Here is a 41,977-nt window from a genome sequence, read left to right on the forward strand (position 1 = left end):
ACTGCGTTGACGCCGCCTTCGAACTCTGGACTCTCTGCCTTAGCTCCTTCCTCACTATTGACACCGCCTTTAAAGTCTGATGTGTCTGACTTAGAGGCTTCTACTGCGTTGACGCCGCCTTCGAACTCTGGACTCTCTGCCTTAGCTCCTTCCTCACCATTGACACCGCCTTCGAACTCTGATGCGTCTGACTTAGAGGCTTCTACTGCGTTGACGCCACCATCAAAGGCTGGATTCTCATGAACTGTACCTTCGCCATTGACACCGCCTTCAAAGTCTGAAATTTCATGAACAGCTGCTTCTCCTTTTGAAGTTTCCACTGGAATATATTCTGGAACTTCATGGACTGCTGCTTCTTCACCATTCACGCCACCCTCGAAGTCTGAGACTTCATGAACTGCTGCTTCGGCACCATTCACGCCACCTTCGAATTCTGGGACTTCATTAATAGTGCCCGGTGGATTTTCTTCAACTTCTATTTCTGGAATTTCATGAACTGCAGCTTCCTCACCATTGACACCGCCTTCGAATTCTGGAAATTCATGGATTTCTGCCTTTGCAGCATTTTTCCCACCAGGGACTCCTGCACCTTCGAGACTTACAGGCAAATTATGCATGCTCTCAATTGCACCATCAATGATTTCTGTAATTTCTTGACCAATATCTTCCTTGCTAGCTGCAAATAACAAGGTTTTTGAATCATACTGCGTCAAGAAGGTAGCAAAATTCCCATTTGCCAGTTTAAGAACTGGTGGTTGATTCACCAATACTTCTGAATCAAATTCTAAAGCGATGACATTTTTGCTCATCTCCACAGCATTTTTCACAGTTGCTTTTGTTGGAGAAATTCTATCCTTACTTAAGAAATCCCAGTTGAATTTTTTATAAGACAAGGTGTATTCATTTTGAGTGGCAGTTGCATGCTCATAAAGCAAACCAAATTCACCATTTCCAAGATCTTGCAAGGAGTTATAAGCAAATTTACCGCTTTGAATTGGATTGTGCTTGAGCCAAGTCAAATCTCCGTTAGCTTCCACTTGTGCCAAGTGTACCAAACCATTGTAACGTCCTGGACCACCTGCATTACTGAGGATGATATATTCCTTACCATCGTGCACCGTATGAATGGCAGACATTTGAACATAGACATCTTTGACATCTGAATAGCGTTTTACATCTTTTTCCCAAGTTGCTCCACCGTCTTTACTCGTTGCAACTTGCAAATCCCCTGTCAATCCACGCATGAAGAGTTTGAGATCCCCATTATTCAACTGAACAACAGTTGACTCAGTATTTTGAGCACCTGGATTATTCATAGTTGAAGAATGAATTGTTTGGTTACCTACTGGACGGTTATCATTGACCGCTTCACCAGCGTGCCAAGTTTCACCATGATCATCTGAATAAATAACGCGTGAAGACTGGGATCCACTGAGGTAGGATACGTTATTTGTAGTGTAGGCAGGGATAACCAGACGCCCTTTATGAGGTCCTGAATGTAAGGCAATACCTGTACCAGGTCCAGTACCTAAGAAGTGCATCCAGTCCTTACGAATGCCGTATGTAATATCTTTAGGTGCAGACCAAGTTTTTCCATCGTCATCGCTATAAGACATCCAGAGATAGTTAGTGTTTGAAACTCTAAAGATATTCTTGTCGCTATAATCGAAGTAGACATTACCAATCAGTTCTTCACCCTTGTATAGATCACCCTTATCACTATAGGCTGGTTTCTTAGGATCAACTACAACACGGTATTCTGTCTTTCTATTTTCAGGGTCAAAAACTTCGCCATTTTCACGAATGGTATAACGTCCTGCATCACCTTGTTTGTACAAGACTTGGTATACCTTGTCACCAATTTTCTCATAGGCTTGTGGCGCTTTTCCTGGCAAATCTCTAACAGCTTCGCCTTCTACGAACATATCATAAATGGCAAAGATTCTCTTAGTTTTCGGATCTTGAACTAGAGCCATGTCAATGTTGACTGGTGATCCTGCATGAGCTCTCTTAGCCTTCTCATTGTCACGAGGATTTGAGATGACGATTCTATCTCCCCAAGTTTTACCCTTATCATCACTACGACGAATGACCATACCGATATCACCCCAGTCAGAGTGATGCAAACGTCTCTCGTCTGCTCCAGCAATCAAGGTTCCCTTATCAGTTTTCAGCAGAGCTGGAATGCGGTAGCTTGCGATACCATCTTTATTTGGTTTGCGGTTCTCACCACCTTCAAAAACATCCAGTTTATCAGTAACTTTTGCTCCTTCAGGAAGTTTCTTCTCCAACTCTCCTCTTTCAAAAAGTTGGCTACGTTTTTTAACTTCTTCTTGAGAAAGAGCACGGTCATAAACAGTCAGATTACGGACTTTAAGATTAGCGCCCCAGAAGTTTTTGCCTGTGCGTTTTGTTGTACCGATTTGTACATGGTTGACATCTGGCATATCTTGAATGAAGCGACCAGACTGAGGACTTGTACGCGACAAGACACCATTCACATAGACACGAACTTGACCTTTTGGTTGGTCAGCATTTGGTCTTTCAACTGTAAAGGTTACAGAGTTCCACTCACCTGGCTTAATCTTCAAAGGAGCAGTTTTATAATCACCATAGAATTGATTTCCATTTGCATCACGACCTTCAACGATAGCTGTGTTATCAAGGATGGCCATGGTGAAATACTCATTTACTTTGGTATCACTAGAGACTGAGAAAAGGTTGTAAAAACGTGGAGCAGATGCATCTGGCTTAAACTCCATATGAATGGTCGCATTTTGAAGTTTTTTAAGCTTGTCAAGTTCCTCTTTCATGTCAATTCTTTGACCATTTGAAGGATTGGTTTCCACATCCTCTTTTTCAATAACAGTATTGGCATTTTCCAACTCTCTGGCATAAAAGTCACGGGGAATATTTCCAACTTCCTCGTCTTCACTCTCTGTAGCTGGAGTTTCGTTTGATGCTTCTGTTTCTGTTGGTTTTTCAGACCCTGGGTTTGCTTGCAACTCTTCACGGCTCACTTCTGTTCCACTATTATTTACTGTGGTTACTTGGCCTGCAAGCTCCTTATCGAGATTCGTCAGACTTCCTGTCTCTACTTCCTTAGGCAATTCTGGCAAAGATTGCCCCGCTGTTTCACCATTCGCTGATGGTAGCTCTTGAGCCAAAGCAGGGGCAGCACCAAAAACAATGGCTCCAATCACTACTGAAGCTGCTCCAACTGCAAATTTCCGAATTCCATATCTCTGTTTTCTATCAAAATCTCTCTGATTCATGTTTTCCCTTCCGTTATTTTAAAAAATAAAGCGCTTTCTTTTTTGCTTAAAATTTTTAGCCTTTCAGACTAGCTGCAAATAAGAAACTGTATTATTGAATGGAATTGCCATTCTTTGTAAATGAAATGCTGTTGCTCTTTTATAAATTCCAAGTTAAAAGATTCGCAACTAGCTATACTCCTTTCACTTTTTATCTTAACCATATTATATAATAAATATTCTAAATTTTAGACTTTATAATCCATAATAGATTCTACTTTCAAAGATATTTAGAAGTTTCAAACTACCTGAAACTACTTTCTCATTATCTGAGTCACATAAAGAAAAGACTGTAGTTCATTCGAAACTACAGAGCTTTTTTTCAATTTTTAGTGACCAAGATAGGTAAAGGGGATCTCACTACCACACAACCAGTTGTAAACTTGATCATTGACATGAACATTCATGGCTTCGTGAGCATATTCAGGCATGATACGATAACTCTTTTCACAAGTCAAACGGTTGTAAATAGCAAACTGAGTGATTGGATAGCAGACATCGTCATCAAGTCCAGTAATCATCCGAACTTCCCCCTTAATACGATGGGCAAGATTTTTTACATCGATATAGCTAAGTGTTTCCATAATCTGCTCTTCTGTCTCATGGAATGGATCATGGAACTTAAAGTAACGAAAAAGCTCATCATAGGCTTCGCTGGTATTTCCAATCTCTAGCACTCGTCTAAAGTCTGATAAGAATGGATAAATAGCTACGGTTCGCTTAATCCGTGGATTTAACCCCGCAGCCACTAGAGCCAGCGCTCCTCCTTGAGAAGCTCCATAGCTTGCTAATTGGCCTTCATCCACTTGTGGGAAGCTAGCTACAATCTCAACTAATTGATAAATATCAAGATAAACATCCTTATAGAAGAGTTGCTCTTTTCCTTCTACTGCACCACGAATGATTTGGCCCTTAACAGTATTTCCGAGTGGCGAGCGCAAGCCATCTTGTGAGTAACCAGACTGACCACGGACATCCATAGATACAACGCCATAACCAGCGACTGTAAAGGCCAACATATCTGCCCAATCCCAGCAACGTCCCATATAGCCATGGAAGTGAAAAATAACTGGTACTTTATGTTCAGATTTTGGTAAGACCACACGCGCATAAACAAGACCTTCCCGAGTGCCCTTAAAAGTTAGCTCATAACACTTCACATTTGGAATATGAAAATCACGTTCTTCTAGTTGGTAATCTGGCAAGACCGAAACCTTCTCTATTTCCCCATCCCAAAAATCGTCAAAGTCTTGCGGAACTTCATCTCGACCTCTGTAAGTTTTCATTTCTTCTATTAGTGCTGAATTTCTCATAAAACCCTCCTTAATTTTGTAAACGTTACCATAACTCTAGCACATAAAGGAAGGCAATGCAAGACTGATATTTTAAATAGAAAGTGATTTTAATTTTGAAGATTCATAAAAGCTTATCTGAAAGTAGTTTTATCCATTCCATTCTGTATAAATTCAATACACTTTCAAAGAATAACAGCTTCTTTTCTCTCTCCTCCAAGAGTCATTGAAGACTAGGCTTATACTCAAATCCAAACTAGGTCAGCTTTATCTGCAACCTCAAAGCCGTGCTTTGAGCAACCTACGGCTAGCTTCCTAGTTTGCTCTTTGATTTTCATTGAGTATTAGCATGTTTTCGGGTATATAGTTGTCTATCTTTAAACTAATGTTCTTTTACAAAAATAAAAAAGTTTCATAACCTTAATAGAATTATTCTACCAAGATTACAAAACTCTTTCTTATTTCAAATCTTTTTTATAGCGTTCCAACTCAGCTTGGTTTGCCCAAACATAGTGACCTGGACGAATTTCTACCATAGAAGGTTTATCAGTTTCATAGTCATGTTGATCTGGATCATAGACTTTCAAAACTTTTTTACGTTCCAAGATTGGGTCTGGAATAGGAACAGCTGATAGAAGTGCTTGCGTGTATGGATGAACTGGATTGTTAAACAATTCTTCAGTCTCAGCCACTTCAACAATGACACCCTTATAAATTACCGCGATACGATCAGAGATGAAACGAACTACTGACAAATCGTGGGCGATAAAGAGATAAGTCAAGCCTAATTCCTTTTGGAATTTCTTGAGCAAGTTCAAAACTTGGGCACGTACTGAAACGTCCAAGGCTGAAATCGGCTCATCCGCAATAACGAAGTCAGGTTGCATAACCAAGGCACGGGCAATCCCGATACGTTGACGTTGTCCACCTGAAAACTCATGTGGGTAACGTGTCAAATGTTCAGCCAAAAGTCCCACTTCACGAATAATATTTTGAACTTTTTCTTTTCTTTCTTCTTCATCTTTAAATAAATGGTGGTTATAAAGACCTTCAGAAATGATATAGTCAACCGTTGCACGTTCATTCAAACTTGCAGCAGGGTCCTGGAAAATCATTTGGATACGACGGATTAATTCCGAAGCTTGTTCACGTGATTTTTTACCATTAATTTTTTGACCTTCAAAGATGATATCACCTTTGCTGGTATCATTAAGACCGATAATAGCACGACCAATTGTTGTCTTACCACTACCAGACTCTCCAACAAGTGAGAAAGTTTCTCCTTTGTTGATAAAGAAGTTCGCATTTTTAACAGCGACAAACTTTTTGCTTCCTTCACCGAAGGAAATTTCTAAGTCTTTAATTTCTACTAATTTTTCAGACATTTCCTTCCTCCTAGTCCACAAGATGTGTAAAGCCCATCTTTTCACGAATCTTGTCGTGTAAATCTGCAATCACCGATGGTTTTTCAACTTTTGGAGCTTGTTCATGAAGCAACCATGTCTTAGCCCAATGAGTATCAGATACTGCAAACTGAGGTGCTTTTTCCTCGAAGTCAATCTTCATAGCATAATCTGAACGAAGAGCAAAAGCATCTCCCTTCAATTCAGTATAAAGCGATGGAGGTGTTCCAGGGATTGAGTACAATTCACCTTTGTCATCCGCAAGTTGAGGCAAGCTTGACAAGAGGCTCCATGTATATGGATGACGTGGGTCGTAGAAGATTTCTTCAACAGTACCATACTCGACGATTTCACCAGCATACATAACTGCAACTTTATCAGCGATACTTGCTACGACACCTAGGTCATGGGTGATAAAGATTGTTGTAAAGTGGTATTCGTGTTGAAGTGACTTCAACAAATCAATAATCTGTGCTTGGATGGTCACGTCAAGAGCTGTTGTCGGCTCATCACAGATAAGAATGTCTGGACGACAAGCAAGAGCAATCGCGATAACGATACGTTGACGCATTCCCCCAGAATATTGGAAAGGATACTCGTCAAAACGTTTCTCAGAATCTGGAATACCAACTTTATTCATATAGTCGATAGCCAATTCTTTAGCTTCTTGCGCAGTCTTGCCTTGGTGTTTAACAATAACTTCTGTGATTTGACTTCCGATTGTCTTGATTGGGTCTAGACTGGTCATTGGATCTTGGAAGATAGTTGCAATCTTCGCACCACGAATACTTTCCCAATCTTTATGAGAAGATAAAGCTGTCAAATCTTGCCCACGGTAATTAATACTACCTTGTGCAATACGACCATTTTCTTCCAACATTCCTGTGAATGTTTTTGTCAAAACTGATTTACCTGAACCTGACTCTCCAACTAAAGCGAGAACCTCTCCCTCGATCAGATCAATGGAGACACCTCGAATAGCTGTCAAAATCTTGTCACGAACATCAAATTCCACGACAATATCTTGAGCAGTCAAAATTACATTTTTTTCTTTTGTCATTTCTACTCCTATCTATGTGTACGTGGATCACTAGCATCCGCTAGGTTTTGACCTACTACGAAAAGGGACAAGGATACCAAGACCAAAGTTGTCAATGGAATCCAGAAGAGGTATGCATTGGTTGTTACGTTCTGAGAATAATCTGAAATCAAACGTCCCAAACTTGGTACTGTGATTGGCAAGCCAAGTCCAAAGAATGATAGGAAAGCTTCATATGAGATAAAAGATGGAAGCATTTGCGACGTACTCGTAACAATAACAGATACCAATTGGGGCATAATGTTTTTCATAATAATTTTGTAACTTGGTGTTCCCAAGGTACGTGAAGCAAGGTTGTACTCTAAATCACGGTAACGTAACATTTGGATACGAATTGAATGGGCAACACTAATCCAAGTGGTTACACTCATGGCAAAGATCAAATTCCAGAAACCTGCACCGATAGAGTAAGTCAAAACAATAACGATCAAAAGTGATGGAATATTGTTGATAACGTTGTAGACTTCCATCATGATACGGTCAACTGATTTTGAGATCCCCCAAATTCCACCAATAACAACACCGATAAAAAGGTTGACAAAGGTCGCAATGACAGAAATCAAGATAGAGTTACGAGCTCCAAACCAGACACCGTCAAAGAGAGATTTACCATTACTATCTGTACCAAACCAATGCTCAGCATTTGGCTTAATGTAACGAGCGCTAAAATCATTTACCTTACTTACATCATTGAAGTCAAAATCAGAGAACATTGGGTAAATGAAACTCATCAAAACAATTGCAATCAAGATACCTAGCATGATTACTGTTGATTTCTTCTTCAAAAACTGTCTAAAGACAGAACCCCAGTATGAGTAGGCAGGAGCATCAATTGCTTCAGAGGCATAATCATCACGTTTTACAAACTGAAATTTTTCATTACTAATTGTAGACATTATTTGCCTCCTTTCTCTGTCAATTTAATACGTGGGTCAATAATGGTCATCCAAATATCTCCAATAAGGTTTGAGAAGATTGAAACACAAGTGAAGATAAAGACGAGACCAACTACCATATTATTGTTTGAAGCCTTTACAGAGTCGATCAACATTTTACCCATACCTGGGAAGGCGAAGACTGTTTCAGTAAGAGTTGCTCCACCAATAACACCAATGATAGAACCTGGGATACCAGAAACGAGTGGTACCATAGCATTTTTAAAGATGTGCTTATCAGAAATCTCTTTCTCAGACAAACCTTTAGCACGAGCAAAACGAACGAAATCTTGTGATTGCAAGTCAATCATATAACGGCGAATCCAAATTGCCATAGTAGGTGCTCCTAGCAAGCCTAGAATCACTGCTGGAAGGACATAAGAACGCCAATCACCAGCACCCAAGATTGGGAATGAGTCTGGGAAGCCGATTGAAGAACCAATCAAACGAATAATATAGACTAGGGCAATCGTTGGAAGAGCCAACAAGAACGTTAGAGTCCCTGTAGCGAAACTATCGATCCAAGTGTTTTTGAAACGAGCCATTGCTGAACCAAGAGGAATCGCAATCGCATATGAAATCGCAAGACCAATCAAACCAGTGATAGCAGAACTTGCAATCATAGATGGGTACTGATAGTTGCTTTCAGTAGCTGTATATGGATCATCTTTACCGTAGTTCGCTACTTCACGAGCATCAGCTTGACTCGGAGATTTATAAGTTCTTGAGTAAATGTTAACTGATGATGTTTTCTTACCAGTTGGGAATTGAACTTCAGAAGTCTTCGTTTGTCCTTGTCCTTGTGTAATAACTTGAAGAACAGGAGTATTGGCATAAGTTGGATAAGAATCTCCTAGATTCAAGTTGACAAAGTTTTGGTGAACAAATGGGAACTGACTATTGAAGTATAAGAGGTATTTGTGTTTAGTACCTGAACCCACAAGAGACCAACCGATAGCAGGGTCATTCTCAAAGCGCAAATAACGCTCTAAGTTAGGATTCTCAGGGTCTTGGATCTTGTTTGTATGGTCAATATCAAGCAAGTTTGCATAGAATTTGAACACACGCTCAAAAATAGGAATTTCACGTGTAGCGTAGAATTGTCCACTCTCTGTAAACTCACCTAGAGTCCAACCATTCCCAAGTTGTTGGATATATTTTTCATAGATTGCTTTATTTGTATCATTTGCATCTACTGTAACAGAAGAGTCAATGCTACTAGCTTTTTCCTGCAACTCTTTCGTATCGTAATATTCGATATAACCCATACGCTCAAAGACAGTATTTTCATAGTTATCTCGTTTATCAGCCGTTGTCGCAATTTTATTGTAGTTAGTATCTTGTTTGAAGATCAACTTCCGTGGAACCATCGTATAGATGATTGTGTAAATCAAGGTCGTTACTAAGAAAATAGAAACCAACGACCGCAAGATACGCATAAAAACATATTTTTTCATATTATTTCCTTTAAAATCCCAAAAGAACCTTCTCCTTTAGGAGAGAAAGTTCTGATGAGCATTATTTATTTCACATGACTCGCTAACTCTTTTTGAGCTTTTTTGTTTGATTCAGCTTTTTCTTTGAGCCATTTTTCACGAGCTTCTTTGTACTCTTTGGTTGTTACAGTGTTAGCTTGCAATTGAAGATATTTGAAGTAAATATCTGAGCCTTTATCACCTGATTGAGTATAAGATTCTGAGAATGGTACTACGCGTGAAATAACTGGAGCAGCACCAGTAGACGACATAGCTGGAAGGAAGAGTGAGCTATCTGTCAACCAAGCTTGAGCTGCTGCATATTTCTCATAACGTTTGTTAAGATCACTTGTTTCACTAGCTGCATCATCAACTAATTTGTCGTAATCTTTCAAACCAACTTGAGCAACCGCTGGATTTGATGGATTATCATAGCCCATGTAGGTCTTAGTTGTTTCACTATTAGTTGATTTCAAGATATCAAGGTAAGTTGATGGATCATCATAGTCTGGATTCCATCCAACAGCACCTGAAAGGTCCCAATCTTCTGCTGCCGCACTAGCAGCGTAGTATGTGATATTGTGTAATTCATCCGTAGTGATTTGTTGGATATCGATAACTACATTATCTGTACCCAAAGCGGTCTCAACAGATTGTTTGAAGGACTGAATACGCGCAATGTAGTTCTTAGCAGTTTGGTCAACTGGAATATCCAAGTGGATTGGGAATTTTACGCCATCTGCTTCAAGGTCTTTTTTAGCTTTAGCTAATTCTGCTTTCGCTTTGTCTGCATTGTAAAGTCCATCTTGAGCATCTGCAAAGTTTACATCTTTCCACTCATCACCATAAGAAACAACTTTCTCAGTGACCAAGTCACCAAATGTTTTTTCACCTGCTGAAACAAATTCTGGTTTTACGAAGAGGTTACGAACAGCAAGTGCTGCTCCATCTTTACCATTAATCTGAGCCGAATATGCAGTGCGATCAAATGCAAAGTTCAAAGCTTGACGGAAATCTTTATTAAGAAGGGCTTTCTTAGTAGAAGTTTTTTCTTCGTCAGTTGTTTTTGAAGTATACTTATAGCTTTGGCGATCAATATTGACACCCAAACCAGCAACACCAGAACCTTGTGGGTTATAGTAGATATTATCTTTATATGTTTCTGCTACCTTAGAATAGTTCGAGCTAGTAGGGAAGAGACGGGCATAGCTGTATGCACCACTTGTAAAGTTACGCTCGATTGATTCTTGGTCCGAACCATCATAATAAGCAAGCGTTACAGTATCAATATGAACATTGTCTTTATCCCAATACTGTTCATTCTTCGCAAACTCGATAGAAGACTTAGCTGTCAATCCTTTAAGCAAGAACGGACCATTGTAAAGCAATGATGTTGGATCTGTCGCCTTACCAAAGTCTTTTCCTTTTGATTTTTCAAACTCTGCGTTCAAAGGCCAAAAAATTCCGTAAGACAGTTTAGAGTTCCAGTATGGTTCTGGTTGGTTCAATGTATATTGAAGAGTGTAATCATCGACTGCTTTAACACCTACTGCAGAGAAGTCTGTGTTGTTTCCTGACAAGTAGTCAGCCAATCCTTTAACAGAATTTTGTGCTAGGTAAAGGGCGGCTGATTTATTGTCGGCTGCGTGTTTCAAACCTGTAACAAAGTCATTTGCAGTTACTTCTGCATATTCTTCACCATCAGATGTGAACCATTTTACACCTTTACGAATTTTATACGTGTATGTTAAACCATCTTGAGATACTGACCAATCTTCAGCGACTGCAGGAGTAAGGTTACCATACTTATCATTCGTAAAGAGTCCATCGATACCGTTTGAAGTGGCAACTTTTGTACTTTGTTTACCAGAGATAAGGTAGTCCAATGTTTCTGGATCAGCAGTGTATACATAACCATATGCTTTTGGTGCTTCAGCATTTGATGATTTTGAAGAACCACAAGCTGCGAGAACGCCTGTTGCAAGTAGGGCAACCCCTGCTACCGCAAAAATCCGACCTTTTTTCATGTTTAGTTAACTCCTCTATTAAAATTAATGAGATACTGTTAATTATACCATAATCCCTTTCAAAAGTAAACGAATTTTCAGAATATTTTGTCGCATGCCTTTTTAAATCAGGAAAGCAGGATAACTTACATTTTCAGAAAAGAAACTATTGACGAGATTTAATTTAAAAGGTATAATAATAAAAGTTAAGGCGGTATAGCCAAGTGGTAAGGCACGGCTCTGCAAAAGCTTGATCGTCGGTTCAAATCCGTCTACCGCCTCTATATTATCAAAGGCTCCTACAGGGGTCTTTTCTTTTTTACTACTAGAAAAGCTTTATCAGTTCTACTCTGATAAAGCTTTTGTTTTATTCTGTTTCTTCTTCTGATTCGAGTGCTTGGATTTGAACCTTAAGCTTGGTTACACGTCCATTTTTGACTTTATCATTGGTTAGAGTGATATGCTTATTGCTACTTTCTAACTCATAGCTAAGTTTTTCTGATGTTGGAATAGTTCCCACGCCAGTCAAATAGTAACCAGCAATCGTATCTACATCGTCACTTTCAAGTTCAACATCGAAATAACTATTGAAGTCGTTCAAGTTCATCGTACCTTGAACAATATAGGTATTCTCACCAATAGTGTGAACATAGACTTCAGCTCGGTCAGTTTCATCATCAATCTCACCAACAATCTCCTCAAGGAGATCCTCCAACGTAACTAGACCAGCCATACCTCCATACTCATCCAGTAGGATAGCCATCTGTCTTTGGGTATTTCTAAACTCTTTTAATAAATCATCAACAAAAATGGTTTCAGGTACAAAGAGTGGATCTTGTAAGATTCGCTTCCAGACAATATTGTCAAAACCGCTGGCAAAGGCTTCTTTAAGAAGACTCTTAGTATGAATCAATCCAATAACATTATCCTTATCTCCATCATAAACAGGAATACGAGAAAAGTTCTGTTTTAAGATACTTTGGATAATGGTTTGAGTGTCATCTTGAATATCTACCATGAAAGCATCGGTTCGAGGAACCATGACTTCACGTGCCATGAGCTCGTCTAGCGAGAAAATCCCTTGTAACATTTCAATTTCATCAGCATCCAAGGTTTCTTCACTCTTAGACAACATGTACTCAATCTCATCACGAGTCATTTTTTCATCTGCATCGTCAAATGTCATCGGTGTCAATTGACTCAAGAGATTAGTTGATGCTGAGAGCATCCAAACGAAGGGACTCACAATCTTACCAAGAGCAATAATAAACGGTACTGTTCTGATAGCCAAGGCATCCTTAAGATTTAGAGCAATTCGCTTAGGATAAAGCTCACCAAAAACAATAGAAATATAGGTCAAGAAAGCTAATGATAAGAAGCTAGCTACCGCATAGGCAGTTTCGCTATTTCCCATCCAAGAGGCAATCAACTCTCCAAGTGAATCTGCTAGTTTAGCCCCTGACAAGATCGTAATTAAGGTGATACCAACTTGAATGGTTGATAAAAAGTGATTCGGGTTTTCAAGTACCTTTAGTAAACGGATATAGCGTTTATCTCCCTCTTCGGCTTTTTGCTCAACACGTGAACGACTAAGTGAAACCATGGCCATTTCTGTTGCAGAGAAAAAGGCATTTAAAAAGGTCAAAACAACTAATAAAACAAATTGCAGTAACAAATCCTGACTGCTCGGGTCTTCCATTTTCCTTCTCCTAAAAAGTATAATTGAAACTATTATACCATATTTTCCAATTTCTACACATTAATTTTCAATTTCTATGATAAAGGGGCGTGGAACAAAGAGCTGAACCCCTAGTCTTGATGCTTTAGTTCCAGCCTTGTGAATTTTCAAAAAAGCTCTTTAAAAATCTGAAAAGAGGAAAATACAACCAATCGTGTCAACAGTTCATGACTAATAAAAAACGAGGTTGGGATTTTCCCTCAACCTCTTGATCAATTAGTTATTTTTTGTGACTGTGACCTCACCTGTTCGGTAATCTAACTGAATTCCCTTTTGGACATTTGGAATAACGACATTAAACTCCAATTCTCCATCAGAGGACTTAGCTTCAATCTGCGATGCGGACGGCACCAAGTCTTCCTCAGACGCATAGAGCAACGTCACACGGTAACGCACTCGTTTATTCTGATCTAGGGCTTTTCGAACCAGACTTTCATAGTAGTTTTGGCCTGTGGAATCTTCTGCACGCGCTTGGTTGGCCCAAGCTGTCTGTACGGCAATATTTTTAGGATTGCTGGTAGAAGCATCGAAGCCATCTAAGCCACCTATCAAGGCATAGCCTAACAAGTGTCCTCTATCAACTGCGTGATTATAACTTCCTTTTAGGTTCTTAACCTGATGCCAACCCGCAGGCGTCCAAGATGTTGAACCATTGCCAGTTTCTTCACGGTCCTTGTACTGTCTTGTTGCCTTTGACATGATTGCATTCGCTACTGTGGGAACTGTCTCTCCTCCTACAGTTTTTGTCTTGTTATCCGCATAGGGTTTACTTGAAACCTTAGCGTCTAGATTGGTTTTATTGTTATTGACGATAAAGGCTCCTGCGCCATTCCACTCTAGCGTGCCCTTGATTTGTTTTTTAACTGAATCTGTTAGGACACTTTCTGCCAGTTCTTGACTTGGAGTATCAGACGACTGTGATTTTTGTTTTACTTGTGTTTGTGGTGCAGTGTTGGAAGACTGCATTTGTTTAATATAGTAGCTTCCTGCTGACAAGAGCAAAAAGAGCAAGAGGCCAATTAGGGCCTGCCTTGTTTTTTTATTCATATTTTCTCCTTGTACTCTTCGAAAATCTCTTCAAACCACGTCAGCTTCATCTTGCCGTATATGTGTTACTGACTTCGTCAGTTCTATCCACAACCTCAAAACGGTGTTTTGAGCAACCTGCGGTTCTCTTCCTAGTTTGCTCTTTGATTTTCATTGAGTATTACATTCACTTCCTAGAAAAAGACTGGTCTCCCAGCCTATTTTCCTGTAAATTTTGCAATGAGTTCTTGCCATTTTGCTGGTGCTAAAATAGCCCAAGGATCTTGACCTTTTCCTAGAATACCATAGCCAATCATCAAACCAATAGCAAGAGCTAAGACTCCTAGTAGTAATACTACAATTACTAGAATAAAGCGACGTAAGACATATTTGGATTGTTTATTCATCTTCATCAGCTTCCACACTTACCCGTTCAATCTTAGCTCCTAACTGGGCTAATTTTTCATGAAAACGGTAGTAACCTCTATCTAAATGGACAAGCTTTCCTACAACTGTTTCGCCTTCAGCTACCAAGCCAGTCAAAATCAAGGCTGCACTGGCACGTAAGTCTGTCGATAGAACTTCTGCACCTTGGAGTCGTTGTCCGCCGATAATACGGGCTGTATCACGGATGATTTCAGAGTGCAAACCCATACGACGCATTTCCTCTAAATGTTGAAAACGATTCTCAAATACAGTTTCTACCATAGTTGACTCACCTTGCGCAACGGTCATTAGAGCAGTGAACTGCGCTTGCATATCTGTCGGAAATCCTGGATGTGGAAGTGTCTTAACATGAACAGCCTTTAATTTTTCACGTTGAGAACGAATACGAATTCCTTCGTCCTCATCGATGACTTCAACACCCATTTCCTGTAATTTAGCAATCAAGGGACGATTATGTTCCCAGATAGCATCCAGAATCAAGACATCTCCACCTGTAATGGCAGCTGCTACCATGAAGGTCCCTGCTTCAATACGGTCTTGCACAACATTGTGGGTTGCACCGTGTAGTTGCTCAACACCAGTAATGGTAATAGTTTCTGTTCCTGCCCCCTTAACTTTGGCACCCATTTTATTTAGGAGAACAGCCAAGTCGACAATCTCAGGTTCACGCGCAGCATTTTCAATGACTGTAACGCCGTTAGCAAGAGTTGCTGCCATCATCAAGTTTTGAGTAGCACCTACACTTGGAAAGTCCATGTAGATATGTGCACCGTGCAAGCGTTCCGCCTTAGCTTCAATATAACCTGCCGTCTGAGTAATCTCAGCCCCCATTGCTTCGAGTCCTTTAAGGTGGAGGTCTATCGGACGACTACCGATCGTACAGCCACCTGGCATAGAAACTTTAGCATGTCCCACACGAGCCAAGATTGGCCCCAATACTACAATAGAAGCACGCATCTTGCTGACGTACTTATAAGGTGCTTCTTCGGTGATGTCTCCAGTAGCATCAACTTCAACAACATGTGCTTCTTGATCAAAGTCTACTTTCGCATTTAATCCACGAACCACCTGATTCATGGTAAAAACATCCGATAAAATAGGAACATTTTTTAAGACCGTTTTTCCTTCACTTGCTAAAATAGTTGCTGCAAGCAGTGGCAAAACTGCATTTTTTGCGCCCTCGATGGTAACACTTCCAACCAAACGATTATCGCCACCTTGAACTACAATTTTTTCCATAGAGTATTTTCCTTCACTTACAATTTTAAAATAGCGTCCTAACTGCTTCTTGCCAAAGTTGGTAAAGGTTCAGAAAAAAGGAACTAACCAGATATCCTAAACCGATACTACACAATACTACCAAGAGTCGAACCTTCTTCGCATTATCCTTTGTCACCTTCAAAATTTGATCCCATCTGACCAAATCTTTCAAGAGCTGAAAGACTAGGTAGACAAAAAACATATGACTACTAAGGGTAAAAAACAATTGAATCATTTGCCTATTATACCATCTTCTTTTTTTCTACGCTAGTTTAGGGATTCGCCTACTGTTTAGGGATTGTTTTTTAAATAGTCAATCGCATCTTGAAGCGTTTTGACTGGAACGATTTTCATGTCTGTTTTAATCATTTGAGCTGCTTCTAGAGCTGTGTCATAGTTACTCTTGGCATTTGGATTTGCCTTTTTAGCTTCCTCAGTTACTGGATTGTTAGGAGCAAAGAATACAGTAGCTCCCTTTTTAGCTGCGGCAACCACTTTTTTATCAATTCCGCCAATGTCACCTACGTTACCATCTCTATCGATGCTTCCGGTACCCGCAATGATACGTCCATTTCGAAGAGTAGGATCTGCAATTTGCGTATAGATGGATAAACTGAACATCATTCCGGCACTAGGACCTCCAATGCCAGCAGTTGAAAATTTGATTGGTACATCACTAGATACTTCTGTGCGGTCAATCAAACCTATTCCGATACCATTCTTCCCATTTTCTAGAGTAATGATCTTTCCTTCGGCAGTCTTAACTTTTCCATCCTCCTCATAAGTAACCTTCACCTGATCGCCTAGAGTTTGAGAATTAACGTAATCCACCATCTCTTTTGAACTCTCAAAAGTTTTATCATTCACAGCTGTTACGGTGTCAGCAATATTAAGAACTCCCTTGAAAGTCGAGTTATCTGTTACAGTCAAAACGTAGACACCCAAATATTTGAGCTCTATTTCCTTACCCGCCGTCTTTAGACCTTGATATTTGGCCATGTTTTGCGAAGTTTCCATGTAAAACTGGTTGATTCTCATAAATTCTGCATCTGATGAACCACCAGTCATCTCTTTGGCGCTATGTATGTCCGTGAAAGGAGTTAGCCAGGCATAAAACAAGTCAACCATTCTAGCGTGCTTAACTCCAACCGTCACAAATTGGTAGGAACCTTCCTCTTGGTCAGGTTGGTTATTAACTTGTAAAACCTTTCGAATATCTTCAGAAGTTCCTGGCACCTCGATATAATAAGGCAGGGGCACCGTAAAAGCGATAAAAGTGATAATGAGCCCAATAATGAGATATAAGGGCCATCTAGTTTTTTTCTTCATTGTTTAACTCCTCTAGGACAGCATTTGGTACATAATCACTGATATCTTGACCAAATTTCAATAGTTCTCTCACAGCTGAAGAGCTGATGTAAACATGCTCCGGCCGACTGTGAAGGTAGATTGTCTCCATTTCTCCTGCTAGCTGATGGTTGTAAAAATCAAAACTGGCTTCATACTGAAGATCTGTTGCATTACGCAAGCCACGCACCAAGACCTCTGCACCTAATTTTCTAGCAACATCAACGACTAATTCATCGTGAGAAGCTATGACTTGGACATTTTTGAGATGTGCTAGTGCTTTTTCAACAGTTTTCTTTCGGCTCTCAATCGTCAAAAATCCTGTTTTATGAGGATTATAAAAAATTCCTACATACAATTGATCAAAGAGCTTACTTGCACGCTCAATGAGATCCAAATGTCCATTGGTCATCGGATCAAAGGAACCTGTAAATAGCCCAATCTTATCTGACATAAACCGTCACCTTACTAATCCCATATATTTTTTCCTTCCAGATACCCAAACAGGCGATTTCTTCTGGAAGTTCTACTGATTTATCGGTTTCGCAAACCACCATGACATCTTCTGAAAAAAGATCTCTCTCTGCCATTTTTTCAATATCTGACACGATTTGTTCTTTTGCATAGGGAGGGTCCAAAAAAATTAGATCAAAGGCACCATCCACCTGTTCTAATGCACGACTGGATTCCATTTTCAATAATTGAAACTTGGAAGTTTCCTTAGTCATTCGGATATTTTCTGCGACTATATTCTGGGCTCGGCGATCCTTCTCGACCAGAACGGCACTGGACATCCCTCTTGAGACTGCTTCGATGGATAGACCACCACTGCCAGCATAAAGATCTAGCACTCGCCCACCTTCAAAGTAGGGACCAATCATATTAAAAATAGCGCCCCTTACCTTATCTGAAGTAGGTCGAGTTGTTTTACCGTCCAGCGTCTTTAAAGGACGCCCTCCGTAGATACCTGATACGATTTTCATACCGTATATTATACCAAATTCTTATCAAAAAAAGAAAATCGAACCTTACGGCTCGATTGATTAAAGAATATTTTCGTAGGTGTCTCTCACTTCTTGTGGCCAAACACTGGTTTGGACTTCACCGATGTGCTTCTTACGAAGCAGGAACATAGCCATACGAGATTGGCCAATTCCTCCACCAATTGTCAATGGGAAGAGGCCGTTTAAGAGAGCTTTGTGCCACTCCAAAGAAAGGCGGTCTTCGTCTCCTGTGATAGCTACTTGGCGACGGAGGGTGTCTTCATCGACACGAATGCCCATTGAAGACAATTCAAAGGCTGCACCCAAATTATCATTCCAAACAAGGATGTCCCCATTCAAGCCATGATAGCCATTTTCAGATTCAGTTGTCCAGTCATCATAGTCTGGTGCACGTCCATCATGAGGTTTTCCATCTGACAATTCTCCACCGATACCAATTAGGAAGACCGCACCGAACTCCTTACAGATAGCATTTTCACGTTCTTTTGGTGTCAAGTCTGGGTAGCGTTCTACCAACTCTTCTGTATGGATAAAGGTAATTTGCTTAGGCAAAATTGACTCAATATCATAGCGTGCTTCTACTGCTAACTCTGTCAAACGAATCGCCTTATAAATCTTTTCTACCGTTTCTTTAAGATAGGCAAGATTGCGCTGTCCGTTTGGAATAACTTTTTCCCAGTCCCACTGGTCTACATAGACTGAGTGAGTCGCATCTAGTGAATCTTCGTCTGGACGAAGGGCCTTCATGTGAACAAAGAGGCCTTCACCCTCGCCAAAACCAAAACGGGCCAAGGTATGGCGCTTCCACTTAGCAAGCGAATGTACCACCTCATAAGATTCATCTGGAATTTGCAAAACCTTAACAGAAACTGGATGTTCAATCCCTGAAAGGTTATCCTGCATCCCGTCCCCAACTTTACTCAAGATTGGACCCTGCACTTCTACAACTTCTAACTTATCTTTCAAATACTGGGTAAAGGTATTTTTTACAAAGGAAATTTCTTCCTGTTGATGGATAAAACTTTTCTTCATACATCTCTCCTTTTGAATAATAAGATGATTATACCCTTTTGCTAGTAAAAATAAAAGTAAAAATTTAAAAAAGAGCTCATTTGAGCTCTAAAAGTATTAATCGTCACTTCCAAAGATACGCAAGAAGCTAAGAAAAAGGTTGATAAAGTCAAGGTAGAGGCTAAGCGCCAAAGAAATTGCCCAACCTGTAGCGACTTGACCATTTGATTCTTCATAAACATAGCGAATCTTTTGGTTATCCCAAGCAATCAAACCTGCAAAAACAAGAACCATGACTATACTGATAATGTAGTCAAAGAGACCACTGTTTAAAAATACATTGACAATCATAGCTAAAATGAAACCTACCAAGGCTGCAATCAAAGCACGCCCGATACCACTCAAGTCCTTTTTAATCACAACTCCGACAATTGCCATGACAAAGAAAAGGGCAGCGCTGGAAATGAAAGCCGTTAGAACCGTTCCTGGTAGATAGAGCGACACGATGAAACTCAGTGAAAAACCGTTCACTACTGAATAGATGAGAAACATCGGAAGAGCTGCTGGGCTATTTTTATAAGCCATATTACTGGCTGCAATTACAAGAGCAACTTCAACTACTCCTGTCACGATTAGCCATATGCGGGCATTAAGCATCAACTGAACAAGAAGGTCTTGGAAGGTTGTTAACATCAAGGCTGAAACAAGTGCAGATAAGGCGATCCCAATTCCTACAAAAGCATAAACTTTTGCATAAAATTGATTCAAACCTGAACGTTCTTGAATAATTGTTTGATTCATATCTTTTTCTCCTTATGAAATCTTTTTACTGATTATAACAAAAATCAAATCATTTAACTCAAATAAAACATGAGTATACCTGCAGCAATGGCGACATTGAGGCTTTCTGCCTGCCCTTTCATGCTGATGTGGACCAATTGGTCTGCCTGGTCTGTCATGAAAGGACTAATGCCTTGACCCTCATTTCCCATGACTAAGGCAAAATCTTCTAACCGAGCCAATTCACGATAATCTTTAGAGTTTTGTGATAAGGTGGTTGCCAGAATTGGTAAACCGCTCTTTTTAGCTTGTTCCACAAACCCTTCGACAGACATACGATAAATCGGCAAATGGAAATGACTGCCTTGCATGGAGCGAAGCGTTTTTAGACTATAGATATCTGCTGACTTGCTGGAAACGATGACTCCAGAAAAACCTGCTGCATCTGCCGTCCGAATCATGGTCCCCACATTTCCAGGATCCTGCACATCTTCTAAAAAGAGATACTTTCCTTGGCTCAAATCTGGTAACTGCTCCTCTTCCTTTTGAACAATGGCAACAATGCCTTGAGGCGTTTGAGAATCTGCTAAATCAAGCAAGATTTCTTCTGTCACAAGGACAGCCTGAGGATAGTCTACTAATTTTTCACCATACTCTGCGAGAGCAAAAATTTTCTCAATCTTTGCACCTGCCTGAATAGCTTCTTCAAACAGATGCCATCCCTCAATTAAATAAGAAGATTTGCGATATTTTTTTTGATGTAATTTCTTGGCATTTTTTACCACAGAATTGGCTTTAGAGGTTATAATAGTCATAGAAATATTATAACACAATCAAGGAGGTTTGGTATGCAAAAGGTTAAAATGATCGCCCAAGGTCGCGTCCAAGGAGTGGGCTTCCGCTGGGGAGTCTATAGTCTCGCTCTAGAACTAGGTGGCATTACGGGTCGTGTCTGGAATAACGATGACGGAACCGTTGAAATCCTTGCCCAAGCAGAATCTTCAGCCATTATGGCCAAGTTTATCCAAGAGATCCGAAAAGGCCCTACCCCATTCTCTAAAGTAACCTATCTTGATGTTCAATTGAGTAACTTTCCATCTTATTCAGACTTCAAAGTCGCAAATTAGGTCTCTAGAACTATTGTATATTTTCCAAAAAAACAGTAGAATAGAAAGGTATAATTTTTAAAGAAGGAATAAAAACAGTGAAATCAATTAAACGAATCGCTCTCTCAGTCATGGGAGTGGCTATGCTATTAGTCTTAACGGGTTGTGTCCAGGTTGATAAATCAACAGGACTCCCAACTGGTCCCGTTTGGGATTTCTTGGGTGCTCCAATGGGAGAAGCTATCAAATACTTCGCTAATGATCAAGGTCTCGGTTTCGGTGTTGGGATCATCATCGTAACCATTATCGTTCGCTTGATTATCCTCCCACTTGGTATCTACCAATCATGGAAGGCAACGCTTCACTCTGAGAAGATGAATGCTCTCAAGCACGTCCTTGAACCACATCAGACTCGCCTGAAAGAAGCAACAACTCAAGAAGAAAAACTAGAAGCTCAACAAGCTCTCTTTGCTGCTCAAAAAGAGCACGGCATCAGCATGTTTGGCGGCGTAGGATGTTTCCCTATCCTCATTCAAATGCCTTTCTTCTCTGCTATCTACTTTGCTGCCCAACATACTGAAGGAGTTGCCCAAGCAAGCTACCTAGGAATTCCTCTAGGCTCACCTAGTATGATTTTGGTTGCCTTTGCTGGTATCCTTTACTATCTTCAAGCACTCCTTTCTTTACATGGAGTTGAGGATGAAACTCAAAGAGAACAAATCAAGAAGATGCTCTATATGAGCCCTCTCATGATTGTCGTGTTCTCTGTCTTCTCACCAGCCAGCGTTACACTTTACTGGGTTGTCGGTGGTTTCATGATGATTCTTCAACAATTTATCATCAACTACATCGTTCGTCCAAAACTTCGTAAAAAAGTACGCGAAGAATTTGCTAAGAACCCACCAAAAGCAAGCAAAACTTCAAGCACTCGTAAAGATGTAACCCCTGAACCAGCAACAGCTATCACAACTTCTAACAAGAAGAAAAACAAAAAACGCAATGCTGGAAAACAACATTCTAGATAAAAAATAAAAGGCTTAGCTTAAATGCTGAGCCTTTTCTATAGTCAAAAAGAGGCCGAGAAAAAATCCCGACCTCTTCTTTCATTTTATCCATGTACACGTTTCATATAGTCTTGATAGCTTTCTGTGTCCATTAATTCCTTAGCATTCTTGACGCGATCTGCTGTTGGAGGTTTAACTCCTTCAAGTGAATACGGAATCCCAAGCTCACGCCACTTGAACTCACCCATGGTGTGGTAAGGCAAGATTTCAAACTTATCAACATTTTTGAGAGTTTTTACAAACTTACCAAGTTCAATCAAATCTTCATCGCGGTCTGTCAATCCAGGTACAAGAACGTGACGAATCCAAACAGGTTTACCGATTTCTGACAAGTACTGAGCACAAGCCAAGATGTTTTTATTAGTTTGACTGGTTACAATCTTGTGTTGTGCTTCGTTGATTTCCTTGATATCAAGGAGAACCAAGTCTGTCACGGCCATTAACTTGTTGAACTTTTCTAGATAGCGTGGTTTGTTACGGAATGGAAGGGCACAAGTATCCAAGGTACAGTGGATACCTTTTTCTTTTGCCTTGGTAAAGAGAGCAATCAAGAAATCAATCTGCAAGAGGGCTTCTCCTCCGCTGACTGTGATACCTCCCTTGTCTCCCCAGAAACCACGATAACGAAGCGCTTCTTCTAGAACATCATCTACTGTTCGTACACGAGATTTATTGGTTTCCATAGCCCAAGTATCAGGGTTATGGCAGTATTGGCAACGCATCTGACAGCCTTGCAAAAAGACAATAAAACGAATTCCAGGGCCATCTACCGCCCCAAAACTCTCTGTCGAATGCACCATTCCTGTCACTTGTCCATAGTCAATTATTTCCTCAGACATATCGTTACCTTCCTTGAAAACGTTTTATAGTCTTTATTATACCATGACTGAAAAGAAAAACCACAGATTTTGCCTATTTTTTAGAAAACAATCTGTTTTTCACTTTCAACTTTCATGATTTTCAAAATTTTTATTAATCCTTGTCAAAATCAAACCCATAGAGAGTCGCAAAATAATCCTCTGGTCGCTCTGCTCGGCGGATCAAGCGTGCTCCACCGTCCTCTGTATAGAGAATTTCTGCCGAACGAAGCTTGGCATTGTACTGGTAGCCCATAGAGAAGCCATGCGCACCTGTATCATGAATAACTAACAAATCACCAATTTCTGTTTGAGGTAGTTCACGATTAACTGCAAATTTGTCGTTGTTTTCACAAAGAGAACCAACAACATCAACCACTTCAGTCTGACCGTCAGGATGCATCATATTGGTGATGTGGTGATAGGCACCATACATAGCCGGTCTCATCAGGTTAACAGCTGACGCATCTACTCCTAGATATGTACGGTAGGTTTTCTTTTTATGAGTAACTGTTGTGACCAAAATTCCATGAGGTGCCAACATAAAGCGTCCTAGTTCTGTAAAAATTTTAACTTGACCAAGACCTGCTGGTGTAAGAACTTCTTCATAAACCTGACGAACTCCCTCACCAATCAAAGCGATGTCATTAGGCTCTTGATCTGGACGATAGTCGACCCCGATACCACCAGAAAGGTTGATAAAGTCCAGTGAAATACCTAACTTTTCCTTGATTTCTACTGCTAACTCAAAAAGCTGACGTGCTAATTCTGGATAGTAGAGATGGGTCACTGTATTGGAAGCTAGAAAGGAATGAATTCCAAAGGTTTTAGCTCCCTTTTCTTTCAAGATGGCAAAGGCTTCAAAAAGCTGTTCCTTAGTCATCCCGAACTTAGCTTCACCAGGATTATCCATAATGTCCGTACCCAGTTCAAATACGCCACCAGGATTGTAACGGCAAGAGATGATTTCTGGGATGCCTGCTGCACGTTCCAAATGCTCGATATCTTCAAAAGCATCTAAATTAATCGTCGCACCTAATTCTCGCGCATAAGCATACTCTCTATCTGGGGTGTTATTAGATGAAAACATCATATCCGCCCCTGTAAACCCAAGCTTGTGACTCATCAAGAGTTCTACATAACTAGAACAATCCACTCCACATCCTTCTTCTTGTAAGATTTTCAAAATAGCTGGAGTTGGCGTTGCCTTAACTGCGAAGTATTCTTTAAAGCCCTTATTCCAAGAAAAGGCTTTGTTTACTGCGCTTGCTTTCTCACGAATCCCTTTTTCATCGTAGAGGTGAAAAGGGGTTGGAAACTCCCCAACAATCTTTTCTAAGGCTTCACGTTTAATAAATGGTGTTTTCATAGGACTCCTTCATATTCATTATCAAAGAAAGGCTGGGACGAAAGTTCCAACCTTTGTATTTCAAGTCAATTCTTATTTTTCTGTATCGAAGATATTTCCAACTTCGACAGCAATTTGTTGGTTCTTCACATCAATGTTCGTGACTCTCAAGAGTGACTTGTAATCGAACTGTTGTTCACGGTCTTCCTGTGCATTATCAGCAAAGACAGCTACACCTGCCAACTCTGAATCAAACTCAGACAAGAGGCTAATCATCCCGTTAATGGTTCCTCCACCCTTCAAGAAGTCATCGACGATTAAGACACGACTTCCTGCTTTGAGGCTACGTTTTGAAAGGAACATCTTTTCGATACGGTCACTAGAACCTGAAACATAGTTGACACTAACAGTTGAACCTTCAGTGATTTTCAAGTCGCGACGGACAATGACAAATGGTACATTGAGGACATTTGCTACCGCATTCGCAAGCGGAACACCTTTGGTCGCTACCGTCATAACGGCATCAATCTTCTGATCCATAAAGCTCTTAGCAATAATGCGACCGATGTTTTTCAAAATAGCTGGAGTGCTCAATAGGTCAGATAAATAAATGTAGCCACCTGGAAGAATACGGTCACTCTCTGAAAGTTTATCACGAAGCTCTTCGATAATCGTTTTAGACTCAAGGGTAGAGATCGATGGTGTAAAAATAACACCACCACCAGCACCTGTCACCGTTTGAATATGACCGATTTCAATTTCTTCGAAAGCACGCTTAATGATGACGATATCTTCAGAAATAGACGATTTGGCAGATTCATACTTTTCTGCAAAGGTGTTGAGACTGGTTAATTTGTATGGATTGTTAATCAAGTAATTGGAAATGACAACCATCCGATCACTTCTTCTTAATTTCATTATATTTTTACCATTCTTTTTTATTTAGTCTTTTTCTCATTATATCACACTAAAGCAAAAAAACGAACTTTATTGCCTAAATAAAGTTCATTTTTTTAGTTTCTAGTCTAATTTCGGCTTGTAGAAGGAACGATTGTCCATAGCAAATACTTTATTGGTCATTTCTCCCTTATCAACAAGGGCCAGAGCTGTTGTCATCATCATCATGCTGGCATCCAAATTATCAATCATATGAATAATTTCTGCTTCCATCACTCGAGGACGAACTGGACTACCATACTCAAGGAGACCATGATGACTGAGAATGACATGGCGAAGAAGTACAACCTCTTCTCTGGTATCATCAATGCCAAGTTCCATTACCGCTTTGGTAATTTCGCTATCAATCAGAGCGATATGACCGATAAGGTTTCCTCTTACTGTGTACTCTGTCTGGTCAGGACCTGTCAACTCAATAACCTTGGCAAGGTCGTGCAACATAATTCCCGCATAGAGCAAGCTCTTATTGAGCTGAGGATAAATATCTGCAATTGCTTCTGCCAAACGAACCATAGTGGCAGTATGATAAGCAAGACCTGTTTCAAAAGCATGATGGTTGGTCTTAGCAGCTGGATAAGAGTAGAATTCCTTGTCATACTTGGTGTAGAGATTCCGAACAATTCGCTGCCAAATTGGATTTTCAATTTTAAAAATCATCTGCGCCATATACTCACGAATCTCTTTGGCATCTACTGGAGATTTAACCTTGAAGTCAGCTGGGTCATTTGGTTCGCCAGGTTGTGGTAAGCGAAGGGTGATTTGATTAACCTGAGGCGTATTGTTGTACACTTCACGACGACCTTGCATATGGACTACTTTCCCTGCTGTAAAGGTTTCAACATTGTGGGGTTGAGCATCCCAGAGCTTCCCTTCGATTTCTCCACTATCATCTTGGAAGGTGAAGGCTAGGTAGTTTTTCCCAGCACGTGTCTGTCTCAGGTCAGCTGACTTGATCAGGTAAAAGCCTTCAAAAAGCTCATCTTTCTTCATGTGACTAATCTTCATATTCTTCCTCATCTTCTTGGAATTGTAGCAAATCAAGCGCAGGCTCACCTTCTGATAACTCAATGTGACGAAGCGTTCGCTCGATAGCTGTAGTACGACGGTTTAATAAATCATCAATATTGCCAGAGGCATGTTGGAGATGTTTTTGTGCCTTGACCAGAATACCTCCAAACTTGCCAAATTCTGTTTTGACACTAGCTAGGGTTTTACTGATATGGTCAGCACTCTTTTGGATATTGAGAGTCTTGAAGCCAACTGATAAGGAGTTAAGAAGAGCCGACAAGGTACTTGGACCTGCAACAATAATCTGTTCCTCCCGTCTCAAATCATCAAAGAAAATCGGATTGCGAACGATTTCCGAATAGAGACCTTCTGTCGGAACAAATAAGACTCCAAAATTAGTTGTCCGAGGTGGCGCCAGGTACTTACTCTTGATATCCTTGGCAAAACGCTTGACACTTGCTAAGAGAGACTTACGGCAGCGTTCGATTTCATCCTTATCACCTGCTGCATAGGCTTCTTCCAGACGGTAATAATCCGCCAGGGGAAACTTAGAATCAATCGGTAGATAAACATATTCCTGGTCACCTTGCCCAGGTAACTTGATGGCGTATTCCACACGTTCACTAGAGTTTTCAACCGTTGCAAATTCTCGTTCATACTGGGCAGGTGTCATGATGTCTTCAATAATCTGCCCCAGTTGTAATTCACCTAGAATTCCTCGGGTCTTGGTTCCAGAAAGGACTTTATTAAGCGCACCGACATCTCGCGCAACCGTCTGCATTTCACCCAGACCTCGATTGACAGATTCCAGTTGTTTAGAAACCGTCTCGAAGGATGCTTGCAAGCGAGTTTGCAAGGTCTTTTCTAACTTTTCCTCGACTGTTTGGCGCATCTGTTCCAAGCGTTGCTCATTTGATTCCTGCAAGGCTTGGAGACGTTGGTCGGTCTTATCTCTGGTTTGGAGGAGGTTCTCATTCATTTCCTGCCGAACCTGAGTCAGACCCTGATGCAATTCGATACGCACTTCCTGCAAGCGATCACTGACAGCCACTTCAAGATTTTTTTGATCAATCTGACTAGCTTGTCGAGCTTGTTCAAAGCGATAATCCAGCTGGTCTGAGAGATTATCTGCCTGATCTTCTAAACTCTTGGTCAAATATTGCTCCTGCTTGTCCTGCCTTTGCCAAATCAGAAAAAGCCCGGCTAGGTTAGCAATTAATAACAGTAGTAATACAATCTCCATCCTACCTCCTGTCCTTGCTATGCAAGACAACCACATAGCCATCTGGGCAAGTCACTGACACTTCCCTATCTATATATTCGTTAGAAGCGTAAACTTTCTTAAAGAAAAAATTCTCCTCTGTCAGTTCATACTTGGCACCGAGTATTGTCAAACGACTATCCCTCACAGGCATAAAGGCCAAATAATCATAGTCCGAACGTGGTTCTAGCTGACTGGTCCCTTCTGGGCAATAGCTAATCAAATTTTGCCCATCCTCAATCTCTATTTGACGCATATAGGGCGCCAATTTAGGATTGCTAGGCAGAAAGACATTGGCCAGCATATGGTCGATGCGACCACCTAGGGCACCAAAAATGGTCACTCGAGCTTGAGGATCCTTTTCAAAAACCGTTAAAAGTGCTAATTCCAGATCCGTATCATCTTTTTCTGGCTGGGCTTGGACAAAGTGATGAGCACGCTTTTGAATCAACTGACGTTCTTCTACAGTCACAGAATCAAAATCCCCAACGGCTATAGTAAGAGGAAGTTCTTCCTCCAGTACCCAGAGTGAGCCACGGTCCACACCGACAAAGCAATCAAAATCTATCCTATAATGTCCACAGTCTCCACCAGCAAAAACTGCAACTTTAGTCCAGTTGTTTTCGGAGAGCTTGCACTCGTTCATTGACATCTCCCTTAAAGACATAAGATCCTGCTACAAAAACTGTTGCACCAGCTTCCTTGGCTTGAGCAATCGTTTTATCATCAATCCCGCCATCGACTTCAATTTCAAAGTTCAAATCTTTTTCCTCGCGAAGGGTCACCAACTCACGAATCTTATCCATGGTTTCTGGCAAAAAGGCTTGTCCACCAAATCCAGGGTTAACCGTCATGACCAAGACTTGATCAACTAAGTGAAGCACGTGCTTGATAACCTCAACAGGTGTTCCAGGATTGATAACAACCGAAGGTTTAACACCGAGAGAACGAATCTTTTGAAGAGCGCCATGGATATGAGGTGTTGCCTCTACGTGAATGCTGATGATATCCGCCCCTGCACGCACAAAATCTTCTAGATGGTGTTCAGGATTAGAGACCATCAAGTGGCAATCAAAAACCATCTTGCTATGGGGGCGAAGGCTTTCGACCACACCTGCACCAAAGCTGATTTGTGGCACAAAGTGACCATCCATGATATCGATATGGGCATATTCTGCCCCAGTTTCTTCTAGGCGTTTAATTTCACGTTCAAAGTTGGCATAATCTGCTGCCAGAATTGACGGAGCAATCTTGTATTGAGACATAGGTTTCTCCTTATTTTGGTATTTTTTTGCTGACTTTTTTATAGGTTTCTCTACGATTTTCAATCTCACTGAGGAATTGCAAATAGTTGTCAAAACGGAAGGTAGCAATAATCCCCTCTTCTACTGCTGGTTTGACTGCGCAAGATGGCTCATGGGTATGAGTACAAGTACGGAACTTGCAGTCTCGGCTAACAGAAGCAATTTCTGGAAAGGCCTGATTAAGGTCTTCTGCTGTTGTCACTTCATAATCCAGCGATGAAAATCCTGGCGTGTCTGCGATTTTCCCACCATTGAGATTGTAAAAACTAACAGCTCGAGTAGTATGGCGACCACGACCCAGACTGTCTGAGATTTCTCCTGTTTCGAGATTGAGGTCAGGTGCAATTTTATTAAGAAGGGTTGACTTCCCAACACCTGTTTGCCCCATAAAGACTGTAACCTTGCCTGTTAACAAAGGAAGGAGTCCCTCTTTACTGGTCACAAAGTCGTAGCCGATATCACCATAAGTCTGTTCATAAAAATCCAGTTCTCCTCTATCTTCCAACAAATCCATTTTGGAAATATAGACGATGGGATGAATGCCCTTGTGCTCTAAAAGAACCAAGAAGCGATCCAGCAAGTTGCTATTAAAGTCAGGTTCTTTAACGGACATAATGACAACGGCTTGGTCAATATTGACAATGGGTGGACGAACCAGACTATTTTTTCGTTCGTGAATCTTGAGGATATAACCCTCGGAATTTTCCTCCGCAGAAAAATCTACCCAATCTCCAACATAGGGCGTATGGCCTTTTTTTCGAAAATTCCCACGAGCGCGTGTTTGATAAACCTGGTCCTCACTCTCCACATAGTAGAAGCCAGCCAAGGCTTTAATGATTTGTCCCTGCATCTTAGAGTCCTTGTCCTTTAAGCGCATCTGCTAGACTAGCAAATTCTTCTAAGCCAAGAGCTTCACCACGTATACTTGGTGACAAGCCTGCCTGGTCCAAAGCCTTGGTCAGCTTATCCTTGATTTCCTCAGTTTTCCCAAAGTAACCAGTCAAGTTGTTCCACAAGGTCTTGCGACGATGAGTGAAACTAGCCTTGGAAACCTTAAAGAAGAAGTTCTCATCTTCGACCGCAACCGCCGGTTCTGGACGGCGTACCATTTTCAGGATAGCTGAGTCCACATTTGGCGCTGGGACAAAGACTGTACGAGGCACGATAAAGGCAACCTTAGCTGTCATGTAATACTGAACTGCAATCGATAAACTTCCGTATGCCTTGGTATTTGGTTGAGCAGAAATACGATCTGCCACTTCTTTTTGCATCATCACCACAAACTCACTAAAAGGAATGCCACTTTCAATCAAGTGCATGAGAATAGGAGTTGTGATATAGTAAGGCAAGTTAGCTACTACCTTAATTGGTAAGTCAGGATTTTTAAAATTTTGGATATGCTGGACCAAGTCAACCTTTAGAATATCTTCGTTAACTACGGTCACATTGTCAAAATCACGCAGGGTATCTGCTAGGATTGGCACCAAACGGTGGTCAATCTCAAAGGCCATAACTTCTGCAGCACGCTCAGCCAAAAATTCCGTCAAGGCACCAATTCCTGGACCAATTTCAATAACATTGACCTGGTCATCAACTTCAGCCGTATCCACAATTTTTTGGAGGATATTGGTATCGGTCAAGAAATTTTGCCCGAAGGATTTTTTAAAGGTGAAACCGTGACGCTCCAGTACTGCCTTGGTCACGCTATAATCTGCAATTCTCATTTATTCTCTTTTCTAATATTAAAGAACTTTCTAATCTTGAGTTCTTCCTTCTTGTTCTTCACTAAGCTTTTGCATGTCTTTAAAAGCTGTTAGACTAACATAAGCACCTGCTTCATAGTATTCTGTTGGGTTTATGGCATAGTCAAAGCCTTCAATCATGCCTCCAGCTTCTTCAATCATGCCATTCCACTTTTCATCAAAGACCATTCTCAGACGTTTCCAATCAGTAAATACTGGAATTGAATTTCGTCCATCTTTTCCCTCTCTAACGGGAATATTAAAGTTAGCGTCTTTTTCCAAAACAAAGGAATTCCCTTCTGAATTATCCTCTGGGAATCCTGATGCTGCATCTAATGGAAGCAAGAATTTTGCTTTAGGCATAGCCATAGAGAAGAACTTGTAGTAAAGCCCATAAACTATTTCTTGCTCTTCTGTAGTCGGTTGATCCATCTGTCCCATCAGGAGCATCCATCTTACCAGGTCAGGATTCATGACAGGCACTTGTATTTCTGGCAAATCAGAAAAATCTGGTTTTTGAACCAAGGCTGAGGCACTGATACTAACTTCCTTGGAATTAAAGATTGCTCCCAAGGCACCATTTAAGTAAAAGGCTGTCCCAAGGAAATTCTCAATCCCTTTTTTATCTTCCGTATTTTCAATCAGTTTTACAACTGAGTTTGGTCGGCTGTCAATGGTTTCCTGAAATTGGCGATACCAAGATGGTGTCAAAAGCATAATCATGGGATCAGTACACAGATAACCTTCCTCACCTCTATCATAAGTAGTTGAAAAGAGGTAAGGTTCGCCTGTTTTTTCTGAATAAACTGCATAAACTGCATCTGCTTCTAAGAGCTTATCCTTAACGATTTCCGCTAGACGTTCTAACTTGCGAGTGTTGGATTGGTAGCTTTCTTCGCTTTCAGTTTCCTGATTTTGACGGCATTTCCATAAAAAGAGACGTAAAATCTCTACGCTATCATCAAGACTAGCTGCCAAATAGTCTTCATTAGTCAATTGACCTTCTTGAATGGCTACAAAAGCACGATAAAGAGCATCTGAATAGCTAGATAATTTTTGCTCTTCCTCAATACCTGAACTAAAGAGCACACTTCCTTTTTTCAGTTTATCCAAAGAAGGAATCCTATCAACCACTAGATGGGCAAGAACTTCATCAGTTAGACTATCTGCATCCTTATTCTGACTGCTGAGTTTTTTAACCTCTACAGTACCAAGACTTTCCATTCCTTGGTCGGGATTGCAAAACTGCAACTGATCTCCAACCTTGAGACTACCTTCTAGACTTCCAACAATCAATAATTGATTCGTTTCCTTCATCGGGAACAAATCTAGAACTCCAATACATGCATTGTTTTTAGATTCTTCTCTTTCTTTCTGTGCTTCACTTATTTCAGTTGCCTCTGCAGTTTCCGTCTTTTTTAAAAAATCAAAGATTCCCATAACTTTTCCTCATTAACTCCACACAAGGCTAATCCCGTGGAGCACTTTTCTAATGCTTGCTATCAAGCCTGATTAAACCGTATATGCTTACTTCTATTGTATCATATTCCCCCTACATTTTGGGGGAGTTTCTCAATCCTCATAAGATTTCATGGCATCTTCAACTTCAGCTAAACTGATGCCAAATAATTCTAAACGCTTGAGAAGTTGTTTCCCATTGGAATAACCAATACGTAGACTCTCTCCTAGATATTCTCTGCGTTTTCGGCTATCTGCGCCTGCTAGAAAACCAAGACGAATCAAGTCACTACGGCTAATGTCAAAGTCGCTTTCTGCTTCAAATTGCTCTGTGACTTGTTCCAGCGCTGTTTTCAGATCTTCATAACTGGCATGTTCGATTCCTAGGGAACGTCCTTTGGTCTTGGACTTCGGCACTGCCTCATCACGTTTGAGAAAGGCGTGTTGAACTGTTGGAACAGCCGTCATAATCATCCGGCGAATGCGTTCCCCATTAAAGTCAGGATCTGTAAAGACAATCACCCCATGACGTTGGTGTAGACGTTGGATTCGTTCAAGATCTTGCTCATTGATAGCAGAGCCACGAGTCTCATAGGTCTCCACATCAAAATAACGTTTAAGATTGGCCGTATCATCACGCCCTTCGACTACGATGACTTGGGAAATTTTCTTTTTCATAATTTACTTCCCAGTCCAAAAATTCGTTCTGCATTTGCACTTGTCGCAGCAGCTAATTCTTCTGTCGACACGCCACGCAAATCTGCAATAAAGTCCACTACATAGCGCGTGTAAGCTGTCTTGTTTTCGCGACCACGCTTGGGAACGGGTGCCAAGTAAGGCGCATCTGTCTCTACCAAAATCTTATCCAAAGGCAAGTCTTTGGCCGCCTCTTGAATGTCTGTCGCTTTTTTAAAGGTCACCACTCCAGAAAAGGAAATAGTCATACCCAGATCCACAAACTTCTCAGCCCACTCCAGTGAACCTGAGAAAGAGTGCATAATACCACCACGTGGACCGACTCCCTCACTTTTGATAATCTCATAGGTATCTTCTAGCGCATCACGAGTATGAACCACAAAAGGCAAGTCCAGTTCCTTAGATAGCTGAATCTGACGGCGGAAAACTTGTTCCTGCACTTCTTTAGGGGCTGTCATCCAGTGATAGTCCAAACCAATCTCACCCAGGGCAACAACTTTAGGATGTTTTAGTTTTTCCAGTAAGTAATTCTCAACTTCCCTTGTATAGGTCCCTGCTTCTGTTGGATGCCAACCAATCGTCGCATAAAGTTGGTCATATTCTTCCACCAATTCCAAGGCACGCTCAATAGTCGGTTTGTCAAAACCAACAATATTCATCCGAGTCACACCCATTTCAGCTGCTAAGGCTATTTCTTCTGCTTCTCTTCCTGAAAATTCTTCCACATTCAAGTGGGTATGTGTATCAAAAATCATTTATATTCCCTCGTTTTTTCTACCTTCTATTATACCAAAAAACTAGTCTCATTCTTATAGGAAAAAATATTTTGAAATCATTCATTTTTTCTTGACTGCTTATTTTCATAGCAGTATAATAGCTCTTGTTGAAATTTTCGGAAAAGGAAAGAAAATGTTTACAAAATTAAAATATACCTTTATTGGTCGTCCTCTTAAGTCCTTGACTGAAGGCGAGGGAGGACTACTTGGAAAAACACAGGCACTTGCAATGCTTTCAAGTGATGCCCTATCTTCTATTGCTTATGGACCTGAGCAGGTCGTTCTTGTCTTGGCTAGTCTATCTCCGCTTGCTATTTGGTGGAGTCTCCCTATCGGCATTTTTGTCCTCTTGCTACTTGCTAGTCTAACCATTTCTTACCGACAAATCATTCACGCCTACCCTCAAGGTGGGGGTGCCTACATGGTAACACGAGAAAATCTTTCTCCTGAGCTCGGTTTGATTGCCGGTGGAAGCTTGCTTGTTGACTATATGCTAACAGTAGCCGTATCCGTGGCCGCAGGAGCTGATGCGATCACAGCAGCACTTCCTGCACTCCATCCCTACAATCTCCATATCTCCATTTTTCTAGTATGTTTGCTCATGCTTTTGAATCTGCGTGGCTTGAAGGAATCTGCCAGTTCTCTGATGATCCCTGTCTATCTCTTTATCTTTAGCACGGTCTTCCTCTTATTGTTTGGTATCTTCCAACTATTGACAGGTTCTCTCAGCTATCATGCAACTTCTGCAATTGGTCAAACTGTCCCAAGTCTCTCAATCGTCCTGATTTTAAGAGCCTTCACCAGCGGTTCAGCTTCACTAACAGGGGTTGAAGCTATCTCAAATGCCGTTCCATTTTTCAAAACTCCCAAAGAGAAGAATGCAGCTCAAACACTGACCATCATGTCTCTGATTCTTGGTTTTCTCTTTGCAGGAATTACCTTCCTAAACTACTGGATGGGGATTACACCTCAACACGGAGAAACAATCCTCTCACAAATGGCTAAAGGAATTTTAGGGGATTCAGCTCTCGGTCAGATTGTTTATTATCTCTTCCAATTCTCAACTGCCCTAATCCTAGCCGTAGCTGCAAATACTGGTTTTTCTGCCTTCCCGATGTTGGCATACAATATGGCTAAGAACAAATACATGCCCCATCTCTTTATGGAAAAGGGAGACCGCCTGGGTTATTCAAACGGTATTTTGACCTTAGCCTTTGGCGCTATGATCCTTCTGCTCATTTTCAACGGAAATACAGAACGCTTGATTCCTCTTTATACTATTGGAGTTTTCGTACCTTTCGCACTTTCTCAAACAGGGATGATTCGCCACTGGAAAAAAGAAAAAGGCTCTCATTTCTTAAAATCTGCCTTTGCAAATATCCTAGGTGCCATCATTTGTTATGCCATCGTTCTTATCTTACTCTTCTTCAGACTTGGAGATATCTGGCCCTTCTTCCCAATTATCCTAGTCTTAACCTTCCTCTTTTTGTCCATCCACAGTCATTACCAAAAAGTGGCCAAACAACTTCGACTTTATGAAGGAATTCAAAAGAAAGCCTACGATGGCAATGTCGTCCTTGTCTTAGTAGGAAATGTTACTCGAGTCAGCGTTGGAGCGATTAACTATGCTCAAAGTATTGGAGATGAGGTTTTGGCGATGCACATTTCCACCAAGGAAACTGAAGAAAAAGACCAAGAAATTCTCCACGAATTTGCCGACTATTTCCCAAATATTACCTTAAAGAATATTAATACTAGCTATCGCGATATCATCACACCTACAGTTCGCTATGTTCGAAAAATCTCTCAAGAAGCCAAGAAAAAGAACTACACAGTTACAGTTCTAGTACCCCAATTTATCCCTAACAAACCTTGGCAAAATATCCTACACAATCAAATGAGCCTCAAATTAAAATATGCTCTCAGATGGCACGAAGATGTCGTCGTTGCCAGCTATTCATATCATTTGAAAGAATAAAGAAAAGGCCTTACCAGAACCAACAAGCTCCTGGTAAGGCCTTTTTTCTGAATCTAGTCCCTAAAATTAGACTTATACTCAATGAAAATCAAAGAGCAAACTAGGAAACTAGCCGCAGGCTGCTCAAAGCACTGCTTTGAGGTTGTAGATGAAACTGATGAAGTCAGCTCAAAACACTGTTTTGAGGTTGCAGATGAAACTGACGAAGTCAGTAACATACCTACGGCAAGGCGACGTTGACGCAGTTTGAAGAGATTTTCGAAGAGTATTAAAATTTTATTGATAACCTTCTTCTATTGAACGTGGTTAGCTAAATCTTCTTGGGCTTTTTTATTTGACTCCGCTTTTTCTTTTTGCCATTTTTCATAAAGTTCCTGGTACTGTTTAGCAGTCACTGCTTCCTTTTGCAATTCAACATATTTGTAGTTGTCCGCATCTCCCTTGTGTCCTACAAATGAGAAGGCCCCTGTAAACGGTACAGTCTTGCGGAAGATAGGATTTGCTCCTCCACTTTGAACTGGTAGGAAGAGAGCACTATCTGTCAACCAAGCTTGAACTTCGGCAAATTTTTCATAACGTGTTTGCGTATTTTCATTCTCACTATCTGCCGCATCCAACAATTTCTTGTAGGTAGCTAGACCGAGTTTTTCCTTGATATCATTGTCTTTCCCTGGAGTCAAGCCAAGATTTTTCAACTGAGAACCTGAGTCTGGATCCAAAAGGTCAAGATAGGTCTTCGGATCTGAGAAATCTCCACTCCAACCTGAGATATCGATGTCATAATCCTTTTGATCGGCGGTATCCGCAAAGAAGGTAGCATTGTCTTTCTCATCTGGTGACAATTGAATGATATCAATAACCACATTATCTGAACCAAGCGTTGCTTCAACGGTCTGCTTGAAGGAGCTTGCCTGCTGAACATCCAACTTAGCAGTTTGGTCTACCAACATATCCAAGTGGATAGGGAAGGTCACCCCTTCTGCCTGCAAACTTTCTTTAGCCTTGGCAAATTCAGCCTTAGCTTTTTCAGGGTCCAAGAAAGCAGCTTGAGCATCGTTCAGATTGATATTAGACCACTCTGTACCATAGTTGACCATCTTTTCATTGACAGCATCTCCAAAGTTTTTGCCACCGATTTGAACAAAGTTACTTGGTGTGACTGTGTTTCGAAGGATTCGGTCAGCTCCATCTTCTCCATTTGTCTGGGCAGCATAGGCATGACGGTCAAAGGCAAAGTTAATAGCCTGACGGAAGTCTTTGTTTTGCATTGCTAGACGAGAATCCGTCTTTTCTTTGTCCGTCTGTTTCATGGTTTGCTTGTAGCTTTGACGATTGACATTGAAAAGGTAGTAGAAGGTTATAGCATTTTGAGGGGTATAGGTAATCTTATCTTCATTCCCTTTTTTCAACTGATCAAACACAGAGCTTGTTGGGAAGATACGCCCGTCTGTATAGTTGCCTTCCAAGAATCCTCTAGCCAAACTATCTTGGTCTGAGCCATCATAGAAGGAAAGTTTTACTTTCTCAATCTTCACATTGTCCTTGTCCCAATAATTAGGATTCTTTTCAAACTCAATCAAAGATTTTGATGTGAATGATTTGAACAAGTATGCCCCATTTGACAGGATACTAGATGGAGTTACACTTCCAAATTCATCTCCCTTAGATTTCAAAAAGGCTTCATTGACTGGACTCAAAATTCCACCTGTTGTCTTAGAATTCCAGTAGGACTCAGGCTTGTTCAAGGTATATTGGAGAGTATAGTCATCGACTGCCTTGATACCGACAGCCTCAAAGTCTGATGATTGACCCTCAACATAGTCCGCCAAACCTTTGATAGAGTCTTGCACCAAGAACAAGTTTTCTGCCTTTTTATCCGCCGCATACTTGAGGCCTGTCACAAAGTCATGAGCTGTTACCTCTGCATATTCTTCCCCTTCAGAGGTATACCACTTGACACCTTTACGGATTTTATAGGTATAGGTCAAACCATCTTTTGATACTGTCCATGATTCAGCCATGGAAGGAACCAAATTGCCATACTTATCATTTTCCAACAAACCATCAATCAAGTTTGTCGTAATGCTGGATGTCGAGCCACGTGTCGAAGTAATGTAGTCTAATGTATCTGGATTGCTAGCAAATACATAAGAGTAGGTTTTATCAGATGCATTTGACTGTGTCGAGCTACAAGCTACCATCAAGAAGCTAGCACTCAAAATTCCAACCCCTAGTAAGAGAGCTTTTGATTTTTTCATAAATATTCTCCATTTATATAGTATATGAAATATTATAGAAAAAATAGAAAGCTTATACAAACTATTATTTTAGGGCAAAACAAAAGCCAGTAGACTCGAGTTCCTACTGACTTCATTGTTGAATTCGTTTGGATTATGCAGCCAAAACTTTGCGTCCTTTACGACGACGAGCTGCCAATACGCGACGACCGTTTTTAGTTGACATACGGTTACGGAATCCGTGTTTACGCGCACGACGTAGTTTACTTGGTTGATAAGTACGTTTCACGATGAATACCTCCTCATAGATTTTGTATTCGTTTAGCCGGCTATAAAGTGATCAGTTACTAAACATACTTTACTATTCTATCTGATTCTTTTGCATTTGTCAATAGCTCTGACAAATGTTTCCAGCTTTTTTGCTGAGGGGATAATTTGAAAATCCTTCCAATTTACTTTCGAAATCTATAAAATATCTAATGTACTAGTAATTTACCCAATTGGTACACTCAAAGTTCCAAGTTTTTCCTCTTGAAACCTTCCGCCTGCCTATTAAATGTAAAAGGTGCTTTCTATATTTTCCTTCTGTCACTTCTTGCATTTAAAAAGCAACAACACCGTAGGATGACGATTCTACCGTCTTTTAATTGGCAATAAACAAGATATTTAGCAATAATCCTTTCTAGTTATCATCGATTAAATATCATTTTAAAAAAAACTAATATGTGTAGTTATCTAAAACCTCTATCTATTCTTCTTAAACAACACAAAAACGCTCTAGACGTAAAAATAGTTGTTATCCTAGTTGATTAAAAAATCTCTGATTTCCTCATCTTTTATAAAATAATATATAATTTTCCCCTCTCTTCTAGTATCCAAGATGTTTTGATTGGCTAGTTTACGAAGATGGTGGGAGGCAGATGCCATACTGAGATCTAGTAAACAGGCTATATCACAGACACAGAGTTCTTCAACAGCAAGGAGATAAAAGATGATATTTATCTGTTTATTATCGGTAAACTTTGTTAAAATGCGAAGTGATTTTTGGACTTTTTCCTTTTCAAGGTAGTTCATTGCGGTTGTAACATTTTGTTGATTTATAATATTCACTTGGCAGATACTATCTTTTTTCATAATATTTTCTCCTAGCCTAACATAGTCCATAGCATGTCAAAGCTGTTGTTTTCAATCAGGATATACATCCCCAATCCTAAATAAACAACGGCAATAAACCATCTGCTATATTTTTCCAAAGTTTCTCCAACAGAAGGGACTTGTGCCAATTTTTGGGCAGAAAAAACCAAGAGATAAATCATGACTAGAAAGGTAAGTAAAGCCACTATCAAATTCGCTAAATTTAAGGTAATAAAATATGGGACAAAAACACCAATATTGTCAGCACCACAACTTGCAAAAGTAATCATAGCGACTAGAAAAATTAGGTTTTTATTATCTTTGCGCAAACCATCTTTTGCAATAGCTTCTCCATCAGAATCTCCTAAAAGCAAAACTTTGAAGCCTAGGAAAATTGGAATCAAACCGAGCAAACCTAAAATCTCTTTACTAGGAATATAATTTAAGACAAATGCAAAAAGTAAACTTAGCAATATTAGACTAACAGAGCCTAGAAATTGTCCTAAATAGATGTTAATGATGTCTTTTCTGCTTTTTCTTTTGGCAAAAAATAACATTAGGATAATAAGTAAGTCTACGGCTGTCCCAGAATACAGGATTATTGAAGTAACAACATTTTGAATCATAAAACACCTCATTCAAATATATTTTTGAATGTATTCTAACATTAAACTTTGTAGATGTCAACTTCAGCCCCATCAAAATATAGATAAGAAGGTAGTGTACCAAACATTAAAAAGCTCTGCCATCGAAATGATAGCAGGGCTTAATTTCAATATCTAAATGATATATTTATCTAAAAAAGGTAGTGAAAAAGGTAGAGTTTGAATTGAAATACAGTGCAACATATCGCATTTGGCAAAAAGAAAAAACGCTTTAAATCAGCGTTTTTCTTATGTATTGATTCGTATTGAATGCTTACTTCACTTCTGTAAACACAACGTGTTTGCGAAGTTTTGGTGAGTATTTCTTCAATTGAAGACGGTCTGGAGTGTTACGTTTGTTTTTAGAAGTAAGGTACAAGCGTTCACCAGATTCTTTGTGTTCAAGTGTAATATTTACGCGCATGGTATCTCCCTTCTATTATTCAGCTGATGCAGCTTTAGCGATCTTACGTCCTTTGTAGTATCCTTTAAGTGATACACGGTGAGAACGTGAGTAATCTCCAGTAGTTTCGTCAAAGTTTACAGATGGAGCTGTTACTTTGTAGTGTGTACGACGTTTGTTTTTCTTCGCTTTTGAAGTGCGACGTGCAGGTACTGCCATTTTGATTTCTCCTTTTAAGATATAATTCAGTTAGGTTTGATTTTCATCAACTTTAATAGTATATCAAAACTTTTTTGTAAAGTAAAGTTACTTGACAAAAAAAGATAAAAAAATTTTCCTATCCACTATTCTGGATAGGAAAATAGACTAAATATCAATTTCGAAGGGTTCATCAATGGTTTCTGAGACGTATTTCCCGTCTTTCTTCCGTTGCTTGACACATTCTGTAAGAAGATATTCAATTTGCCCGTTGACTGATCGAAAGTCATCTTCTGCCCATGATGCGAGTGCAGCATATAACTTTGCCGAAAGTCGAAGGGGAATCTGCTTCTTTTTAGCTTCTGCCATTTTTAATAAAGGCTTCCTGTATTGACAATTGGTTGTGCATCATGATTGCCACAGAGAACGACTAGGAGATTTGAAACCATCGCTGCTTTTCGTTCTTCGTCAAGTTCTACTAATTCTCCTTCATTGAGACGTTCTAGTGCCATTTCAACCATTCCTACAGCGCCATCAACAATCATCTTACGTGCATCGATAATGGCTGATGCTTGTTGACGTTGAAGCATGACAGCTGCAATTTCCGGTGCATAAGCTAGGTAAGTAATACGTGCCTCAAGAATTTCCAAGCCAGCATCCTCTACGCGACTTTGGATTTCTTCACGAATGCGACTAGCTACAATCTCACTAGAACCACGGAGGCTGCCTTCATCTGCTTGCCCATCACCTGTAGTATCCACATTCGGAGACACATCGTAAGGATAGATGCGGACAATATTACGAAGGGCGCTATCACACTGCAATGAAAGATATTCTTTGTAGTTGTCAACGTTGAAGACTGCTTTTGCCGTATCGACTACACGCCAAGTAACGGCAATTCCGATTTCTACAGGGTTCCCTAAGCAATCGTTAATTTTTTGGCGAGAATTACTCAAGGTCATAACTTTGAGAGAAATCTGTTTCTTGCCAATTTCAAGGTTTACATCATTGCCATTTGATGATTTCATCCCTGAAAAAGGGGATTTCGTGCTAACGTCACCACTTTGACCAAGTCGAGTGTGATTTGCAGGGTTGACCGCTATGCTAAAAGGATTTACAAAGTAAAAACCAGGTTCTTTGATGGTCCCAGTATAGTTACCAAAGAGGGTTAAAACCAGAGCTTCCTGAGGTTTGACAACTTTTAAACCAGCATGAGCTAGACCTGCAATTAAGCTTAATAAAAGTCCGATAATAATTCCAAAAATGTTTTCTGAACCAGCACCCATTACAAATATAAAAACACCAAGTACGAGTGCCAACTCAATGAGAATCAATGCTACTACACCATTTGGTTTTGAATTGATTAGTTTTTCAGTCATCAGAATGACCTCCTGTGTTTGATATCTAAATGATATCACTTTAATTTTAAATGTCAACAAAAATATGCAATCTTTTTTAAGAAGATTTCAATGGTTTGAATTGTCTGAAAATTCAAGAATTTTCTTCTGTTCATTGTTTTTAAAATGTGCTATAATGGTAAAAACTGAAATGGGAGGGAACTTAATGACAGAATTAGATAAACGTCACCGCAGTAGCATTTATGACAGCATGGTTAAATCACCAAACCGTGCCATGCTTCGTGCGACTGGTATGACAGATAAGGACTTTG

41 protein-coding genes, 1 tRNA gene and 1 pseudogene are annotated in these 41,977 nt (G+C 40.3%); 5 read left to right on the forward strand and 38 right to left on the reverse strand.

Features of this window, described 5'->3' with window-relative positions; translation table 11 throughout:
• From RQ973_RS05305 to RQ973_RS05335, 7 genes are all read right to left on the reverse strand, one after another.
• The coding region (locus RQ973_RS05305) for an SIALI-17 repeat-containing surface protein (RefSeq protein ID WP_311523057.1) at nt 1-3,275 on the reverse strand (3,275 nt) is incomplete at its 3' end.
• 368 nt (nt 3,276-3,643) lie between these two features.
• On the reverse strand, nt 3,644-4,627 hold the full coding sequence (locus RQ973_RS05310) for an acetylxylan esterase (RefSeq protein ID WP_281335230.1): 984 nt from the start codon (nt 4,625-4,627) through the stop codon (nt 3,644-3,646).
• Between the two features lie 437 nt (nt 4,628-5,064).
• A complete protein-coding gene (locus RQ973_RS05315; RefSeq protein ID WP_001291283.1) occupies nt 5,065-5,991 on the reverse strand; it encodes an ATP-binding cassette domain-containing protein in 927 nt (308 codons plus the stop codon).
• Nucleotides 5,992-6,001: 10 nt separating this feature from the next.
• A complete protein-coding gene (locus RQ973_RS05320) occupies nt 6,002-7,069 on the reverse strand; it encodes an ABC transporter ATP-binding protein (RefSeq protein WP_281335229.1) in 1,068 nt (355 codons plus the stop codon).
• 8 nt (nt 7,070-7,077) lie between these two features.
• Nucleotides 7,078-8,004 (reverse strand): oligopeptide ABC transporter permease OppC, encoded by a 927-nt coding sequence (gene oppC / locus RQ973_RS05325; protein WP_248035153.1) that lies wholly within the window; start codon nt 8,002-8,004, stop codon nt 7,078-7,080.
• On the reverse strand, nt 8,004-9,500 hold the full coding sequence (locus RQ973_RS05330) for an ABC transporter permease (RefSeq protein ID WP_049502738.1): 1,497 nt from the start codon (nt 9,498-9,500) through the stop codon (nt 8,004-8,006). The genes oppC and RQ973_RS05330 overlap by 1 nt, the downstream gene beginning before the upstream one ends.
• Before the next feature lie 65 nt (nt 9,501-9,565).
• Nucleotides 9,566-11,545 carry a peptide ABC transporter substrate-binding protein gene (locus tag RQ973_RS05335; protein WP_281335228.1) on the reverse strand — a complete coding sequence of 660 codons (1,980 nt, stop codon included), beginning with the start codon at nt 11,543-11,545 and terminating at the stop codon, nt 9,566-9,568.
• Between the two features lie 189 nt (nt 11,546-11,734).
• Between RQ973_RS05335 and RQ973_RS05340 the strand changes: the two genes are divergently transcribed.
• Nucleotides 11,735-11,805: transfer RNA gene (locus RQ973_RS05340), tRNA-Cys, on the forward strand.
• 86 nt (nt 11,806-11,891) lie between these two features.
• On the opposite strand, the gene RQ973_RS05345 is transcribed toward RQ973_RS05340, so the two are convergent.
• The 11 genes from RQ973_RS05345 to RQ973_RS05395 all read right to left on the reverse strand — a co-directional run bounded on the left by RQ973_RS05345 (nt 11,892) and on the right by RQ973_RS05395 (nt 20,952).
• Nucleotides 11,892-13,223: a hemolysin family protein gene (locus RQ973_RS05345; protein ID WP_281335227.1), complete on the reverse strand. Its 1,332-nt coding sequence runs from the start codon at nt 13,221-13,223 to the stop codon at nt 11,892-11,894.
• A gap of 255 nt (nt 13,224-13,478) precedes the next feature.
• Complete coding sequence (locus RQ973_RS05350) at nt 13,479-14,309, reverse strand: DNA/RNA non-specific endonuclease (protein WP_301559504.1); 831 nt, start codon at nt 14,307-14,309, stop codon at nt 13,479-13,481.
• A gap of 197 nt (nt 14,310-14,506) precedes the next feature.
• Complete coding sequence (locus RQ973_RS05355) at nt 14,507-14,695, reverse strand: DNA-directed RNA polymerase subunit beta (protein ID WP_060956404.1); 189 nt, start codon at nt 14,693-14,695, stop codon at nt 14,507-14,509.
• Nucleotides 14,688-15,974, reverse strand: a complete 1,287-nt coding sequence (gene murA / locus RQ973_RS05360) for a UDP-N-acetylglucosamine 1-carboxyvinyltransferase (RefSeq protein WP_311523060.1) — start codon at nt 15,972-15,974, stop codon at nt 14,688-14,690. The genes RQ973_RS05355 and murA overlap by 8 nt, the downstream gene beginning before the upstream one ends.
• A gap of 25 nt (nt 15,975-15,999) precedes the next feature.
• On the reverse strand, nt 16,000-16,230 hold the full coding sequence (locus RQ973_RS05365; RefSeq protein ID WP_311523062.1) for a DUF1146 family protein: 231 nt from the start codon (nt 16,228-16,230) through the stop codon (nt 16,000-16,002).
• A gap of 56 nt (nt 16,231-16,286) precedes the next feature.
• Nucleotides 16,287-17,324, reverse strand: a complete 1,038-nt coding sequence (locus tag RQ973_RS05370; RefSeq protein ID WP_000730764.1) for a SepM family pheromone-processing serine protease — start codon at nt 17,322-17,324, stop codon at nt 16,287-16,289.
• Nucleotides 17,308-17,796 (reverse strand): pantetheine-phosphate adenylyltransferase, encoded by a 489-nt coding sequence (gene coaD / locus RQ973_RS05375; protein ID WP_153225126.1) that lies wholly within the window; start codon nt 17,794-17,796, stop codon nt 17,308-17,310. Before coaD ends, RQ973_RS05370 begins: the two co-directional genes overlap by 17 nt.
• Complete coding sequence (gene rsmD / locus RQ973_RS05380) at nt 17,786-18,325, reverse strand: 16S rRNA (guanine(966)-N(2))-methyltransferase RsmD (RefSeq protein ID WP_049509607.1); 540 nt, start codon at nt 18,323-18,325, stop codon at nt 17,786-17,788. Before rsmD ends, coaD begins: the two co-directional genes overlap by 11 nt.
• A gap of 60 nt (nt 18,326-18,385) precedes the next feature.
• Entirely contained in the window at nt 18,386-19,378 is a 993-nt protein-coding gene (gene asnA, locus RQ973_RS05385) for an aspartate--ammonia ligase (RefSeq protein WP_281335223.1), read from the reverse strand.
• 96 nt (nt 19,379-19,474) lie between these two features.
• Complete coding sequence (locus RQ973_RS05390; RefSeq protein ID WP_281335222.1) at nt 19,475-20,158, reverse strand: Bax inhibitor-1/YccA family protein; 684 nt, start codon at nt 20,156-20,158, stop codon at nt 19,475-19,477.
• 53 nt (nt 20,159-20,211) lie between these two features.
• Nucleotides 20,212-20,952 (reverse strand): RNA methyltransferase, encoded by a 741-nt coding sequence (locus RQ973_RS05395; protein WP_311523063.1) that lies wholly within the window; start codon nt 20,950-20,952, stop codon nt 20,212-20,214.
• A gap of 33 nt (nt 20,953-20,985) precedes the next feature.
• On the opposite strand from RQ973_RS05395, the gene RQ973_RS05400 reads away from it, so the two are divergent.
• Nucleotides 20,986-21,264 (forward strand): acylphosphatase, encoded by a 279-nt coding sequence (locus RQ973_RS05400; protein WP_311523064.1) that lies wholly within the window; start codon nt 20,986-20,988, stop codon nt 21,262-21,264.
• A 77-nt stretch (nt 21,265-21,341) separates the two neighbouring features.
• The gene (yidC, locus tag RQ973_RS05405; protein ID WP_311523065.1) at nt 21,342-22,268 is read left to right on the forward strand and encodes a membrane protein insertase YidC; all 927 of its coding nucleotides are present in this window, start codon (nt 21,342-21,344) and stop codon (nt 22,266-22,268) included.
• Nucleotides 22,269-22,351: 83 nt separating this feature from the next.
• Here yidC and pflA read toward each other — a convergent pair whose 3' ends face one another.
• From pflA to RQ973_RS05465, 12 genes are all read right to left on the reverse strand, one after another.
• Nucleotides 22,352-23,146, reverse strand: a complete 795-nt coding sequence (gene pflA / locus RQ973_RS05410) for a pyruvate formate-lyase-activating protein (protein WP_001287990.1) — start codon at nt 23,144-23,146, stop codon at nt 22,352-22,354.
• A gap of 133 nt (nt 23,147-23,279) precedes the next feature.
• Nucleotides 23,280-24,533, reverse strand: coding sequence for a diaminopimelate decarboxylase (locus RQ973_RS05415; RefSeq protein ID WP_311523066.1), 1,254 nt, complete (start codon nt 24,531-24,533; stop codon nt 23,280-23,282).
• 72 nt (nt 24,534-24,605) lie between these two features.
• Nucleotides 24,606-25,430, reverse strand: coding sequence for a pur operon repressor (gene purR, locus RQ973_RS05420; RefSeq protein WP_049528290.1), 825 nt, complete (start codon nt 25,428-25,430; stop codon nt 24,606-24,608).
• Between the two features lie 102 nt (nt 25,431-25,532).
• Nucleotides 25,533-26,474: a 3'-5' exoribonuclease YhaM family protein gene (locus RQ973_RS05425; protein WP_075232254.1), complete on the reverse strand. Its 942-nt coding sequence runs from the start codon at nt 26,472-26,474 to the stop codon at nt 25,533-25,535.
• Nucleotides 26,464-27,720 carry a DNA recombination protein RmuC gene (gene rmuC / locus RQ973_RS05430; protein ID WP_075232255.1) on the reverse strand — a complete coding sequence of 419 codons (1,257 nt, stop codon included), beginning with the start codon at nt 27,718-27,720 and terminating at the stop codon, nt 26,464-26,466. The genes RQ973_RS05425 and rmuC overlap by 11 nt, the downstream gene beginning before the upstream one ends.
• 1 nt (nt 27,721) lies before the next feature.
• Entirely contained in the window at nt 27,722-28,384 is a 663-nt protein-coding gene (locus RQ973_RS05435; RefSeq protein ID WP_075232256.1) for a thiamine diphosphokinase, read from the reverse strand.
• Nucleotides 28,347-29,003, reverse strand: a complete 657-nt coding sequence (gene rpe, locus RQ973_RS05440) for a ribulose-phosphate 3-epimerase (RefSeq protein ID WP_075232257.1) — start codon at nt 29,001-29,003, stop codon at nt 28,347-28,349. The genes RQ973_RS05435 and rpe overlap by 38 nt, the downstream gene beginning before the upstream one ends.
• A 10-nt stretch (nt 29,004-29,013) precedes the next feature.
• A complete protein-coding gene (gene rsgA, locus RQ973_RS05445) occupies nt 29,014-29,892 on the reverse strand; it encodes a ribosome small subunit-dependent GTPase A (protein WP_075232271.1) in 879 nt (292 codons plus the stop codon).
• Between the two features lies 1 nt (nt 29,893).
• A complete protein-coding gene (gene rsmA / locus RQ973_RS05450; RefSeq protein WP_075232258.1) occupies nt 29,894-30,766 on the reverse strand; it encodes a 16S rRNA (adenine(1518)-N(6)/adenine(1519)-N(6))-dimethyltransferase RsmA in 873 nt (290 codons plus the stop codon).
• 30 nt (nt 30,767-30,796) lie between these two features.
• Nucleotides 30,797-32,224, reverse strand: coding sequence for an SseB family protein (locus RQ973_RS05455; protein ID WP_311523069.1), 1,428 nt, complete (start codon nt 32,222-32,224; stop codon nt 30,797-30,799).
• 132 nt (nt 32,225-32,356) lie between these two features.
• Entirely contained in the window at nt 32,357-32,920 is a 564-nt protein-coding gene (rnmV, locus tag RQ973_RS05460) for a ribonuclease M5 (RefSeq protein WP_075232259.1), read from the reverse strand.
• The gene (locus RQ973_RS05465; RefSeq protein ID WP_311523070.1) at nt 32,917-33,693 is read right to left on the reverse strand and encodes a TatD family hydrolase; all 777 of its coding nucleotides are present in this window, start codon (nt 33,691-33,693) and stop codon (nt 32,917-32,919) included. Before RQ973_RS05465 ends, rnmV begins: the two co-directional genes overlap by 4 nt.
• Nucleotides 33,694-33,847: 154 nt before the next feature.
• On the opposite strand from RQ973_RS05465, the gene RQ973_RS05470 reads away from it, so the two are divergent.
• Nucleotides 33,848-35,692 carry an APC family permease gene (locus RQ973_RS05470; RefSeq protein WP_075232266.1) on the forward strand — a complete coding sequence of 615 codons (1,845 nt, stop codon included), beginning with the start codon at nt 33,848-33,850 and terminating at the stop codon, nt 35,690-35,692.
• A gap of 293 nt (nt 35,693-35,985) precedes the next feature.
• On the opposite strand, the gene RQ973_RS05475 is transcribed toward RQ973_RS05470, so the two are convergent.
• From RQ973_RS05475 to RQ973_RS05490, 4 genes and pseudogenes are all read right to left on the reverse strand, one after another.
• Nucleotides 35,986-37,950, reverse strand: a complete 1,965-nt coding sequence (locus tag RQ973_RS05475) for a peptide ABC transporter substrate-binding protein (protein WP_311523071.1) — start codon at nt 37,948-37,950, stop codon at nt 35,986-35,988.
• 133 nt (nt 37,951-38,083) lie between these two features.
• On the reverse strand, nt 38,084-38,218 hold the full coding sequence (gene rpmH, locus RQ973_RS05480; protein WP_000831905.1) for a 50S ribosomal protein L34: 135 nt from the start codon (nt 38,216-38,218) through the stop codon (nt 38,084-38,086).
• A 507-nt stretch (nt 38,219-38,725) separates the two neighbouring features.
• Nucleotides 38,726-39,063, reverse strand: a pseudogene (gene cadX / locus RQ973_RS05485) (Cd(II)/Zn(II)-sensing metalloregulatory transcriptional regulator CadX).
• A gap of 11 nt (nt 39,064-39,074) precedes the next feature.
• The gene (locus RQ973_RS05490; protein ID WP_075232269.1) at nt 39,075-39,689 is read right to left on the reverse strand and encodes a CadD family cadmium resistance transporter; all 615 of its coding nucleotides are present in this window, start codon (nt 39,687-39,689) and stop codon (nt 39,075-39,077) included.
• 28 nt (nt 39,690-39,717) lie between these two features.
• On the opposite strand from RQ973_RS05490, the gene RQ973_RS05495 reads away from it, so the two are divergent.
• Entirely contained in the window at nt 39,718-39,846 is a 129-nt protein-coding gene (locus RQ973_RS05495; protein ID WP_311523074.1) for a FanG protein, read from the forward strand.
• A 135-nt stretch (nt 39,847-39,981) separates the two neighbouring features.
• On the opposite strand, the gene rpmG is transcribed toward RQ973_RS05495, so the two are convergent.
• From rpmG to RQ973_RS05515, 4 genes are all read right to left on the reverse strand, one after another.
• Nucleotides 39,982-40,131: a 50S ribosomal protein L33 gene (gene rpmG / locus RQ973_RS05500; RefSeq protein WP_001265622.1), complete on the reverse strand. Its 150-nt coding sequence runs from the start codon at nt 40,129-40,131 to the stop codon at nt 39,982-39,984.
• A gap of 15 nt (nt 40,132-40,146) precedes the next feature.
• A complete protein-coding gene (rpmF, locus tag RQ973_RS05505; RefSeq protein WP_000290417.1) occupies nt 40,147-40,329 on the reverse strand; it encodes a 50S ribosomal protein L32 in 183 nt (60 codons plus the stop codon).
• A gap of 147 nt (nt 40,330-40,476) precedes the next feature.
• On the reverse strand, nt 40,477-40,677 hold the full coding sequence (locus tag RQ973_RS05510; RefSeq protein ID WP_075229745.1) for a PTS ascorbate transporter subunit IIC: 201 nt from the start codon (nt 40,675-40,677) through the stop codon (nt 40,477-40,479).
• A gap of 2 nt (nt 40,678-40,679) precedes the next feature.
• Nucleotides 40,680-41,687 (reverse strand): SPFH domain-containing protein, encoded by a 1,008-nt coding sequence (locus RQ973_RS05515; protein WP_311523075.1) that lies wholly within the window; start codon nt 41,685-41,687, stop codon nt 40,680-40,682.
• Nucleotides 41,688-41,977 lie beyond the last annotated feature (290 nt).

Origin of the sequence: uncultured Streptococcus sp. (assembly GCF_963511325.1) — a bacterium.
Lineage (GTDB): Bacteria > Bacillota > Bacilli > Lactobacillales > Streptococcaceae > Streptococcus.

What these genes read in the sequence shown, in the direction of transcription:
- RQ973_RS05310 (WP_281335230.1), bottom strand. Translation starts at nt 4,627, where the DNA reads ATGAGAAATTCAGCACTAATAGAAGAAATGAAAACTTACAGAGGTCGA.
- RQ973_RS05315 (WP_001291283.1), bottom strand. Translation starts at nt 5,991, where the DNA reads ATGTCTGAAAAATTAGTAGAAATTAAAGACTTAGAAATTTCCTTCGGT.
- RQ973_RS05320 (WP_281335229.1), bottom strand. Translation starts at nt 7,069, where the DNA reads ATGACAAAAGAAAAAAATGTAATTTTGACTGCTCAAGATATTGTCGTG.
- oppC (WP_248035153.1), bottom strand. Translation starts at nt 8,004, where the DNA reads ATGTCTACAATTAGTAATGAAAAATTTCAGTTTGTAAAACGTGATGAT.
- RQ973_RS05330 (WP_049502738.1), bottom strand. Translation starts at nt 9,500, where the DNA reads ATGAAAAAATATGTTTTTATGCGTATCTTGCGGTCGTTGGTTTCTATT.
- RQ973_RS05335 (WP_281335228.1), bottom strand. Translation starts at nt 11,545, where the DNA reads ATGAAAAAAGGTCGGATTTTTGCGGTAGCAGGGGTTGCCCTACTTGCA.
- RQ973_RS05345 (WP_281335227.1), bottom strand. Translation starts at nt 13,223, where the DNA reads ATGGAAGACCCGAGCAGTCAGGATTTGTTACTGCAATTTGTTTTATTA.
- RQ973_RS05350 (WP_301559504.1), bottom strand. Translation starts at nt 14,309, where the DNA reads ATGAATAAAAAAACAAGGCAGGCCCTAATTGGCCTCTTGCTCTTTTTG.
- RQ973_RS05355 (WP_060956404.1), bottom strand. Translation starts at nt 14,695, where the DNA reads ATGAATAAACAATCCAAATATGTCTTACGTCGCTTTATTCTAGTAATT.
- murA (WP_311523060.1), bottom strand. Translation starts at nt 15,974, where the DNA reads ATGGAAAAAATTGTAGTTCAAGGTGGCGATAATCGTTTGGTTGGAAGT.
- RQ973_RS05365 (WP_311523062.1), bottom strand. Translation starts at nt 16,230, where the DNA reads ATGATTCAATTGTTTTTTACCCTTAGTAGTCATATGTTTTTTGTCTAC.
- RQ973_RS05370 (WP_000730764.1), bottom strand. Translation starts at nt 17,324, where the DNA reads ATGAAGAAAAAAACTAGATGGCCCTTATATCTCATTATTGGGCTCATT.
- coaD (WP_153225126.1), bottom strand. Translation starts at nt 17,796, where the DNA reads ATGTCAGATAAGATTGGGCTATTTACAGGTTCCTTTGATCCGATGACC.
- rsmD (WP_049509607.1), bottom strand. Translation starts at nt 18,325, where the DNA reads ATGAAAATCGTATCAGGTATCTACGGAGGGCGTCCTTTAAAGACGCTG.
- asnA (WP_281335223.1), bottom strand. Translation starts at nt 19,378, where the DNA reads ATGAAGAAAAGTTTTATCCATCAACAGGAAGAAATTTCCTTTGTAAAA.
- RQ973_RS05390 (WP_281335222.1), bottom strand. Translation starts at nt 20,158, where the DNA reads ATGAATCAAACAATTATTCAAGAACGTTCAGGTTTGAATCAATTTTAT.
- RQ973_RS05395 (WP_311523063.1), bottom strand. Translation starts at nt 20,952, where the DNA reads ATGACTATTATAACCTCTAAAGCCAATTCTGTGGTAAAAAATGCCAAG.
- RQ973_RS05400 (WP_311523064.1), top strand. Translation starts at nt 20,986, where the DNA reads ATGCAAAAGGTTAAAATGATCGCCCAAGGTCGCGTCCAAGGAGTGGGC.
- pflA (WP_001287990.1), bottom strand. Translation starts at nt 23,146, where the DNA reads ATGTCTGAGGAAATAATTGACTATGGACAAGTGACAGGAATGGTGCAT.
- RQ973_RS05415 (WP_311523066.1), bottom strand. Translation starts at nt 24,533, where the DNA reads ATGAAAACACCATTTATTAAACGTGAAGCCTTAGAAAAGATTGTTGGG.
- purR (WP_049528290.1), bottom strand. Translation starts at nt 25,430, where the DNA reads ATGAAATTAAGAAGAAGTGATCGGATGGTTGTCATTTCCAATTACTTG.
- RQ973_RS05425 (WP_075232254.1), bottom strand. Translation starts at nt 26,474, where the DNA reads ATGAAGATTAGTCACATGAAGAAAGATGAGCTTTTTGAAGGCTTTTAC.
- rmuC (WP_075232255.1), bottom strand. Translation starts at nt 27,720, where the DNA reads ATGGAGATTGTATTACTACTGTTATTAATTGCTAACCTAGCCGGGCTT.
- RQ973_RS05435 (WP_075232256.1), bottom strand. Translation starts at nt 28,384, where the DNA reads ATGAACGAGTGCAAGCTCTCCGAAAACAACTGGACTAAAGTTGCAGTT.
- rpe (WP_075232257.1), bottom strand. Translation starts at nt 29,003, where the DNA reads ATGTCTCAATACAAGATTGCTCCGTCAATTCTGGCAGCAGATTATGCC.
- rsgA (WP_075232271.1), bottom strand. Translation starts at nt 29,892, where the DNA reads ATGCAGGGACAAATCATTAAAGCCTTGGCTGGCTTCTACTATGTGGAG.
- rsmA (WP_075232258.1), bottom strand. Translation starts at nt 30,766, where the DNA reads ATGAGAATTGCAGATTATAGCGTGACCAAGGCAGTACTGGAGCGTCAC.
- RQ973_RS05455 (WP_311523069.1), bottom strand. Translation starts at nt 32,224, where the DNA reads ATGGGAATCTTTGATTTTTTAAAAAAGACGGAAACTGCAGAGGCAACT.
- rnmV (WP_075232259.1), bottom strand. Translation starts at nt 32,920, where the DNA reads ATGAAAAAGAAAATTTCCCAAGTCATCGTAGTCGAAGGGCGTGATGAT.
- RQ973_RS05465 (WP_311523070.1), bottom strand. Translation starts at nt 33,693, where the DNA reads ATGATTTTTGATACACATACCCACTTGAATGTGGAAGAATTTTCAGGA.
- RQ973_RS05470 (WP_075232266.1), top strand. Translation starts at nt 33,848, where the DNA reads ATGTTTACAAAATTAAAATATACCTTTATTGGTCGTCCTCTTAAGTCC.
- RQ973_RS05475 (WP_311523071.1), bottom strand. Translation starts at nt 37,950, where the DNA reads ATGAAAAAATCAAAAGCTCTCTTACTAGGGGTTGGAATTTTGAGTGCT.
- RQ973_RS05490 (WP_075232269.1), bottom strand. Translation starts at nt 39,689, where the DNA reads ATGATTCAAAATGTTGTTACTTCAATAATCCTGTATTCTGGGACAGCC.
- RQ973_RS05495 (WP_311523074.1), top strand. Translation starts at nt 39,718, where the DNA reads ATGTATTCTAACATTAAACTTTGTAGATGTCAACTTCAGCCCCATCAA.
- rpmG (WP_001265622.1), bottom strand. Translation starts at nt 40,131, where the DNA reads ATGCGCGTAAATATTACACTTGAACACAAAGAATCTGGTGAACGCTTG.
- rpmF (WP_000290417.1), bottom strand. Translation starts at nt 40,329, where the DNA reads ATGGCAGTACCTGCACGTCGCACTTCAAAAGCGAAGAAAAACAAACGT.
- RQ973_RS05510 (WP_075229745.1), bottom strand. Translation starts at nt 40,677, where the DNA reads ATGGCAGAAGCTAAAAAGAAGCAGATTCCCCTTCGACTTTCGGCAAAG.
- RQ973_RS05515 (WP_311523075.1), bottom strand. Translation starts at nt 41,687, where the DNA reads ATGACTGAAAAACTAATCAATTCAAAACCAAATGGTGTAGTAGCATTG.